The sequence below is a fragment of the Acinetobacter sp. SFA genome, assembly GCF_001647535.1.
GTDB classification, from domain to species: Bacteria; Pseudomonadota; Gammaproteobacteria; order Pseudomonadales; family Moraxellaceae; genus Acinetobacter; species Acinetobacter pecorum.
The window spans coordinates 1-57671 of sequence record NZ_LSZI01000019.1; the positions used below are offsets into that span (position 1 = coordinate 1).

The following is a 57671-nucleotide window of genomic DNA, read 5'->3' on the forward strand; positions in this document are numbered from 1 at the left end:
TGGATGTGGAAGTGCAGTGATGCATGAAGCTGACCAATACTAATTGCTCGTGAGGCTTGACTATACAACACCCAAACAGTTGTTGTATAACGCTCGATTGATTCGATATTAAGCAAAACAGCTTGATTTAGTGAACGCTAAAGAACAAATGAGAGTATAATTAAGCACTGCTTAGTTCTACTCGCAAGAACTCAGATATACCTGTTAATGAATTCTATTTGACCAAGCCTTGGCATCTAAATAAGACCAAATGCAAAGTCATGAACAGTTGTGCTGGCGACCATAGCAAGAGTGAACCACCTGATCCCTTCCCGAACTCAGAAGTGAAACCTCTTAGCGCTGATGGTAGTGTGGGATTACCCATGTGAGAGTAAGTCATCGCCAGCTCATTATTCGAAACACCCCCGGTCTAAAGGCCGGGGGTGTTTTTTTAGGCCTGGAGTTTAGTCGAAAGCTTAGTCACTCATTCTTTATTAAAATAAATTCTATTTATAATTTTTAAAATATATCTATTTACTTTTCTATGCTGAATTTAGACCAGAAACTCTGTATCTTGATGTTAATTTGGACAATAAATCAGTATGGAGAAGATAATGTTATCGCAATTTAAAATAAAAATTTTACTTAGTTGCTGTGCTTTGGCATTTACTGCCTGTCATGCAGAAAATTCCTCCTCTAGCTCTGAGACTGCTCAACAGACTTCTATAGCTACTCATGCATCCGATTCAGTCTCTTCAAGCATGCAAAAATATAAGGTTGAACAGGTTGCTCAATTTAATGAACCTTGGGCAATTGCCACCTTAAATGATGGCCAGCTGCTGATTACTGAGCGTAAAGGAAAATTGCAGCTCTTTGATCCCAAAAATAAGAAAAAAATCGAGGTGAAAGGCATACCTCAGGTTGCGTATGGAGGCCAAGGCGGCTTAGGTGAAATTGCTTTACATCCAGATTTTGCAAAGAATCAGTGGGTATATCTGAGTTATGCTGAAAAGGGTCAAGGTGGATATGGTGCTGTGGTTGTTCGTGGCAAACTTGATTTGAGCCAGCCTACCCCCCAACTGAAACAGATTAAACGGATCTGGACTCAAGTTCCCAAATTTTCGGGTCAGGGGCATTATGCGCATCGAATAGTGTTTGGGCCGGATGGCAAGTTATGGATCAGTTCGGGGGAGCGTCAGCAATTTGATCCTGCACAGGACATGCAATCCAATGCCGGTAAAATTATTCGCCTGAATGATGATGGTTCAATTCCTGCCGATAATCCCTTTATGAATCAGGGTAAAATTGCCCAGCAGGTTTGGAGTCTTGGACATCGTAATCCTCTGGGAATGGCGTTTGATCCCAAAGGGCAGCTTTGGGTCATTGAAATGGGACCGAAAGGCGGTGATGAACTGAACAAGATTATCAAGGCTAAAAATTATGGCTATCCTTTAGTATCAAATGGCGATCATTATGATGGCAAGCCCATTCCTGACCACAGTACCCGTCCTGAATTCGAAGCTCCGGCACTGGACTGGACACCAGTAATTTCTCCTTCAGATTTGCTGTTTTATACTGCGAATATCTTCCCACAATGGAAAAATAAGGCAATTGTAACCGGTTTGTCTTCCAAGGCAATCGTGATTGTAGATACCACTCAGACCCCAGTAAAAGAAATCCAGCGTCTGAATATGAAAGAACGGATTCGTGGGGCTGCCCAGGCAGAGGATGGTTCGTTATGGGTCATTGAGGATGGTCCGCAAGTCAACCTGTTAAAAATGACAGCACCTTAATCCGCTTTTTAAAGATATGGGGCTAAGAGAAATATCATCCGGAAACTGGAAAATCTCGAGATTGTAAGCTGCCGATGGGCTCTATCTCTGATTTCAGGTTGATGTCTGATACTGAGAAATGACTATTCAAGCCAAAACAAATCGTTTAAAACAAAAAAGCCTCAACATCCTGTTGAGGCTTTTCTGGATTTGCTTCTCAGATCTGACTCCTGTCTAATCTGTCAACGTCCTGTTGATTTGCGCTTTTTATTGTTGTGGTATCGCTTTGCAGACTTTCTGTCTGTCTATGCATTCACTATAGCCTTGCAGAAAATTAAGGTATAGCCGCCAAATACCGCGCTGCATGTAGGCTAAAACGTACAGGATTTCCGTCTAATCATTAGGCACTGACATACCGAATCAGTTTATCTACAGCAGCTTTTAAATTTTTATTATCGAATTCATTGCCCTGGAAGGAATAATCTTTGTTCCGTGCAAAAATATCCCGAATTTCGATGACAGCATTAGTATCCACCAGTCCAAGCTGAGTACCCACTTGACGAATCTGGTCAATTGAACGTGAGCCATTGGTCGCGCCATAACCAATATAAGCTGCCGGTTTGCCCTGCCATTCCTTGCCGAGATAGTCCAGGGCATTTTTCAGAGCTGGACTATAGCCATGATTATACTCAGGTGTGACAAAAATAAAGGCATCTCCAAGCGCAATCTTGTCTGCCCACTCTTACTGTTTGGGCTGATCATAAATCCCGGTCAGGGGAGGATGAGCGCCAGCAAATAGCGGAAGATCCCATTCTTTTAAATCGACAATTTCAGTTTCCAAAGTGCTAAAGGTATAACTTTTAATTTCCTGCAGTACCCAATGCGCCACTTTAATTGCAGTACGCCCCTCACGCACGCTCCCAACCACAATATAAATTTTCATATTTAGTCCTTTTTCAGGGTCTTAATCATCAAATTAAATTAATTAGATTTCAGAAAGGTGACTAGACATGATTTGTATCCGGAACATAAAAAAAGCTCCCGAAGGAGCTTTTTTAAATCAGTCAATTAGTTGAAACTTTACATCAGTTTAATGCCTTGCTGGCCAGCAGGTGTCACTTTAAAGATTTCCACTTCAAAGGTGATGTTCTTGCCTGCCAATGGATGGTTAAAGTCCACTTCGGTAATATCATCATTGACTGATCTGACTACGCCATACAGGGTGGCCTTGGCTTTGTCTTCAAACTCGATCATGTGACCTTCGATCGGACGTTCTCCGAATTTTACCGTGTCAAATTTCTGGATGTTTTCTGGATTCCATGGCCCAAAAGCATCTTCTGGTGGCAGGCTGACCGTGCGACGGTCACCGGCACGTAAGCCAATCAGTGCTTTTTCAAAACCAGGCAGTAGATTGCCATCGCCAATCACCAGGCTGACTGGTTCTTCACGGCTACGGGTATTATCAATTTCCACGCCATTTTCGATTGCGACAGAAAAGTGCAGCTCGACTTTAGAACCGTCTGCAACCCGGGTTTCTTCGTTGGGATGAATAAAATCAGTCATGTTGTGCTTGCGCCCGTTGAATTCGATGTTTTTCTAAGAAAAAGGTATCAATCAGCATCAGAATAGTACCTATAGTAATGGCACTGTCTGCAATATTGAAAGCAGGGAAGTGGCTGTTCTGGTAATACACATGAATAAAATCGACCACATAGCCAAGGCTGATCCGGTCGATTAAATTACCGATGGCACCGCCCAGAATCAGGGCTATCGCCAGCGGCAAGATTTTCATGTCTTTTGGCATACGCATCAGCCAAAACACGAAGACCACAGACACTAAACCTGCCAGTGAAGTAAAGAAATAGCGTTGCCAACCACCGGCATCGGACAGAAAACTAAAGGCAGCGCCATAGTTATGTAGCAGTGTCCAATTTAAAAAGGGCAGTACAGGAACAGGATCTGCATAATTCAGATTTGTTACTGCAATCCATTTGGTCCATTGATCCAGAATGATCGCCAGAATGGCCAGTCCAATCCACCATAAATTATGTGGATAGAACTGGAATAAGCCCTTTTTCGTGTGGGTATTAGGCATACTTTCTCTCTTCGCCTTGGCCTGTAGGAAGGTTAATGATACAACGGCCGCATAGTCCCGGATGTGAGCTATGTGTATTCACATCTGGAAGAACATGCCAGCAGCGTACACATTTTTCGCCATCTGCCGCAGAAACTTTCACGTGAAGACCTTCAAGATCAGATGCTTCACCTTGAGCTGCATCAAACTCATTCACCAGCACTTGTGACGTAATCAATACGAAACGAAGTTCGTCACCCAGTTTATCAAGTACCGCTTTCAGTTCGTTCGACGCCCAAAGTTCAACTTTGGCTGACAAGTTGGAACCCACTGTTTTCGCAGTACGCGCTGTCTCGATAAACTTGTTCACCGCAGATTTCACCGCAATCAGGGTTTGCCATTCCGTTTCTGTCACGATGTTGGCTTCAGTCGCTACAGGAATGTCATACCATTCCGCAGTAAACACATATTTCTCTGTTTGTTCAGGAATTAATGGCCAAGCTTCTTGTGCTGTGAAGCTCAAGATCGGTGCCATCCAGCGAACAAATGCCTGTACCAGGTGATACAACGCAGTTTGTGCAGAATGACGTGCTTGTGAGTCTGCTTTGGTGGTGTACTGACGGTCTTTGATGATGTCGAGGTAGAAACCACCCAGGTCATTGATACAGAAGTTAGTCAAGGCGCTGGTGACGATATGGAAGTTCATATCTTCATAGGCTTGCTGAACAGTTTTCTGTACCTCAGCTGCACGTTGCAGGATGTATTGATCCAGTGCAATCAACTGATTTACAGGCAATGCATCGGTAGACGGTTTGAAGCCATTCAGGTTCGCCAACAAGAAACGAAGCGTGTTACGGATACGACGGTAACCATCAGAGGCACGGCTAAAGATTTCCTTACCAGCCGTCATTTCATAACGGTAATCCGCAGAGGCGATCCAGAAACGTAAGCCATCTGCACCCATATCTTTAATGATGTCTTGCGGTGTGATGACGTTACCGATCGACTTAGACATCTTGCGGCCTTTTTCATCGACCACGAAACCGTGGGTCAGCAGACCTTTATATGGCGCACGTTCATTGATCGCAATCGACGTTAACAAAGACGATTGGAACCAGCCACGGTGCTGGTCAGAACCTTCCAGATATAAATCAGCAGGATCAGTCAGTTCTTCGCGTTCACGCAGTACCGCAAAGTGTGTTGTACCCGAGTCGAACCATACGTCCAGCGTATCGCGTACCGCGTTGTAGTGTTCAGCATCATCACCGATGAACTCAGATGCATCACGGTTGTACCAGCCGTCAATCCCTTCCTGCTCGATCAGTTTCGCGACTTCTTCGATCAGTTCAGGCGTACGTGGATGTAGCTCATTGGTGTCTTTATGCACGAAGAACGGGATTGGCACACCCCAAGTACGTTGACGCGAGATACACCAGTCCGGACGACCTTCGATCATCGCCTGAATCCGGTTTTTACCCCAGTCCGGCACAAAGCTGATCTCATTTTCGATTGCGTTTAATGCGCCTTGACGTAAACCTTTTGCATCCATGCTGATGAACCATTGTGGTGTCGCACGGAAGATAATTGGAGTTTTATGACGCCAGCAGTGTGGGTAGCTATGTTTGATGACGACATGTGCCCAAAGCTTGCCTGCTCCAGTCAATGTTTCAATAATTTTGGGGTTGGCTTTGTAGATATGCTCGCCTGGAAAGATTGGCGAGGTTGGTAAATACACACCATTTCCGCCGACCGGGTTGTCTACTTTAAGGTTATAAATCAGGCCAACTTTATAATCGTCTACACCATGGCCCGGTGCAGTATGAACGGCACCTGTACCACTGGTTGCAATCACGTGTTCACCCAAAATAACGGGAACTTGACGGTCGGCAATCAGAGGGTGCTGTAATTGTAAGTTTTCAAGTTTGCTGCCTGTAAAGTCAGCAAGAACTTCAAAAGACTCGAAGCCATAGCGTTCTGTTGCTGATGCAACCAAATCTTTTGCAAGAATAAGGTTTTGTGCCACTTTATTTTCACCAACGGCTTTCACCAATTGGTATTCAATCTCTGCATGCAGAGCAACGGCCTGGTTGGCAGGTAGCGTCCAAGGTGTCGTGGTCCAGATCACGATGTCCGTTGAATCGGTAACGGTTACACCCAAGCGTGCAGATAAATCAGCTAAATCTACAACGGTAAAACCCACATCAATCGCGTCGGATTTTTTATCTTCGTATTCAACTTCTGCTTCAGCCAGAGATGAACCACAGTCCAGACACCAGTTCACCGGTTTCAGACCAGGTTCGATATGGCCTGCTTTGGCAATGGCACCAAGCGAACGTACGATATCCGCTTCCTGTTTGAAGTTCATGGTCAGGTACGGATTGTCCCAGTCGCCGAACACGCCCATACGCACGAAGTCTTTTTTCTGTAATTCAACTTGTGTGTAGGCATATTCACGGCAGGCTTTACGGAAAGTTGAAGCATCGACTTTTACGCCGACTTTACCGACTTTTTCTTCGACTTTCAGTTCGATTGGCAGACCATGACAGTCCCAGCCCGGTACATACGGCGCATCAAACCCGTCCATGACACGGCTTTTGATAATGATGTCTTTTAAAACTTTATTGACTGCATGGCCCAAATGGATTTGACCATTGGCATAAGGAGGGCCGTCATGAAGCACGTATTTTTTCTTGCCAATACGCGATGCACGAATCTGCTGATAAATGTTGTCGGCATACCACTCTTCTAACCATTTCGCTTCACGTACTGCCAAATTTGCCTTCATTGCAAAGTCAGTACCTGGGAGGTTCAGCGTGGCTTTATAGTCCACTGCATTTTCAGGAGTTTGCTTATCGCTCATGCAAGTCGTCTTCCAATCTAATCAGTTTATGTCACTGACACGTTTTACAATAAAAATATGGGATATTAAAAGGGAAAAGTGGGGTGATTTCGACGAAACTCAAGCAGTTTCTCGACATCATCATCAATTCCGGCTTTTAGCGCTTCAAGCGAAGGATAGTCCTTTTCGCCATGTAAATAGTTTAAGAACGTCACCCGCATCAACAGGCCATACAGATTAGCAGAAACATCTGGAAAATGTACTTCTAATCGCCATTCCGGATGCGCTTGTTTAATGGCTGGACGGGTGCCGACATGACCTGCCCCAAACAGGGCCGTCGGTTCATAGCCTGGAATACCTGTTTGCGCTGGAGTATCAGCTTTTACCTTGTCTTTTAAGGATAAGGTTTCGCAAATAACCTCAACTCCGTAAATCCCCTTCAGGCAGGGCTTATGGCGGTTGAGGCGGATATTGATAGTTGGAAAATCAAGGGTTCGACCAATCTGATCGCCATACTGTACCCGCCCGGTAATACTGTAAGGACGGCCCAGCAGCTGTGCGGCCAGAGCCAGATCACCTGCGAGCAAAGTCTGGCGAATCCGGGTAGAACTGACCCGTTCACCATCCAGAGCAATGGTATTTAAATTGGTGACTTCAAAGCCATAATTGCGCAGAAATTCGCTGTTGCCCTGGCGGTTTTTACCAAAGTGAAAATCATCACCCAAGACCAGATGCTGCGCATTGAGTTTTTCTTTTAAAATATCGGCAAAGGCTTCTGCGGTCAGGCTGCGAAAGCTATAGTCAAATTTTGCCACTGCAATATAGTCCACACCGAGTTCAGTCAGGTATTCGACTTTTTCACGCAGTGATGAAATACGCGGTGGTGCTTCATAACCTTTAAAGTATTCAAGCGGTTGTGGCTCGAAAATCATCACTACAGATTTTAAACCCTGTGCTTTGGCCACCTGTTGCAGCTGACGGATCATGGCCTGATGACCTAAATGCACGCCGTCAAAATTACCGATAGTCACGGCAGTTTTGGGTAACTTGGAATGAGACGCTAAAGCATTTAGACGGAGCAGCTGCATGGGCAAATCAAGTGCTTAGAAATTTCGAGAGGCTATATATTGCCATAATCTCAGCGTTTCGTCTTGTTGTTGTGTTTTTAGACAATAAAATTAATGCAATGATGAATTTATAATCAATTAAATTGATAATAAAAATGAATATTAATCAATTTAATTTATATTCAATTATTCGTATGATGGTTCTAACATCCTTTCAGAGTGAAGCTGATGAAAAAGCCATTTGCCGATTTAAATCGAGTTTCTGACCTGATCCGTGAGTTCACACCGAACTGGTTCACAGTAACCATGGGTACCGGTATTGTCGCTTTAATCATCGCAGAATCTCCGCTGGCATCTGAGCTTTTCTGGCAAATGGGTGCCGGGCTTTGGCTTTTGAATATCATCTTATTTGTTGCTTTCCTGAGTCTTTATGCACTGCGCTGGATTTATTACCCAGTTGAAGCCAAACAGATTTTTCAGCATCCAAATATGAGTTTATTTTTGGGTGCAATCCCGATGGGGCTTGCCACAATCATCAATGGCTTTCTTAAATTTGGTATTGTTCAAATGGGCGATATTGCCGTACAGATTGCAGGACTACTTTGGTATGTCGATGTTGCACTTGCGGTTCTGATTGCGTGGGCCGTGCCATTTTTTATGTATAGCCGGCAGAAGCATGAGTTTAAAAGCATGACAGCAGTGTGGTTGCTGCCCATCGTGGCATGTGAGGTTGCTGCAAGTAGTGGGGGATTGTTATTGGCCCATCAGGAGCCAACTCAACAGAGCGTCATGATTCTACTCGGCAGCTATATGCTGTGGGGAATTTCAGTTCTGCCTGCATTTGGAATTCTGAGCATTTTAATGTTGCGTCTGGCTTTACATCAGTTACCTGAAAAAGAAATGGCCATTAGCAGTTGGCTTGCCCTTGGGCCAATTGGTACAGGTGCATTGGCATTGTTATTACTGGGTCATCAGGCACCGCAAGTGTTGGCAGTGATAGATCAATACAGACTGGGGCTATTTTTAGAACAGGTGGGTATTATGGGTGCCTTAATCCTGCTTGGCTTTGCTGTCTGGTGGTTTGGTATCGCCTTATTGACTACCTTATCTCATGCCAGAAAGCAGTTGCCCTTTAACTTGGGCTGGTGGGGACTCACCTTTCCAATCGGTGTATTTACTTTGGCGATATTTAATCTAGCTGCCGCACTAGAGCTTCAATTTTTATATGCGGTTGCTTATGCACTGGGAGGTGTATTAGTCATGTTATGGATACTGGTTGCAACTAAAACGGCAGCGGGTTTTTACCATGGAAATTTAATCTTTTCACCTTGCCTTAAACAGTATTTGCAAAAGCAGCAAATTGCGAAGGCCACAGAAAAATAAGAATGCAATTCCCTGTATGACTGGGCATTTAAAATGATGCAGCTCAGGCTGCCTTGTGCTGCTGTTTTATGGTATATCACTGCCCATACAGCGCAGGAGACGATTGTGAGTCAAGAAATTGCATTAATCATGGCACTTCCGAATGAGTCTAAAGGCTTGTTTGAAGCAGAAGGTATTGAAGTACATTACAGCGGGATTGGCAAAATTAATGCGGCCTTTAAAGCCTTTGAAGTGATTCAGAAGACGGGTTGCACTACCTTACTGAACTTGGGTACAGCAGGGAGTACGCATTTTAATGCACACGAACTGATTGAAGTGAGCCAGTTTGTACAGCGTGATATGGATGTTTCACCACTTGGTTTTGAAATCGGCGTTACACCGATGGATCAGCATTTCCCGGGTGCTATTGAGCTGGAATCGTTCTTTGAACATTTGCCGAAAGGGATTTGCGGGACAGGTGACAGTTTTGAAACCAGCATGTCGAAAGTCACGTGTAATCTGGTTGATATGGAAGGCTATGCTTTGGCAAAAGTCTGTAAAAAACTTGGTGTTCGCCTGATTTCAGTCAAATATATCAGTGATGGTGCCAATGAAACTGCGCATCTGGACTGGGAAGAGAATCTGTTGCTGGGTGCGAGGAAGTTATTAGATTTATATCGAATGGTAAAATAAAAGGGAGGCTTAAGTTTGCTCGGCGACCATAGGAGCTATGGCCGTATGCCAATCATAAGTGCGCTTATTGATCCTTACGTGGGATCACGCCATATAACATCATGTTTACCGTATGCTGGATAATGCGTTGCTGCATGCTGCGGTTACGCAAGGTTTTACCTGTGACCATTTCCATCTGAATGGAGAAATCTGCATAGTTTTGGGTGATGGCCCAAATATTCAGAATCAGTAATTCAGGATCAATATTCGCAGAGATTTTGCCTTGTTCCTGCCAGTTGGAAATCACTTTGGCTTTGCGCTTCACCAGTTTTTTCAGCGGGCCTTTTAAAATCTCCAGAATATGCGGTGCTCCTTGAATCACTTCTAAAGCAAATAAACGTGATGCTTTAGGCTGGGTACGCGACACTTCAATTTTTTGCATTAAATAATTGGTGATCGCTTCTTCAGGTTCAAGTTCTGCTTCAAGGGTTTGTAAAGGCGCCAGCCATTTTTGTAGAACGGTGGTTAATACCTCGACATACAGGGCTTCTTTATTTTCATAATAATAGAAAATATTCGACTTATGCATTTCTGCAATTTGTGCGATTTCATCCAGACTTGCCCCACTAAAACCATATAGGGAAAATACGTCTAGTGCAGCATTTAGCAGCTGATTGCGCTTTTGAGTGCTCTTTTTTTGTTCCATTAGCAAATATAAAAACAATGAAAAAAGGGAATCTTCAATTGTACGGCAAATCATCAGATTTGTGCACACAGTCACAGGCTAATTTTTTGAATAATGATGATTTATTCTCTAGATTAATATTTAAAACAGGCTAGATCCATCCACACAGAGAAAATTCAAGTTTCTGAAAATATTTCGTTTTCTCGTTGGTCTTGTGACTAAATGACAGAGGAGAGTGAAGTTCAAAGGATGGAAATTGAAGTATATCGGATTAAACTTAAGATAATTTTTAAGCATCAAACCCATAACCCTGTGTGATTTTGGGTTTGATCCAAGCTTCAGGTTGCTAAAACCGCTTTTAGGACCTGCTGTTCCAGTTCTGCAAATTTGACACTTTTTTGCCGGGGACGAGGTAAATTAACCCTAAACTCTTTGGGAATATGACCTTTGTCCAGCAAGATAATCCGGTCTGCCAGTTGCACGGCCTCACTGACATCGTGGGTCACCAGAATGGCGGTAAAACCTTGTTCGGTCCAGAGACGCTCAATCAGGCTTTGCATTTCCAGTCGTGTCAGGGCATCCAGGGCGCCGAGCGGTTCATCCAGCAGCAGAATGCGCGGCTGATGCGATAACGCTCGTGCCAAAGCGGTACGTTGCCGTTGTCCTCCGGAAAGCTGTGAAGGCCAAAGTCCGGCTTTTTCTTTGAGGCCGACCTTTTCCAGCATTTGCGAAGCTTTGGCATGCTGCTCCTTCGGTAAACCGAGTTGCACATTCTGTTCGATGCTGCGCCAGGGCAACAGGCGAGGGTCCTGAAACATCACCCGGATATCATCTGCAGTAATGCCTTCACGAATATGTCGGGCGGACTTAAACTTGATTTCGCCATAGCTCTGTTTTTCTAGGTCAGCGATCAGGCGCAATAAGGTACTTTTACCACAACCACTGCGACCGACAATCGCTAGAAATTCACCTGGCTGGATATGCAGGTCCAGGTCTTGCAGAACTTTGACCGAACCGTAAAATTTGTGCAGCTGTTCAATGATAATTTCGGCACCAAGCACTGTAGCAGGATTGATCTCTGCCGCAGGTTGCTCGAGTGGTCTAATCGGGTCATTGGCATGACGCCCTAAACTGAGATCAGTCATCACATGCTCCTTATTTATTCTTTATTTTTGATACCCGGCATGCCAGCGCAGCAGGAATCGTTCTAAAGCGACGGCCAGGACATCGGCCAGTTTGCCCAGCAGGGCATACAGTAAAATACCTACCAGAACCACATCGGTTTGCAAGAATTCACGTGCATTCATGGTCATATAGCCAATACCGGACTGGGCAGAAATGGTTTCGGCAACGATCAAAAGTACCCAGACCAGACCCAGAGAAAAACGCAGGCCGACCAGAATTGACGGCATCGCACCCGGCAGAATAATTTCTCTATAAAGCTGCCAGCGAGTTAAACCATAGCTTTTTCCCATCTCTATTAATTGTGGATCGACCGAGCGGATACCGTGATAAGTATTGATATAAATTGGGAAAAATACCCCAATCGCCACCAAGAACAATTTGGCGGATTCATCAATCCCAAACCATAAGATCACTAGGGGAATGAGTGCCAGTGCAGGAATATTGCGGATCATCTGCAAGGTCGTATCGAGCAGGGTAGAGGCAGTTCTGGATGAGCCATTTAACAGTCCCAGTAATAGACCCAAACCACCCCCCACCAATAATCCGCTGATGGCACGTCCTGCACTGACTTGCACATGTGTCCATAGTTCACCGCTGAGCAATAAATTCCAGAAGGCTAAAACTACGGCACTCGGTGCAGGCAGAATCCGGCTTTCCAGCAGGCCTGTGCTAGAGGCAATTTGCCAAACTGCAATCAAGAAAATTGGAACCAGCCAGGGCAGCAGGTGCTGCCCCAGAATTGTTCCACGTGAAACCGGTTTTTGGGCCAGGGTTTCAACGGAAACGACTTTTGACATTAAGCAGACTCCTGAATTTTCTCAGCCTGCTTGTTCTCGTCCGGTGTGTAGTTGTTCGCCACGATTTCACCAAATGGACCGGTCAAGTTTGGTTGAGTGAGTTTTTGCTGGGTTTCCAGTGGAAGTAAAGGGAATACTAGTTCGGCAAAACGGATTGATTCTTCCAGATGTGGGTAGCCTGAGAAAATAAAGGTGCTGATTCCCAGATCTGCATATTCCTGGATACGTGCAGCGACAGTTTCTGGATCGCCGACCAGTGCCGTACCGGCACCACCACGTACCAGACCTACACCTGCCCACAGGTTCGGAGAAACTTCGAGTTTGCTGCGGTCGCCGTTATGCAGTTCTGCCATACGGCGCTGACCGACCGAGTCCATGGATTTAAACTTGGCTTGGGCCGCAGCGATAGTGGCATCATCCACATATTGAATCAGTTCTTCAGCCGCCGCCCAGGCCTGCTCATTGGTTTCGCGTACGATCACGTGTAAACGGATCCCGTAATTCAGTTCACGACCTTTAGCTGCAGCCTTGGCTTTTACCACTGCAATTTTCTCTTTGACTGCGGCCGGTGGCTCGCCCCAGGTCAGGTAGGTGTCGACCTGATCCGTAGCCAGTTCAATGGCATCATCCGATGAACCGCCAAACCATAAAGGTGGATGTGGTTGCTGAATTGGTGGATACAGCAATTTTGCCTCATCGACACTTAAGCGTTCGCCATGGAAACTAAAGCTTTCCCCAGTATGTGAACGTTTTAAAATTTCACGCCAGATAGTGGTGTATTCGGTCGCCGTTTTATAGCGGGTTGTGTGATCTTCATAGACGCCATCACCTTTTAACTCCTGTTCGTCACCGCCAGTCACCAGATTCAGCAGCACCCGGCCATTGGACAAACGGTCAAAGGTCGCAGCCATGCGTGCAGCCAGAGCCGGGGTGGTCACGCCCGGGCGCAGGGCCACCAGGAATTTTAATTTTTTGGTCGCGTCAATCAGGCTGGCTGCAGTTAACCATGGATCTTCACAAGAACGGCCGGTTGGAATCAGGACACCTTCATAACCTAAGTTATCTACCGCAACGGCAATCTGCTTCATGTAGGCATGATCTACAACACGTGCGCCCTTGCTGGTGCCTAAGTAACGACTGTCACCATGAGTGGGGATAAACCAGAAAATTTTCATGTGATATTCCTTAAATTAAATCATCTTGTTTGCTAATTAATGTGTGGCTGCTGGCGACCAGATCTGTTGCTGGACGCTGATGGTTTTGGGAATCAGTTGAACCTGCTGGAAGAGATTGGCAATATTCTGTTGGGCTTTGATCACTTCCGTCGTTAAAGGCTGAACCGGCGAAGGTTTAAGACGACGCTCAAATGCAAGCTTTGCCACTTCTGGTTTCAGACCGGTACTTTTCTGATAAATATCTAGGGCTACAGCCTGGTTTTTAAGAATCCACTGGTCAGAGGCATTTAAAGCCTGAATAAACTTCTCGGGACTATCCGGATGCTTCTGAATAAATTCGGGATTGCCGATATAAAAGGAGTAGGTTTGCGGAAAGTCACTGGATTCAATCAGTACCTTCACCTGGCTGTCGAACTCGGCTGCGCCCAGGAAGGGATCCCAGATTGCCCAGGCGTCAATGGCTTTTTTGTCAAAAGCAGCACGTGCATCCGCGGGTGGAAGCCAGACGGCTTGAATCTCTGACCAGCTTAAGCCGGCTTTTTCCAGAGTTTTGGCCAGAAGTTCATGGGCACTTGAACCTTTCTGCACCGCGATCCGTTTTCCTTTCAACTGTTGAATCGTCTGGATGGCACTGTCTTTCGGCACGACCACGGCCAAAGAGTTTCCAGCCACTTTTTCAAAGGCTACATAGCTCAGGGCTTTATCTGCAGCCTGGGCAAAAATGGGTGGGGTATTCCCTACATAGCCATAATCCACTGCACCGACTGCCAGTGCTTCCAGCATTTGTGGACCCGCCGGAAACTCTTTCCACTCAATTTTGGTATTGGGAAATTGTTGTTCTAACAGCTTTTCATTGCGTGCTACCAGCAGATTCAAGGCTGATTTCTGAAAGCCAATCGCAATGCTTTGTACCTGTTGTGCTGCTTTGGTTTCTGCAGCAGCCGTTTGCTGTGATTCCTGTTTCTGGCAGCCAGTCAGACTAAAGCTCAATAACGCTAAGCTGATATAAAAAACTGTTTTTAAATGACTCATTTTTATTCTCAAAGTATTCTGCTGTTATTTAATAATTGCTGCATCAATATTCAGCTTTTGTGGAATTAGCTGCTGCGCATAAAACGCATCGGCGACCTGTTGCTGTTTTTGAATCACGTCAGTCGTGAGGGGTTTAACACCGAAGCCCATGCGTGAAATAGAGGTTTTTAAGACATCGACGGCCAGACCTGTCGGTTTTTGCAGGAGCTGAGCAGCAGCATCCTGATTTTTTGCCACCCAGTCCGTGGTCAGGTTCAATTCATTGACAACTGCCTGTACCACCTGAGGATGGCTTTCTGCGAACTTGCGATCTGCCAGATAGAACTGGTGGTTGCTCACCACATTTTCACCACTGGCAATGACACGCGCACCAATCTGATGTTCAGCAGCTGCAAAAAACGGATCCCAGATCACCCAGGCATCGACTGCACCACGTTCAAATGCAGCACGTGCATCGGAAGGGGGTAAATAAATTACTTCGATATCATCAAGGCCAAGCTGGTTGGCTTCCAGAACTTTTAACAGTAAGTAATGCACATTTGAACCTTTGTTCAGGGCCACCCGTTTGCCTTTCAGATCCTGAATGGACTGGATTGGTGAATCTTTCGGTACAATTAAGGCTTCGGCTTTAGGCGCTTGCGGCTGATTGGCCACATAGACCAGATTTGAGTTGGCCGCCTGAGCAAAAATCGGCGGTGCTTCACCGGCTTCACCAAAAGAGACGCTGCCAACGTTCAGTCCCTCAAGCAGTTGCGGACCAGCAGGAAATTCTACCCATTTCACATTGATCCCTTGTTGCTTCAAGGTCGTTTCCAGCGTGCCGCGTTCTTTTAAAATCGGTAATACGCCGTATTTTTGAAAACCGATATTCAGGGTAAGGGTATCTTCCTTTTTCGAGCAGCCTGAAAGCATCATGACACCCGCCATCGCAGTACCGAGTACCACAGTCTTTGTTAAAAACTGAACATGAGATTGGCGCATGAATCAAAACTCCCGAAAATGACAAACTATTGAATGAAAACTTAGGGACACGCTAATCGTTTTTGTTTTTCTAAAAAAATAACTATTCAGGAATTTCTAATGAAGAAAAAAGATAAATAAAAAAGCGCAAAACTTATGCGAAAAAGTGATTTATATAAAAATGAATATTTACTATTTAAGTTAATTAAGATTTTGAAATATATAATTATATTTTTAAGTTAAATATGTTGATATGTTTATCTGAAAAGCAGCAATACAATCTTAACAACTAAATCAAAATTACAAGATATCTTTATCTGAAATTAAGCTAAAGCACCAAAAAAAAAGTCACTTTAAAGTGACTTTTTGCAAACAATGGAATTGCGTTGATAATTATAGAAAGCCTGACGGGCATCCGGCAGATCATCGACTGAAGCCGGTTCAAAGCCCTGTTCCAGAAACCAATGCGCGGTGCGGGTGGTTAGAATAAACAGCTGCTGAATCTGCATGCTTTTGGCTTTTTCTTCAAGATAATGCAGGATCTGGCTACCCCGATTGGACTGGCGATAACTTGGATGGACTGCAACACAGGCAATTTCTGCAGAACGCAATTCATCCCCTGTCGTCGGAATTGGATAAAGGGCGGCACAGGCCAGAATCATGCCGTCCCGTTCGATTACAGCAAATTGGTTGATTTCATTTTCCAGACGTTCCCGGGAACGATAGACCAGAATGCCTTCTTCTTCCAATGGACGTAGCAGGCTGATCAGGCCACCGACATCCTGAATATCGGCCATACGCACTTCTTCATAATGTGCATCGGTGACCAGAGTACCGGAACCATCCCGGGTGAACAGTTCCTCCAGCAGGGCACCATCATAGGCATAAGAAATCAGGTGCACCCGATGGACGCCGTTCATGGAGGCTTCTTGTGCGGCTTTTAGCTGTAATCCTCTTTCAGGTGCATCTTGCAGCGGAATATAGTCATTCAGTTGTTGCGGCGTGACTTCCCGTTTGAGCTGGCCGTTACGATCTATCAAACCATGCTGCTTGCCCAGAAAAATCAGTTTATCTGCCTTGAGCCGAATTGCAGTTTTGGTCGCGACCTCTTCAGCAAGCAGATTGAAGACTTCTCCGGTGGTGGAATAACCCGTCGGGCCAAGTACCACAATATTATGATTCTCCAGATGGCGCTGAATCGCATCGGTATCGATCGCGCGGACTTCACCGGTTAGTTGAAAATCAATACCATCACGAATGCCATAAGGCTTGGCAGTGACAAAATTCCCCGAAACGGTATCAATGCGGGCACCATACATGGGTGAATTGGCCAGTCCCATCGACAGCAGTGCTTCAATTTGCAGACGGATTGAGCCGACAGCACTCATCACGCAGCTTAAAGATTCACGTGTGGTGACCCGACGCTGCTGGTAAAAAGGGGTGGTAATCTGGTTTTGGGCCAGGTTCTGGTTAATTTGCGGACGAGCGCCATATACCAGAATCAGCCGAATCCCCAATGAATGCAACAAGGCAATATCATGAATAATATGCTGAAAGTTGTCATCTAAAACGGCTTCACCATCAAACATGATCACAAAGGTTTTGTTGCGGTGCGCATTGATATAAGGCGCAGAATTGCGAAACCAGTGCACATATTGCAGTGTTGTGCTTTGTGACGTGTCTGCCGAAGTCATGCCTGTGCCTATTTCAATGATGAGATCCAACTTTGATTCTAATGAAAAAAAACGCAAGTGGAAGTACAGATATAAAAAAACACCTGAAGGGGAACTTCAGGTGTCTGCAAGACGAGCAGTAATGGAGAAAGATTAGTTCATGATCCGTACGATTTTATTGGTACGCTCATTCACCAGAACATAGTCATTGTTGACTTTATACCACTGCTGGAAACGGCCGGTATTCGGTAGACGACGTGCTTCACGATCACTCACTTCAAAACGTTTGTTGTCGTATTGACGTGGTAAAGTTTGCCCTACGCGCCAGTCCCGGCTTGGATTGACTACACGGTTGTTATGACGGCGGTCATCATTCCATTTTTTACTATCTTTGGCGTCCCAGTGTGGTGCCGATTTATGCGGATTATGGTCATAACGTGAGTCATGCTGTGGTGCTGCCATTGCAGAAGTAGCTAACAAAGCACTGAGAGATAACGCAACTGTAGTTAAAACTTTTTTCATGGCTCTCACCTAAAGATGTAAATCTAATTTCGATGAGACTAAATTAGCGAACAAGTGCATAGAAAGCATGAGGGCTATTTAGTTAAAATGTTAAATTCGTGAAGAAATTTAGAAGATGGTTGCGCTAGAGCTAGATAAGCACAGGACAGCGAAATCATGGGCAATTGGAAAAATCAGTCACCTAAATAAAAAAGACCCAAACAATGTTGGGCCTAGAGCATGAGATGTAATTTAGTCACCAACAATACGGATAATATTGTTATTTTCTGAATCGACCAGAATATAGTCGTTATTGACTTTGTACCATTGCTGCTTGCGATCAGGTCGAGGCAGGCGATGATCTTTGTATTCGACTTTATAGCCATTACCACGATAATGCTGCGGCATTACATAACCTGGCTGCCATCTGAGCTGTTGTAGACGTTTCACTCCGCGTTCTTCCCGCATACGACGGTTATCCTGCTGCTCTTGAGGAGCCTCGCGGAACTCGCGGCCTTTTTTCTTGTCTGCGCCATAATGCGAATCATCATTGAAATGAGGGGCAGCGATGACGACATTGCTCAGCATGAATGTACTGCAAGAAATTGCCAGTGCCATCAAAACCTTTTTCATGTTGAACCCTCATTAAATTGTTCACTTTCTACAGTACCTAATGTACGGAAAAATTGCAGAGAAACTGTGAAGAACAGGCACAAGTTTTATAACAAATGCAGAGATATTATGATGATGTCATAATATCAGACTGCGGTCTTGATCATAAGGCTCGGTATAAAGAGCTATGTTCTTATCTGATCAAAGCGAGGGCAAACATGCAAGCTAAAATCGATGATTTTGTTCAAAAAAGCAGCATTGAATCACTCGTAAAATAATCAATCCTCTACTGAAATGGCAGAAAATTTTATCGGTTTATCTCAAGATTAATTCCATTGTTCTGCTAGACCCTGTAAGGAGTGAATCGCTTCAGCGACTGATTCCGCTTGCAGGGCATCATCTAATGCCACAATCAGGGCCTGTGATAATTGTAATTGTTCAATCTGATGAATTGTTTCAATTTTTCGTTTCTGGTCAGCCATGCTGTACTCCTGTCTGATCTATCTGGCGATATAAGAAGCATAGTTCATATAGATTTATTTGGAAAACCGTATAATTTTATAAAAATGATGTGAAAATTCGATTAATAAATTCTTTTTTTAAAAAAATCAGCTAAAAAAAGAGTACTTTTCAAAAGTACTCTCTCTATAAATTGCTTGGCTTTTAATAAGCGTAGTTCAGGTCAGTATAATCCATTAGTGATTTATGTACATGTGCCTGGATAAAAGTACGTACATCTTCAGCGGTCATGGCTTTGCCCTGATTGCTGATGACATGTTCGATTTCTGGTTGTCCTTCAATCTTAATGCGATAAACAAAATGCTTGGCCAGACGATAACAATCGTCTAATTTTTCAATTCCGGTCACATAATAATAGGCATGTTCAAAATTCAGATCATGATGTGAAAATACAAACTGCTCGAACAGTTTGAGTTTCTGGGCATTTTCGAGTGCTTTGATGTCATCCACAATACTGGCTTCAAACTTGGTGTCATATTTTTCAGAAATAGGCTGTTGATCAATCAGCAGCGAGACCATGCCATCGTCTAAATGGGTCACCGTAATATTGTTTAATTCAGTCATGATGCACTCTTGTTAAATGTAGTGAGGCTTAGTATGCGGGGATTTTAGTGAAATTCAATGCGATCCGGCGAGAGTCATTCCCGGTTTATGCGCCATATGCAGCCTGAAAGCATAGAAAAGGGAGCAATTGCTCCCTGAATAAAGTAAAAAGAAGGTTAATCCTGCGCATCAATACTTTGACCATTCATATGCAGGCTGTCATCGCCCATCAAATACAGATAAGCCGGCATAATTGAATCGGGAGTCGGTAAAACTTTTGGATCTTCATCCGGGTAGGCCTTGGCGCGCATGGCGGTACGCGTTGCCCCAGGATTGATACAGTTATAACGGATATTGGGATGTACCTGCTCTTTGGCAAATAACTGGCTTACTGCTTCAATGGCAATTTTAGATACGGAATAAGCGCCCCAGCGTTCGCGGGCTTCACGGCCTACACCTGAACTGGCAAATACGACGGAAGCATGTTCAGATTTGGATAATAGCGGTAACAGCGCCTGGGTCATGACAAAAGGGGCACGCAGATTAACTGCCATCACATCATCCCAGACATTGACCGGATAATCCGCCAGGGGAACCCGGTCACCCAAAATTCCGGCATTATGCAGAATTCCGTCCAGACGGCCAAACTGACGGTCTAGGGTATCGAGCAGAAGTTCATAATCCCGTTCCGAGGCGCTCGAGAGCTGTAACGGCAAGATGGCAGGTTGCGGTGCACCTAAACTTTCAATTTCATCATAGATGACTTCCAGTTTATTCAAGGTACGTCCATGCAGCACCACTGTTGCACCATGCAAGGCATAACTGATTGCTGCTGCACGCCCGATGCCATCGCCCGCACCCGTGATCAGGATAATACGATCCTTGAGTAGATCGGGGCGAGGTTGATATTCTGAATATTTCATTATCTACCTCCTTATTTCTTATTGTTTGGTTTTAAGCTTTCAAGATACCGCAGTCTGCCGTTGCACGAGCAGTTTCTGAATCAGCCGCTGTAATTCTGCAACTGTATCCACTATATAGTCGGCTTGCCAGGCTGTTAAGTCATCTTTGTATTGCAGTGGTAAATAACCATAAGCTGCCAGAATGGTGGTCATCTTGGCATGACGCCCTGCATCAATATCACGCGGATGATCACCGACATAGATACAGTCTTCTGCAGCAAGCTCGAGCTGTTTGGCTGCCAGATACATCGGTTCAGGATCAGGCTTGGTGCGGATGACATCTTCCGGGCAAACCAGTACCGCACAGCGTTCAGTTAAATTCAGTGCTTTCAGTAAAGCCTCACTGAGCCAGCGCGGTTTATTGGTGACGATGCCCCACGGAATATCTTGTGCTTCCAGCTGTTCCAGCAAGGGATACATACCATCAAACAGATCGGTATCGACCGCAATATCGGCACCGTACATATCCAGAAAACGCTGACGATGGGCTAAAAATACCGGATCTTCCAGTTGCAGTTCCGGATAGACCAGTTTCACCATGGCGCGTGCACCTTCAGAAACCTGGGTACGGATCAGCTCGGGTTCAACCAGTGCGCGGCCTTCTTCACGGCACATCTGCTGGATAATCCGGACAAAATCGGCCGCAGTATCAATGAGGGTACCATCGAGATCAAATAAAACTGCTTTCATTCTGTGGGCTCTGCTGCATTCTCTTTCACGGTATAGACCATATAATTTACATCTACATTCGCTGCCAGCCAATAATGCTTGGTCAATGGATTATAGTGCAGGCCGGTCATATCTTTGAGTTTTAAACCGGCATTACGAATATCATGCGCCAGTTCGGACGGCTTGATAAATTTGCTGTAATCGTGGGTGCCTTTGGCCAACATCCGCAACACATATTCTGCCCCGATAATGGCAAATAAATAGGACTTCGGATTACGGTTAATGGTCGAGAAAAACACATGACCGCCTGGCTTGACCAGCTTGTAACAGGCCTGAATAATCGATGCTGGATCTGGCACATGTTCCAGCATTTCCATGCAGGTCACGATGTCATATTGACCAGCCTGTTCGTCTGCCAGTTGCTCGACCGGCACCTGTCGGTATTCGATATTGCTGACACCTTCTTGTTCGGCATGGATGCGTGCCACATTCAGAGGCGCTGCGCCCATATCAATCCCGAGTACATCAGCACCCCGACGTGCCATGCTTTCGGCCAGAATCCCGCCACCACAGCCGACATCCAGCACTTTTTTACCACTCAGACCACCGGCATGTTCATCAATCCAGTTTAAACGTAGTGGATTAATCATGTGCAAGGGGCGGAACTCGGAATGCTGATCCCACCATATAGCTGCAAATGCTTCAAATTTGGCAATTTCTTGTGGATCAACATTCAATTGCGACATTGGTGTCACCTCAATCAGTCATGATTAGCTAAAAATATGTACGTGCCGAAAGGCCAGGGAAACTGATGTAAAACCTTGAAAATCAGTTCGATGGTTTAGTGTAGCGATTCTGGCAGAAAAAGCGATAAAAGCAGCAAAAAAGTTCACAGAATGAAAACGAAACCGGCATAATTGATTTATATTGAACACATAAACTTAAGCATAATGATTTAGAGGACGATAATCCGAATGAAAAAATTCCTTTTAGGCGCTGTTGCCGCATCTGTTTTGGCCGTTTCAGGCAATGCTATGGCCAATTTTGTGGCAGGTCAGGACTATCAGGTGGTTGCAAAACCAGTCAAAGTCGAAAAACCAGGCAAAATTGAAGTGCGTGAATTCTTCTGGTACGGCTGTGGTCACTGTTTCTCGCTTGAACCACATATGCAGAGCTGGTTAAAGAAATTACCAAAAGATGTACGTTTTGTACGTACACCGGCTGCGATGAACCCACTTTGGGAACAGGCAGCGCGAGCTTATTATGTATCTGAAGCATTGGGGGTGCGTCAAAAAGCACATTTACAGCTATTCCATGATATTCATGACAAACAGCGTCCAATTTTAGAACAGGCACAGCTGGCCAAGTTCTATACCCGCTATGGTATTCCTGAAGCGAAATTTAACAGCACCTATAAATCTTTTCCGATCACTTCAAAAATTGCCCAAGCCAAAAATCTGGCTGCCCAATATCAGTTAAGTGGTGTTCCGGCAGTCACCGTGAATGGTAAATATATTGTGCAGGGGGATGGTGCCAAAGTCATTCAGGTCGTGAATTATCTGGTTGAAAAAGAGCGTAAGGCCAAATAATGTTAAACTGAAGACCAGCCAAAAACCTGCATCTTATACGGGTTTTTTTGTTTAGGTCGGGGGAGTGACCATTGCATGGGTTAGGGGAACTGCTGTTTCGGCAGGACTCCGATACCAGTGCAAAACGCCACGCAGCAAGAGCTGCATCTGTAGCACGCTTTGGCTTTTAAAGACATTGGATTGGACTTGGCGCAGCTCGGGATCAGCCTGCTGCTGCAGATGAATCCAGCCCATGGCCCAGTTCAGGGACAGCTCAATCAGCATTTGTGCCAGAGCCTGCAAGTCCTGTGGGGTCTGGATATGCCGGGTGGTTTGCATCTTGGCCAGTTCATGCATGACATCTTCGGCCAGAAAATGAATTTCCCGTTCAATTCCGGTACGTAACACATCCGAGCCGCCCCAGCGTTCTGCCACAAAAAAAATCCAGGATTCAGGATGGTATCCGACGGCCTGAAAAAACAGTTCTAGCCCGGTTCGGGTCCGGGTATTTGGCTGATACAGATAAGCCTGTCCCAATTGATGAAGTACCCCTTTGATGTGCATCGCCACCTGATCCAGCAATTCCAGACCGAGCTGGTCCATATCCTGAAAATGCCGATAAAACGCCGCGGGTACCAGTCCAACAGCATGTGCGACTTCCCGCAAACTGATCGTGCTGAAAGCGCGTCCCTGACTGCTCAAGGCCAGAGTCGCATCAAGTAGTGCCTGATGACTTTGCTGCTTGCGATCTTCACGTAAGGACATAAATCGGTTTCCTGCCACTGGCTTCCCTTATGGGGTGTTTTAGTCTAGCAAAAATCAAGTCAAATCGTAGCGTCACAGGTCGGCAGAATTTTGATATTTCTTCGCGCTCTGATGCACTGATTTTGTAAATGAATGCCCCGCTTGCCTAATCTTGGTCAAGGCTTCTGCTATACTGGGCCGCAATTATTTTGAACCCCTACAGGACTTATTATGCGTATCGACCAACGAGCATTAGATCAATTACGTGAAGTGAAAATTACCCGTAACTATACACGTTATGCGGAAGGCTCTGTATTGGTTGAATTTGGTCATACCAAAGTACTCTGTACTGCCAGTGTAGACAGTTCTGTACCGCGTTTCCTGAAAGGTCAGGGCCAAGGCTGGGTGACTGCTGAATATGGCATGTTGCCACGTTCAACTCATACCCGTAGCGATCGTGAAGCGGCACGTGGCAAACAGAGTGGCCGTACCCAGGAAATTCAGCGCCTGATTGGTCGTAGCCTGCGCTCAATGGTTGATCTGAAAAAGCTGGGTGAAAATACCATTACCATCGACTGTGACGTGATTCAGGCTGATGGCGGTACCCGTACTGCAGCGATTACCGGTGCTGCAGTGGCTTTGGTCGATGCTATGAACGTATTGCTGGAAAGAAAGAAAATCAAACATGATCCATTAAAAGGTTTGGTGGCTGCGGTTTCTGTGGGTATTTTCAAAGATGAAGTATTACTGGATCTTTGCTATGAAGAAGATTCAAACTGTCAAACGGACTTGAATGTGGTGATGACGCAGGCAGGTGAATTTATTGAAATTCAAGGCACTGCAGAAGACAAACCATTTACCCGTGCCCAATCGGATGCCATGCTGGAAATGGCCGAGAAAGGGATTCAGGAATTGGTGAAAAAACAGCAAGAAGCTTTAGGCTGGTAATTCATTAAAGCTAAAAAAACGCATCTAAAAGATGCGTTTTTTTATGCCTCAACATTAGCTCACAAAAATTGAACAGGACTTGTCTACTGTAGCGCTCGGTTTCAGGAGATGATTTTAAATCTACTAACTCGTAGAGGATTGAGATATGAAAATATGGTTCATCGCACTGTCAGTGTGTACAGTTCTGGGTCTGGCTGCCTGTGATAATAATAAGTCCAAGTCCCATGATGCAAATCAGGATAGTACTTCTACACCAGCAGGACAAAATAACAATAAGTGATGAAAATCCGACATCACTTCATCCTCAATATATTTTTTGTACAAAATATGCGCAAAAAATTTTAAAAAATAAAAAAAGGGTGCTTCGCACCCTTCTCCTATTGCGTATCAAATTTAAGCTTCAGCATTAAAACGCATCGATAGATCAATGGCTTTGACATCTTTGGTTAGCACGCCCATGGAAATATAATCAACGCCGGTACTGGCAACCTCACGTAAATTCTCAATAGTAATATTCCCTGAAGCTTCTAGCTTACAGCGGCCGGCTACATGTTGTACCGCATCAATCATTTGTTGCTGACTGAAGTTATCCAGCATCACGATATCGGCATGGGCTTCCAGCGCCTGATTCAGCTCATCCCAGGTTTCGACTTCAACTTCGACCGGTTTGCCCGGCGCAATCTGATGAGCCTTGGCAATTGCCTGTGCAATACCACCCGCTGCCATAATATGATTTTCTTTAATTAGAAAGGCGTCAAACAGACCCAAACGGTGATTCTGACCACCGCCAATGGCCACGGCATATTTTTGTGCAATACGCAGACCCGGAAGTGTTTTGCGCGTATCTAACAGCTTGGTATTTAGACCTTGCAACTGTTTGACATAGTGGGCTGTTTTAGTGGCAACGGCCGATAGTGTCTGGACAAAGTTTAGGGCAGGGCGCTCCACGGTCAATAAACTACGCGCAGATCCCGCCAGTTTTAAAAATGCTTCGTTGGCCTGAACATGATCGCCATCATTTTTCAGCCAGATCACTTCAACACTCGGATCGTAGGCCTGAATCAAGGCATTGACCCAAGGCTGACCGGCCAAAACCATGTTTTCACGGCTAATGATGGTGGCAGTGGCCTGTTCGTCTTCAGGGGTCAGCAGGGCGGTAATATCGCCTTCACCAATATCTTCTGAAAGTGCCTGTTGGATGTTGATTTGAATCGACTGGTCTAGCAAAGCTTGAGATATGCTCATGTCTACTTCCGTATCTTTTTAAGCCGTAAAAATTGCGCCTTATCTTAGCACCGTTACATAAAAGATGAGCGATTTTTCATCCAGTTTGCCGGGATGAATTGAGATTTGTCCTTGAAAGTTTTAGCATGAAGCCGGCTGCAATGCTGATCTTGCAGATTTTATTTTTTGGGGAGAACGGTTCTATGCAACAGGCAGCTGAGTTTCAGGTTAGGGACGGGCAACTAATCGGTGCACGTCAAATCCCATCTCCCAATTTTAATCAGCGGCCAGTACAAACTGAAATCCAATTGCTGGTGATTCACAATATCAGCCTGCCTCCTTCCCAGTTTGGCGGCGGTTATATTGAACAGTTTTTTCAGAATCAGCTGGACTGGTCCGTACATCCTTATTTTCAGACAATTGAAGGGATGCAGGTTTCAACTCATCTGCTGATTTTAAGAACGGGAGAGGTGCTGCAATTCGTCAATTTTAATGACCGTGCCTGGCATGCAGGCCGCTCGACCTATTTGGGCAAAAAAGAATGTAATGATTATTCGATCGGGATCGAGCTGGAAGGCAGTGATGATTTGCCTTTTGCAACCGCACAGTATGAAGCCCTAGTCAAAGTGACTGCCTGTTTGCAAGATTATTATCCTAAAATCCAGCAGCATATTGCCGGACATTCAGATATTGCACCGGGCCGCAAGACTGATCCGGGGCCGTATTTTAACTGGGCTGATTTTCGTACACAGTTACAGCATTATAAAAACACTTCAAACTCGCTTGCGGGATGAAATTAAGCAATGAACTTCTGACAAAAGTTTCATTACAATAGCCACAAATTTATACATTAGGTGAAGAGGATGGCGCTTTGGCGTTCGACCGTCATTGTCAGTGCGATGACCATGTTGTCACGCGTACTGGGATTGGTTCGAGATATTGTTTTACTGAATGTCTTTGGTGCTGGTAAAGACTTCGATACTTTCGTAGTTGCATTTCGTATTCCAAACTTTTTCAGGCGATTATTTGCCGAAGGCGCATTTTCACAGGCTTTTATTCCGGTACTGACCGAATACAAAACCAGTCGTACTCATCTCGAAGTCCAGATTCTGATCAGTCGGGTATTCGGCTGTCTGGCGACAGTGATGACAGCGCTGACCATGGTCGCGATGATTGCTGCACCATTGATCATGTATATCTATGCGCCGGGTTTCCATAGCGATCCTGAAAAATTCGCCCTGGCAACGGACATGTTTCGCCTGACCATTCCTTATTTGCTGTTCATGTCGCTGACTGCCTTTGCCAGCAGTATCCTGAACAGTTATGGCTCTTTTAGCACACCGGCATTTGCACCGGTCTTGTTAAATGTTGCCATGATTGCCGGAGCAGTCTGGCTTACGCCTTATATGGCAGAGCCCATTATGGCACTGGGCTGGTCAGTTATTATTGCCGGTATTTTACAGCTGGCGATCCAGATTCCTGAATTGTGGCGTAAAAAGCTGCTGATTCCTCCAAAAATTGACTTCAAACATGAAGGTGTTGATCGCATCATGAAGTTGATGCTGCCGGCACTATTTGGGGTATCGGTCACGCAAATTAATCTATTGTTAAATACCATCTGGGCTTCGTTCATGCAGGATGGTTCGGTGTCCTGGCTGTACAGTGCCGAGCGTATGACCGAATTGCCGCTTGGCCTGATCGGTGTTGCGATTGGAACTGTAATTCTGCCATCATTATCTGCGCGGCATACCGAGCAGAATCCGGAAAAATTTCGTGGCATGATGGACTGGGCTGCCAAAGTGATTGTGATGGCAGGTCTTCCTGCCAGCATTGCATTATTTATGCTCTCGACACCGATCATTCAGGCCCTGTTTGAACGTGGCCAGTTCACCTTTGAAGATACTCAAATGACGGCTCTGGCATTAAAATGTATGAGTGGTGGTGTGATCGCCTTTATGCTGATTAAAGTCTTTGCGCCCGGTTTTTATGCAAGACAGGATACCAGAACACCAGTACGTATCGGCTTGATAGCCGTGGCAGCCAATGCGATTCTGAACGTGATTTTTATCGGTTTCTTCAAGCTGATTCATTGGGAAGCAGAGCATATGGCGCTTGCCTTGGCATCAACGGGTTCAGCCATGGTCAATGCCGGTTTACTCTATTATTATTTGCATAAACGACATATTTTCCGTTTTGGCTCCCATTGGAAAAAAATCTTCCTGCAGTTTATGTTTGCCAATACCATCATGATTGCCGCTTTAGCCTATGGCCTGAGCTGGTATAACGCAGATGTATCGCAATGGATGCGTGTTTTAGAAGTGGTGATCTTATGTGTTGTCGGTGTGGCAGCTTATCTTGCAGCCTTACTGGTAGCGGGATTTAGGCCTCGTCATCTAAAACCTTAAGCTTAAAACCGAGCTGGTATAAATTAATAGAGCCATAAAAAAACAAGAGCCAAAAGGCTCTTGTTTTTTTCGAAAGTTAACACTTGCCTCGGGCAAGTCTAATGTAAATCTAGACTTTGCCGCGAGAAAGAAAACCCACGATCGCAAGAATCACCGCAATTACCAACAAGATAATTGCAAAATCCTTAGATAAGCCTGCAACGCCACCAAAACCTAGTAGACTCGCAATTAATGCAATAACAGCAAAAATAATAGCCCAGCGAAACATATATATTCTCCATGTGTTTTTATTTTCAAATTTAGTATAGAAATAAACGATTCTAGCGACTGTTAGTGTTTTGTTGATGAACTGTCTATGATTTAACAATAGTTTACGTGATAGTAATAAGAATTTGAGCGATAGGTCTGTAGGGTTCGGGCTGCTATAATAAGCTGATTTTTGAATGTGCCGACCTGATCATGAGCGATACTTTACGTCCTGAATTCTGGAAAAACTATTCACTGGCTGAACTGACGCAGGCCGAGTGGGAAGCTTTATGTGATGGTTGCGGCTTATGCTGTCTGATTAAACTGGAAGACGAAGATACCCAGGAAGTTGCTTATACCAAAGTGGCCTGCAAGCTGCTGGATTGCACCACTGCACGTTGCTCCAATTATCCGGATCGCCTGCAATATGTGCCGGACTGTATTCAGCTTACCCCAGAAAAATTGCAAACCATTCATTGGTTACCATCAAGTTGCGCCTATCGCCGGGTAGAACAGGGCAAAAGCTTGCCATCCTGGCATTATCTGGTCAGCGGTTCACGAGAAAGTGTGATTCAGGCACGCAAGTCGGCAGCAGGACGCTGCCTGAGTGAAAGCGACATTCATGAAGATGATATTGAAGACTATATCGTACGCTGGGTGCGTTAAATCTGCCTGCGTGATTCGTTTATTGATCTGCCGGATGGAGTAGGGCCTGGGCCGAAGCCCCGGCCATCGGACGATAGAAATAGAAGCCCTGCCCAATCTGGCAGTCACAATGAATCAGGGTATCCAGCTGTTCTGTATTCTCGATGCCTTCGACCAGAACATCCAGTGCAATACTGGAGCCAATCTGGGTAATGGCTTTGACAATGGCCAGAGCAGACGGGTCACTGTTCATGCGCTCTACAAAGTTTCGGTCAATCTTGATGCAATCGACCGGATAGTCCTGCAAGCGGGTCAGTGAAGAATGTCCGGTGCCGAAATCATCTAGCGAGATCTGGATTCCGGCCTGTTTCAGCAGGTTCAGCGCACGAACCACATAATTGGCACCATGCTCGGACAGGCTCTGTTCGGTAATTTCCAGTTCAACTTTATGCGCAGGAACATCAAAGTTGGACAGACGTGCCAACAGTTTTTCGGCATAGTCATCGCGCAGGAATTCGACCGGTGCAGCATTGATTGAAATTGGCAATAGATCCAGACCTTGAGCCTGCCAGCGGCTCATGTCAGCGAAAACTTTCAGTTGCATGGTTTCACTGATACGTGAGGCCAGCTCATAGTCCTGAAAGGCGCCAAAAATTTCAGAAGGTAACTGGATATTCTGGTTCTGATCCTGCCAGCGTAACAGGGCTTCAAAACCAATCACTGCACCATCAGATAGACGCACCTTGGGCTGATAATAGGGAATGATCTGATCGGCCAGAATAATCTTGCGCGCCAGAGTCAGCTGCTTGGTCATATTTTCCAGTGATCCGCACATTTCCTGATTAAACATGCGGATACCACCACGACCACTATTTTTCAGGTCATTCAAGGCAATATCGGCACATTTCAGCAGATTAGAAGTATTCAAGGCATCACGTGGATAAATTGTGCAGCCTATGCTCATGGCACTGTTGATGCTATTGCCGACATAATTGATCGGTTGCTCCAGCTGGGCATACGCCATTTGCGCTGTTGCCAGCAGCTGTTCTTCACTTTCCAGATTTTTGACTAGTACGGCAAACTCATCCCCACCCAGGCGGGCAACGATGGTATTTGGCCCGAAACAGGCCTGGAAACGCTTACCCAGAATATGGAGCAGATGATCGCCAGCAATATGACCCAGGGTATCATTGATGTGCCGGAAATAGTCCAGATCAATGAGTAGTAAACCTGCCATGGTCTGCTGTTGCTTGGCCTTTACCAAGACCTGTTTGAAGGTTTTATAGAAGGTACTACGGTTATACAGGCCAGTCAGTTCATCACGTTTAATCACTTCTTTTAAACGGGTTTCTGCGATTTTTTGCTGACTGATATTCCGTGATACACAGAGGATATTTTGAGTAATATTCTGCTGATCCAGAATCGGGGTCAGCAGGTGATCCCAATACTGGATTGGTTGATCTTTAATCTGAACTTTGCTGGAAAAACGACTGTTTAAGCCTTGGGCAGCCTGATTTAATGCGCGCTGCGCGGGTTTTCGCGCTTCAGGGGTTAAGCGATTGAACCAGGACAATGAGCGGTCCTGATCCTGTTCTTCGGCCTCATTTGCTTGTGTCAGACAACCCGGCTGGTTGCTATGTCGAATTTCACCTTCAGGACTGATAATGTTAATGCAGTCTGCACTGGCATCCAGCATATTTTCCTGGGTGGAAACAATATGAGAAAGTTGCTGCTGGATTTCAAAATAATCATGCACATCGGTCAGGGAAACGGCCCATTGCAGCAAATGGTCCGGCTGATGATGAAATTTTACAGCCAGAGTACACATGCGATAATGGGTATCACTGCGTTTAATCCGGCACTGGGTTTCAAAATCCTGATGCTGGTCCAGCGCTGCATGCCACTGCGTTAAAAACAGCTGCAGGTCCTCTGCATGAATGAAGTTCTGCCATTGTGGATTGCCCTGTTCATTCAGGTTTACCCCAAGATAGTCAGTCATGGCATGGTTAAAATATTGCAGATGTTGTTTGTTGCTGACCCATAAGGGTTGGGGTAAGGCATCAATCAGATTTTTTAACAAAATAGATTCAGACAAGTGAACGTGTGGCGCAATCAGTGATGATGATGCCAGTGGCTCCGACCAGCTCACAGTTCCCTGTTCAAATTTATCATGCTTCATGCATTCACCACTACAGCCCAGAATTGCCCAATGGGCTAGATAAGTTTCTTTTAATTAGAATAAACAATATGAAAATTACACTGTAATTAATTCACAATTAATCATGTTCAAATTATTTGCTTTTATAGAGATTAATTCATTCAGAATTAAAAAAATAGGGGATATCTATATAAATTAATTTTTTGTGCTTGGGGCTTGCAATCTTGGAATCAAAACTGCTGGTGTTAGAATGAGATCAGAATTTAATTTGAGCCAATAATAACATGTCAGATAGTCATATCCCGCTTCCAGAACGTTTACGGCCACGCGACCTTACACAGATTATCGGGCAGGAACATTTGCTGGGTGAGCAGGCGCCTTTACGCCAGATGATTGATCAGGGACATCTGCCTTCGATCATTTTCTGGGGACCACCCGGGGTCGGTAAAACCACCATTGCCTTACTGCTGGCTCAAGCGGTAGACCGGCCTTTTATCAGTCTGTCTGCTCTGAATACTGGCGTAAAAGAGCTGCGTGAAATCATTGCCGAAGGTGGTGATCTGCTGACGCCTGTAGTATTTATTGATGAAATTCATCGGTTTAATAAATCTCAGCAGGATGCGCTGTTAAACGCGGTCGAGAAGGGGAAAATTACCTTAATTGGTGCTACCACGGAAAACCCGTCCTTTGAAGTGAATAGTGCCTTATTGTCACGTTGTCAGGTGTATAGCCTGAATGCCTTGAGTGCTGAATCAATTCAGAGCTTATTGACGCAAGCCTTGCAAAATGACTCTTTCTTGCAGGAAAGACATATCCTGATTGAAGAATTTGATGCCCTGATCCAGTTCGCGGCAGGAGATGCCCGTAAGGCACTAAATCTACTCGATCTGATCGCCAGTACCTTTGAACCGGATATGGAAAATATCATCACCAATGCGATAGTGGTGAAAGTGGCTCAGCAAAATATTGCCCGTTATGACAAGTCTGGTGAGCAGCACTATGATTTAGTTTCGGCCTTTATTAAATCAATTCGCGGCAGTGATCCGGATGCAACCCTATACTGGATGGCGCGGATGCTCAAAGGCGGTGAAGATCCAGTGTTTATTGCACGCCGTATGCTGATTGCCGCATCTGAAGATATCGGTAACTCCAATCCGAATGCCTTGTTACTAGCCGGTGAATGCTTCCGTTCGGTACAGGCTGTAGGCATGCCGGAATGCCGGATTATTTTGGGGCAATGTGCAGTTTATCTGGCGACTAGTGCCAAAAGTAATAGTACCTATCTGGCAATTAACAAAGCGATGGAACTCGCAGATAAAACGTCCAACCTGCCGGTACCTTTGCATTTAAGAAATGCACCGACCAAGCTGATGAAAGAGCAGGGCTATGGGGTAGATTATCTGTATCCGCATAATTACCCTGAGCATTTTGTGATGCAGGAATATTTGCCACCAGAGCTAAAAGGGATAAAACTGTATGAATCAGCGCGGAATAAGCGTGAAGTAGAGGCCGAGCGCTTACAGCAACGTCGCTGGCAGCAACAACAGCAACAGTAAATAAAAGCCCGGGATCGGGCTTTTATTTTAATTACTATTAAATAATTTGAATCCTGTTTTAAAAATGGTTAAATATTGGTATAGATAATTAGTTGAAATAGCAGAAATAAATGATTTAAGTATTTTTAAATAGATTTAATATAATGATATTAATCTGCCGGAAAATGTTTTCAATCCAATTATTTAATCATCTAAAAATTCAGGACTTAATAATCATGATTTAACTCGGAATAGGTTGATTTTTTATGCAAAAATAATGCCCCAAAGATGATTAAATCTATGGAGCATTATTTAGAAAGTTAAAGCTCGATGAGTTTTAGTCTTTCCCAGACAGATTATTGAATTGACTGCTTGGCAGCTTGTACTCTACCCAGGTATTCAGGAGAGTATTTTAAAATATTCATAGCCATTGAAGCGATGCCTTTACTTGCTTCAGTATCACTTAACCAGTGTACCCGGCAGACTATACGACTCTTCGCATAATCAACTGCAGTGTTTTCAAACTCACTTCTTCTGCTATTGTCTACATCGGACAGGCTGTAGCCGACCAGATATCCTCTTAAGCTATGGCCTGATGGATATGAGGTATTCGTCAACAGGAAGTCGCGGTCTTCAGGGGTACATATTTCACTGTTATAGTAAACAAATGGCCGTTCACGATTATATTTCGCCTTAATTTCATTTGCGACTGGCTGTTCAAAATCAACCATATAATTGATTAGCGCGGTAACTTCAGTGGTATAGTACTTGTAATTGAAGCCGAGAAAACGTCTGGCTAAATACTGTGAGGTGATATTGGCATCTTGTTGAGCCAGTGTCCATCTTGATGCAGAAGGGTTGAGCAGTTCCTGATAGGTCTTTTTATCAAGCTCGAACGCTGCTGAGTTCTCCGCAGGCGGGTCTGGCGTTAACCAGTTTGCGGTGATTTTAATTTTTTCAAGGTTGGACAGATTTTCAAATACAACCTGGTCATGTGCACTGAAGTAGATGCGGGATGGCTCATCTACCTTAAAGTCAATTGCTAGAATAGGAAGATATTTTTGGGTGTCCTCATAATATGCTTGCTGGAAGCTTTGAGCTGCTTCTAAACCTGCTTCATTACCCAGATTATAATAAAAAGCTTCGATCGGTGCAGTGGTGGCCTTTTCGTCATTCCAGGCAGTGACCAGAATCTCGTCATTCCACCAGTCTGGGCGCAAATCAGTTGGAACACCTTTTCGGATAGCGGCAAACATACTAAAGTAATTCGCCCGAGTCGCAAATTTAGCCTGATCAGATACAGACATGGTATACGAGCAGGTCTGTCCCGGGAACTGATCTAGGGTACCTTGTGCCTTGGTAGCCCGCATGACGGGTATAAATATATCCAGCCATTTCTGTGGCGTATCGATGCCCCAGTCCTGACAGTCTTTTACTGTATAGTCGACCGAGCCATACTGGACTTCATCCGATTTCAGACAGTTATTAAATGAGCCAGTTCTGGCATCAGTATTCATGTCCATAGGCGATGCACAGCGGGTCGGTGCTACATCTTCATAATCCGGTCTGATCACAATACCTGCCTGATAGGTATCATCGGGTAACTTGAAATTCAGATCCTGGCGAATATAAGCAAAAGCTACAGCGCCTTTGTCGCGGTCTCTTTGCCGGTGAACCCAAGGTTTCGGTTGAGCTGCGATCCGAATACCTCTAAATAACAGTCCGGAACATTCATATTGTGGCGCTGAGTCAGACCCACAGTTCTCGACCACATTATTATATCTCTGCTCGTATTTTGTCGCAGCAATATAATTATTCATGTCTTCCATGTCATAAGGGGGCGGTTCAACAGGATTAGGAATTGGGGTAGGAGGCGGATTAGAACTGGAAGAGTCATTATCGCTGTCATGACATGCACTTAATAGGGCAGCAAGCAGCAATATGGTAAAGCCAGATGTTTTCATTAGAAAATCCTCAACTTATTTTAGTTTTTTCTCGATCATTATTAATTGGTTATAAATTAAGTGGTGAGCAGTGAAAAATTTATACTTCCTTATCTTTTTTAAGCAAGGATTAATTATAATTAACATGCTTTGATAAGCTAAAAAAATAATTATGTAATGAATTATTTTAAAATAAATATTTGTTTTAAAATGTAGTTTTTTATGAATAAAAATAATTAATTATTTTAATGATTTAATTGGTTGAATTTTATTTTAAATGAATAATGTGTTGAATCTGATTTAAATTAGTACACTTTATTTTAATTATCAAAAACTAATGAAAAAGTGTTAAATAAACTATTTATTTATATGACAGGTTTATTTTTAATTTCTCTCTTTAAAAACTGAATTAAATAACTGGAATGAGAAAGTAGCAGGGATTAAAAAACCGGATTTATAAATCCGGTTTTTTAATTAAGGAATAATTAGATATCGGAAAGATCAATACCTAGACGGCCAGCGACTTCTTCATATGCCTCAACCACACCGCCTAAACCTTGGCGGAAACGGTCTTTATCCAGTTTTTTCTTGGTGTCTTTATCCCATAAACGGCAACCGTCTGGAGAGAATTCGTCACCCAGTACGATACGGTCGTGGAATACGCCGAATTCAAGCTTGAAATCGACCAGAATCATGTTACCTGCGTCAAACAATGCTTTCAGCACGTCATTTACTTGGTAAGTCAATTCTTTCATTTTTGCCAATTGTTCAGCAGTTGCCCAGCCTAAAGCAATTGCTTGTGACTCATTGACCATTGGATCGCCAAGCGCATCATCTTTAAAGAACAATTCAAATGTTGGAGGAACCAAGGCCTTGCCTTCTTCCACACCTAAGCGGCGGCATAAAGAACCTGCTGCATAGTTACGAATCACACATTCAACCGGGATCATATCCAGTTTTTTCACCAGCACTTCATTTGGAGTCAGCAGCTTTTCAAAGTGAGTTTCAATACCCGCTTCTGCCAGCTTTTCCATAATGAAGGCGTTAAAACGGTTGTTCACCTTGCCTTTACGATCTAGTTGCTCGATTTTTTCGCCATTGAATGCAGAGGCATCATCCCGAAAGACTAAAATCAGATGGTCTGAACTGTCTGTGGTATAGACAGATTTCGCTTTACCAGTATAGAGCAAGGTTTGTTTTAACATGAGGGAACCTTTTACAAAAAAAAATGCCTAGAAATGTCTAGGCTGGCCAATTTTGGTAAATCTGGTTGAGCAGTTCTGCGGCTTTTTCACGGTCGGCAAAACTGTTATCGGCATTGAACACAGCGAGGTTATTACTTGAACCTACAGAAGATAATCTTAATACATAGGTTTGCTGATCGATCTTAACCGTAATTTCGTAACGATCTTTGCTCTGGGCAACGACGCTATGATTCAGACTGCTGAGGGTGGCAAGCGTGTATTGCCAAATTGTAGCAGAATTTCCCTCAATTTTAAGCAGCGGATTAAGATTTCCGTCTGTGACCAACTGTGGTTTACCAATAGAATTGGTTTCAGTCAGATCAGCTGCACTTGAGTTTGCAGTCTGGGCTGGCGGGCGTGGCAAGGCAAAACGGTTGCCACGCTGGTTTTCAAGCTTCGGTGCATGCTCAATTGCAAGCGGATCGACCGTTGGAGCAGGGTACAATGGCGTTGCCGGACGAACCAGAGTGCCTTCAGGATATTGTAAAGCTTCCAGGCTTGTAGTCTCTTTATAGTCTAAAGAGCCGTTGTTAACGGCCAATGAACTACAACCTGCCAAACTGAATACTGAAAGTGTAAGGCTAAGTCCTAAACGTAATTGCATAATCTTCTGCTCTTTTATTTGATAACGCCCGCTTCGACCAGTGCTTCATGAAGCGGAGCGCGATATTGTTCTGCAAGTGGTGTTAATGGAAGGCGAATACCTGTACCAATTAAGCCCATGTCGTGGAGTGCCCATTTCACAGGAATTGGGTTGGATTCGCAAAATAAAATATTGTGTAAATTTGCAACCTGAGCATTTAACTGTTCAGCAGTTGCAGCATCACCGGCAATGGCAGCGGCACATACTTCGCTCATGGCTTTCGGAGCCACGTTCGCCGTAACCGAGATATTGCCTTTGGCACCATGGCCCATCAGCTGATACGCAGTCGCATCATCACCTGAATAAACAGTCATATCCTTACCGCTAAGACCTTGCAGCAGTTCAGCACCGCGTGGCACATCACCAGTCGCATCCTTAATACCGATAATTTGTGGAATATCGGCCAGGCGAATCACGGTTTCATTGGCCATATCCACACCGGTACGGCCTGGTACGTTATACAGGATCTGAGGCAGGTCAACAGCTTCAGCAATGGCTTTATAATGCTGATACAAGCCTTCCTGAGTCGGTTTATTATAATACGGAGTTACCAGTAAAGCGGCATCTGCCCCCAGCTCTTTGGCTTCGCGGGTCAGTTCGATTGCTTCACGAGTCGAGTTTGCACCTGTACCGGCAATAATAGGAATACGTTTATTGGCCACACGAATGATTTCTTTGATCACCTGGGTGTGTTCACTCATGCTGAGAGTAGAGGCTTCACCTGTTGTTCCAACGGCAACAATACTGTTGGTACCCTCTGCAATATGCCATTCAACCAGCTTCTCGAGACCCTTCCAATCTACGCTGCCATCTTCAAACATAGGGGTGACGATTGCGACTATGGAACCTTGAATGGTCTGTGCTTGCTGAGTCATTTTAAAAAACTATCCTATTTGTCCATCCGAAAGGAATGAGAAAACATAAATTGGGATGGATTTGTATTTTGATTTATAGCAAATTCAATAGATTTGCATTGAATTGAATATTGCTTATGCAAATTATGACTGATCAAACGCATAAGAACAATATGCTTTAGTAAAAGCTACTGAATTCTTTATACAAAGCCTTCTGGAAACAATCAAGTAATAAATAAGATGATTTATAAAGCAAAATCCTGAAACTAAAGTCCTGTCTCTACCTACATACCAATAGATAATCCAGCAAATCGACTCAAAAATGTTAACGCTTGTGCAAAAAGCTCAGCTCAAAACCGCCGTTTCAGTATGTTTTGCTTATGGATTAATAGTTATATTGGATAAATTGAGATATTACACATCTTGATAGCCTCTTTCGGCCCAGACAAATAAAATCAAAAACTGTTAAAACTAATCTCTTTTAAATATCAATATATTGAGGAATTTTTTTCTTATCGGTTGATTTTTTAACTTGATGTATAAGCCTTAAGGTCGAAGTCTTGCATTTTATGCTGTTCTGATTAAGTGTTTTTGCGACTTTATCTGGTCGTATCCTCTCTTCACCCGCTTCTGCTCCTTTAGGAATATCCAGGCAAAACCTTCCACTTATTGATAGTTATTTCTGCAGTCAGGCTCATAGATGATGACTCTCTTTTGTAACGCTGATTGAACAAGGATAATCCAATGGAAAAATCAGACAATAAGCATGCTATCGTCACGGTCGCGATCTGTTTTCTGATTGCGGTGATTGAAGGCTTAGATATTCAGGCAGCCGGAATTGCTGCTGCAGGTATTCGTGAGCATTTTGGTCTCGATAGTTCCCAGTTGGGTGTGTTTTTTAGTGCAGGGATTCTGGGTTTATTACCTGGTGCACTGATTGGTGGTCGGTTTGCGGACCGCATTGGCCGTAAAAAGGTCTTGATCTGGTCGACAGCAGTATTTGCTGTATTTACCTTATGTACCGTCTGGGTGAATAGCTTTAACAGCTTGCTGGCAGTGCGTTTTCTGGCCGGGGCCGGTCTGGGCGGCGCGATGCCAATTCTGATTACACTCGCTTCTGAAGCTGTCTCTCCACAAAACCGTGGCCGTGCAGTCGGCTTGATGTACTGCGGCATGCCAGTCGGCGCAGCAATTTTATCTTTAATTGCGGCGACTGAATTTGGTGCCAACTGGAAGAATGTTTTTTATCTCGGTGGTCTGTTACCGATTTTTGCCATTCCGCTGATGATGCTATTTTTGCCTGAATCGAAGGAATACCTGAAAGCACAGAACAAAACGGCGGCAGAACTTGCCGTTACACCGCAGGGTTCATTCAAGGACCTGTTTAATTCGGACAACCTGTTACGTACGCTATGTATCTGGGTGAGCTACTTCTTTACCTTGATGGTGGTTTACATCATGTTGAGCTGGCTGCCATCATTATTTATGGAACTTGGCTTCACACGTAAAGATGGTTCAACCGCACAGTTCTACTTCATGGTTACAGCGACGATTGGTACGATTATTCTGGGTATGCTGACCGATCGCTGGAAGAAAGCCTATGTGATCCTGTTGATGTACGGTGGTATCTTGGCAGGTCTACTGGCGCTGAATGGTGCAAGCTCGCTGAACCAGATGTATATGGCAGCCGCATTGGCCGGGGCTTTTGTCATTGGCTGTCAGGGTGTGCTGTATGCCTTTGGCAGTATCGTTTATCCGACAGAAGTACGTGGGACCGGTGTCGGTGTGGCATCGGCCGTTGGTCGTATTGGTGCCATGCTGGGTCCAGTCATTGCCGGTCAGTTACTGACGGCAGGTTTTGGTGCTGCGGGAGTCATTACCGCTGCGATCCCATGTATCATTATCTCTGCATTATGTATGCTGTTTTTAGTGAACCGCACCAAAGTATAATGTTCAAAGATTTAAAAAAGCCTGCAATGAGCAGGCTTTTTTATTTTTGGAATTTAAGAACGAGCCAGGGCTATATGATTAAAAATCCGGATGCCTTATCTACGACAATCTAGAATTCATTTTTGTACAGGTCTAGATCGGTACACATCCGCAACTCATCCCATATTTTCAAAAAGAAGAAGTCTCTCGATCTGCTTCTATGAGAGCATTCAGAATGCACAGTCATGCCATTTTTAACCGTAGGGCTAAAAATTCTGGGGTATTTTGCGCTATGCTTGGGTATAAATCGAGATTTCAATGGATGAAAACAGATGCAGAATAATATCGCTTTACTGGTCGTGGACGTACAGAGAGGATTTACCCCAGGAGGTAATCTAGCTGTAGCCAATGCTGACCAGATTATTCCAAATATCAATCAATTGGGACAGCATTTTAAGCATATTATCCTGACTCAGGACTGGCATCCGGACAATCATATTTCTTTTGCAGACAACCACCCGGGCAAAGCAGCCTATGACAGTATTCAGCTGGATTATGGCACTCAGGTCTTATGGCCAAAACATTGTGTGCAAGGGACACTCGATGCCGAACTGCATCCGGATTTGAATTTACCGCAAGCACAACTCATCATTCGCAAGGGTTTTCATGAGCAGATCGACAGTTACTCGGCCTTTATGGAAGCTGACCGGAAAACCATGACGGGTCTTGCTGGCTATCTGCGTGAGCGTGGGATTGATACCGTATTTGTGGTCGGGATTGCCACGGACTTTTGTGTGGCCTGGACTGCCATTGATGCCTGCAAACTGGGCTTTAAAACCTATGTGATTGCCGATGCCACCAAGGGCATTGATCTGAATGGTTCCCTGCAACATGCCTGGCAGGATATGCTGTCGCATGGAGTGAAACGGATTTATGTCAAAGATATCGTCCAGACAGTTTAAAAGCTTACAAGAATAGGCTTTAGATATCTCGTTAATTGTCTTTGTATTTAAATCTATAAACTCAGGTATCAAGAGATACCTGTTTTATTTAATCTCCCTTGATGTCATACCTGGATGAAACCCATGTCAGCCTTGCTCCAGTTTAGCCAATTTATCCAAAAAACCTTTGCGCTATGGGTCGTGCTCTTTTCTGGCATTGCCTTGCTGGTTCCTGAAGCTTTTGTCTGGTTGAGGGCTTATATTCCGTGGATGTTGGGCATCATCATGTTCGGCATGGGTATCACCATGACGGTAGGCGATTTTAAAAGTGTCCTGCAAAGTCCGAAAGCTGTGGCAATTGGTGTCGTCGCCCAGTTTGTGGCGATGCCAGGCTTGGCTTATCTGCTGTGCAAACTGTTTCAGCTACCGCCAGAGATTGCAATCGGGGTGATATTGGTGGGTTGCTGTCCGGGCGGAACGGCATCCAATGTGATTACCTATATGGCCAAGGGCAATACCGCCTTGTCTGTCGCCTGTACCTCGGTTTCGACTTTACTGGCGCCCATTTTTACTCCGGCCATTTTCTATGTGTTGGCCAGTCAGTGGATTGAGATTAATGCCTTATCCATGCTGGTATCAATCTTACAGGTGGTGTTATTTCCGATTGTTCTGGGTTTAATTGTTCGGGCGCTACTCAAGCAAAAAGTCAGCACCTATATTCAGGTCATGCCCTTGATTTCTGTGATTGCCATTGTTGCAATTGTCGCGGCGATTATTGCCGGCAGCAAAACCCAGATTTTACAATCGGGGCTAATAATTCTGGGGATTGTAGCCTTACATAATGGTATGGGCTATCTGCTGGGTTATTGGGCCAGTCGCATGTTCAAGCTGGCAGAAATAGACTGTCGTGCAGTATCGATTGAAGTCGGTATGCAAAACTCTGGTCTAGGCGTGGCCTTGGCGGCAACCAATTTTGCTGCTTCTCCATTGACAGCTTTACCAAGTGCCATTTTCAGTCTGTGGCACAATATTTCAGGTCCGGCATTAGCCACTTACTGGGCTGCCAAAAATAAAGACAGTGCCTCAGTGCCAAAGCAGAATCTGGATACAGAGCGCTAGAATTTTAAAAAAAGTTGATGTCTAAATTCTGCTGAGAAGCTAAAAGCAGCATCTAGCCAGTGAAAATTTGCAGAACTAAGCTATAAAAAAGCCCGATTCAATATCGGGCTTTTTAATTTAAAAAATTTATGAAGCTTTGGACTGTTTGGATTTTAAAATCTCGGTTCTAAAAGTCTGTGCCAGCTCTGCCGTTTCTGCATCCATTCCGTTCACCACAAAGGCATGACGGGTCAGGACATTGGTTGGATTAGGCATACTCACCAGCTGGAAGTGATCACTTACATCTTTCAGCAAATGATTCGGTACATGCAGGGCACTTTCTTTCGAGACCAGATGCTGTGTCAGACGCTCAGAGGCTTGTACCGAGCTGAGCTGCATCTCCTCGACTTTAGAGGCAATTGCGCTGCGGGTTTGCAGCACAAAACGTTTTTCTTCCCGGTAACGTTTATACAGTACTTCGGACAACAGCTGGAACACGGCACTGATCATGGTCAGGCAAGCCAGGGCATTTGGTTTATCTGCTGCAATACTGATCGTGGCCCCTTTTTCATCAAATTTATGTACGGTACAAATATCAGAACTATTCAATTTATAACGTTGCACACAGAGTTCGGTGGCTTTGTTCAGAAAAATCTGACAGAGATTGAAATAAGGTACCGAAACGGTTTTATTGACGCTATCGAGTAACTGTTTTGGATCATAGAACTGGATATTTAAGCTCAGGCTATCCTGCTCCAGGACCGCCGGCTTATGTTCTTTTTCTTTGGCTTTATTTTTCACTGCCTGTTGAGCCTGGGCAATGGCCAGTGCTGCATTATGCTTTTCCTGTTCCAGTGCCTGGGTCAGGGTCTGAATCTCGAATTTCAGCCGCGATTCGTTATTGATGCGTGCCAGATATTCGGTACGGCTTGGACGTGCCACAGCACGATAAGCAACCCAGAGCAGGGCATGAATGATGAATGAGAACAGAATCGCCAGCCATTGCGTTCGTAGAATTTCACCAATACTAGGCTCAATCAGCGTGATTTCAATCACACCGACTTTTTTCTCGTTTTGCAGGGCATCACGGACAAAAACTTCACCTTCCCGGGTTTTGGTCAGTCCACCTGTGGCTAAAACCTGACCTTTCGCATCCAGGATCCGAATTGAAGCTACGCTTGGATTGGTGGCGTAACGATTTGCCAGTAAAGCCAGAGATACACGGTTAGGCGGTTCAAGCTCGGACAGGCTGTCTGTCACCAGCTGAGTGGTCATCAGCTGTCCCTGATTGGCACGGTTTTCATTCAGTTGGTGAGTGGTTGCCAATACCAGTAAAAAGGTATGCAGAGCAAAACTTATAATCAATAGGCTAGCAAATAGCCCTTGTCTAGGCGCATTCAACGTAAACTTCCAAGGCAATTCTGTTCAATTTCGATTATGATTCTAACAATAGTTGTAGCTCAGACCCGAGTCAATTCATGCGAGAAATCATTCTTATATCATTCTTAGGACCTGACCAGCCTAATCAATTTACACGATTAATGCAGGTTTTGTCCGCCCATTCCCTACAGATTTTAGATGTAGGGCAAGCGGTTATTCATAATCAGTTAACCTTAGGTATTGTTGTAGCCTCTGAAGACCAGACAGCGACAGCATTAGCCATGAAGGAGATCCTGATTCTAGCACATGATATCGGGTTAACTGTGCGCTTTAAACCGATCTCTGCGACTGAATATGATCAGTGGGTCAAAGAGGGTGGACGCACACGTTATATCGTAACGGCATTGGCTCCTGAATTAAATGCCTCTCATCTGCAAGCCGTGACCCAGATTGTCTCGGCTCAGGGTTTTAATATTGAAACCGTGACCCGTCTGTCTGGCCGTCCGGCTCTGGATGGTCACAGCAGCGGGCCGAAACGCGCCTGTGTGGAGTTCGGTTTAAAAGGACAGATGCTCGATGCAGCCGCAATGCGTGCTGCCTGTTTGCGTTTATCCACTGAACTTAATGTCGATGTCGCGGTACAGGAAGACAATGCCTACCGCCGTAACCGTCGTCTGGTGTGTTTCGATATGGACTCGACCCTGATCGAGCAGGAAGTCATTGACGAACTGGCAATTGAAGCCGGTGTCGGTGCACAGGTTGCAGAAATTACCGAACGTGCCATGCAAGGCGAGCTGGACTTCCAGCAAAGTTTCCGTGCGCGTGTCGCCTTGTTAAAAGGAATGGACGCATCGGTACTTCCAAAAATTGCCGAGCGCCTGACCATTACAGAAGGTGCCGAACGTCTGATTTCAACTTTAAAAGCATTGGGTTACCGTACCGCAATCCTTTCCGGCGGTTTCCAGTATTTTGCTGAATACTTGCAAAGCAAACTGGATATTGATGAAGTACATGCCAATGCGCTTGATGTTCAGGATGGGGTCGTTACCGGTGAAGTCAAAGGTCATATCGTTGATGGCGCGCGTAAAGCATTCTTGCTCGGTGAGATTGCTCAGGAGATGGGAATTTCTCTGGAACAGACTATTGCGGTCGGTGATGGTGCCAATGACTTGCCCATGTTATCCATTGCAGGACTGGGGGTGGCTTTCCGGGCCAAGCCACTGGTTCGCCAAAATGCCAATCAGGCGATTTCTAGCGTCGGTCTGGACGGAGTGCTATATTTGCTCGGTGTCCATGATAAAGACCTGAACCGTGCATAAATCAAGGCTTTAACAGATTTTAAAGGCGACCTCAGGGTCGCTTTTTTTATCCTGAATGAAATGGCTTAAAGGCGTGAAGGATGAAACTTGACTACAAAAATATCGATCATCTTAAACGGAAAAATAATTTTTTCCCTCAAAAAAAGCACTGATAATTTTGTAATGACACGCCAACATTGGCGCAGTCATTAATCCACAAAAATGTGAAAAGCAAAAATTGTAATGACAATATAATATCGCGACAAAGTATGTCGTTAGGCTGGATGGCAGGACTTTTTTTATGCAAAAAACTCAGCATAATGCAGACATAGAGATACAAATCAACAGATTCCATTTTATTGATGTAACGAAATTCAATAGATAGAAACTTTGCAATATCAGGCGGAAAACTATCTATCTGGATGGAGGGGGTTATATGGTAACAGCGAATTTAACAACGATTGTGGGCTTCAGTTTAGTCGCTGTAGCTGTGCTTGCTGTATTCTTCTCGCCTTATCGTCGCTGGTTAAGCTTTATGGCTGCCGGGATGCTGGTTTGGGGCCTGGTCGAGGTGATTCGTATAGGGACTCAGACCTGGTTTGAGCTGCCAATGACGTATAGTTATCTGAGCGCATTAACTGCGGTCATGCTGGTGGTGACCTGCCTGTTATTGCGTGAAGATCGTCGTGCCGAGCGTGCTTTGGCAAAACGTCGCTATATCGAACACACACCAGTCTATGAAGATGACCAGCAGCAGCTTTCTAGCCGTTAAGTTCTCTAATATCAGTGAAATAATGCACCTGCGGGTGCATTTTTCGTTTAGAAATATGATACAAACTGCTGCATCCACCTAACCCGGAACTATGCTAGGATATTTGTCAATTTTCGTACAATTAGAATAGGCATCCTTCATGAAACTGTCCTCCATTCCTGTGTTAAAACTTCCTCTTGTTGATGTAAGTACAGATCCGCTGGACTTACTGGTCGCAGGTTTAGCATTACGTATGAAGCAGTTGGCACGTACCAGCCCAAAATTCATCGAACTGGTACATGGGCGTCAATTCCGCATCCAGATTGGTACGGATGAGGGTATGGCACGTCAGATCATTGTGAATAACGACCATATCGAGACCGTTTCTGGTGATGCTGAAAAAGCAGATTTTGTTTTGCAGTTTGCTGATAGTGAGCAGGGCGTAAAGACTTTAATTAAAGGTGATCCGACTGCATTTATGACCGGCATGCAAAGTGGCACCATCAAAATGGAAGGTGACTTCGGTTTGCTGGTCTGGTTTAACCAGGTGGCGAAGATGATTCCACCAAAACTGCCAAAGCCAGTCAAAGAAAAAGTGAAAATGGTACGCCAGTTTATTAAAGAAAAAACTGGTAAATAGTCTAAAGACTTATTGAATAATCATTTTTCTCTTGTAAAGTACCCCCTTTATTTTTAGGGGGTACTTTTATGAAAAAATTAATTACAGCAAGTTTAATCGCTGTATCAGTAACGATGACAGGATGTGCCAGTATTATTTCAGGATCAACCCAAACACTGGCATTTAAGTCAGTTCCTGAACAAGCATCTATTTCTATTACAAATAAAGCTGGCGAAAAAGTACATACTGGAGTTACGCCTGCAATAGTGACCCTTAAGCGTGGTAATGGGTTCTTTAAACCGGCAGCTTATGATGTAACTTTCAAAAAAGAAGGCTTTCAAACTAAAACAGTTCAAGTAACTGGTACTGTTAATGGTTGGTATGTGGCAAATATCATTTTTGGCGGTCTAATTGGTTTGCTTATCGTTGATCCTGCAACAGGCTCCATGTATACGTTAAATCCTAGTGATATCAATGCTGTATTGGATGAAAATCAGACTGCATCACAAAAAGGCCAACAATCACTCACTGTAATGTTGGTTCAAGATATTCCTGAAAACCTTATGAGCCGCGCAAAATATATTTCAACGCTCTAAGTTCAAAAATAAAAAGCCCTCATTAGAGGGCTTTTTTAATGTGATGAATAATGTCGTTATTCAACTTCTAAATTAAACGTCACAGGCCCATCATTAACGAGATGCACTTTCATGTCGGCGGCAAAAATACCGGTTTGTACATGCTCAAACTGGCTTCGAGCATATTCCACCAGCTGCTCATATAAGGCTTTTGCTTCAGCCGGTGGCATGGCCGGACCAAAGTCTGGACGTAAACCTTTCTGGGTTTGCGCCATCAGGGTAAATTGTGAAACTAGCAATATACCACCGCCAGCCTGGGCAACGTTCCAGCCCATTTTGCCCTGTTCATCATCAAAGAAACGGTATTTCAATATCTTATCAATCAGTTTTTTGCCTTTTTCCAGATTATCGTCTTTGCCCAACCCCAGAAAAACCAGAATTCCTTTTTCAATTTCTCCGGTAATTTCACCCTCGACCACGACTTTAGCTTCTAAAACTCTTTGTAATAAGGCACGCATTTTACATATTGACTGAAAACCACAGATAGACGTGATTGTAGCAAGAAAAAAATCTGGAGCAGTATGAGATGCTGTTTTTATGAACTTTAAATATCTGAAAATCAATTGATTAATTTTTATAAATTCATTAAAGCGATTGAATTTATAAAAATAATCTGTTTTATCTATTTATTGTGCTCGCGTATCTTAGTCTGTGCAGGAAAGGTAATAAATTAAGAGATTTAGAAATGTTTAAGCGTTCATTACTGGTTGCAATGCTTGCAACTGTCACAGCCGCACAAGCTGCTCCTTTAACGAAAGACAATGGCGCGCCAGTGGGGGATAACCAGAACTCGATCACTGCGGGTCCAAATGGTTCAGTGTTACTTCAAGATGTTCAATTGATTCAAAAATTACAACGTTTTGGTCGTGAACGTATTCCTGAGCGCGTGGTACATGCACGTGGTACGGGTGCCTATGGTGAGTTCGTTGCAACCAAAGACCTTTCTGATCTTACCCTTGCTTCATTATTTAAAGCCGGTACTAAAACTCCAGTTTTCTTACGTTTTTCTACCGTAATTCACGGTAAGGGTTCACCCGAAACCCTACGAGATCCGCACGGTTTTGCAGTGAAATTCTACACTCAGGAAGGCAACTGGGACTTGGTCGGTAACCAGACCCCGGTATTCTTTATCCGTGATGCGATCAAATTCCCGGACTTCATTCATGCCATGAAGCCAAGCCCGGTGACGAATGTTCAAGATGCCAACCGCGTGTTTGACTTCCTGTCGAGCCAGCCATGGGCCACCAACATGCTGACTTATGTGTATGGCAAGCAAGGTGTTCCAACCAGTTACCGCGAACAGGACGGTTTTGGGGTACACGCTTACAAACTGTATAACGACAAAGGCGAATACAAATACGTGAAATTCAACTTCCGTTCAAAACAGGGCGTGAAGGGCTTGAACGTAAAAGAAGCGGCTGAGCAGCAAGGCAAAGATTTCAACCACTTGACCAATGATCTTTATCACAACATCTATGCAGGTAATTTCCCGAAATGGGACCTGTACATTCAGGTGATTGATCCTAAAGACTTGGGCAAGTTTGATTTCGATCCGCTAGATCCAACCAAAATCTGGCCAACCGAGCTGGTGCCGGAAACCAAAGTCGGCACCTTGACCCTGAACCGTATGCCGAAGAACTTCTTCAACGAGACTGAACAGTCGGCATTTGCGCCAGGTAATCTGGTACCAGGTATCGAGCCGTCTGAAGACCGTCTGTTACAAGGTCGAATCTTCTCTTACTCAGATACCCAAATGTACCGTCTGGGTGCGAATCACCAGCAAATTCCGGTAAACCGTCCAGTGGTGAATGTGAACAACAATAACCAGGATGGTTACATGAATATCTCTGAGCGTGACTCGGATGTGAACTATGAGCCAAGCCGTAAAGAGCCAAAAGCTGCTACTGAAAAAGCACGTGCAGTACAAACTCCTTTAACTGGCCATATTCAGCAGATCGGGACCAAAGAGCAGAACTTCAAACAGGCAGGTGAGCTGTACCGTTCATATACGGCTAAAGAGAAAGATGACCTGATCATGAACCTTGCTGCTGACTTAGGTGCAGTGAAAGACTCAGAAACCAAGCACATCATGTTATCTTATTTCTACAAGGCAGATGCGGACTACGGTACCCGCATGACCAAGGCAGTGAACGGTAACCTGGCGACTGTTAAAGCCAAAGCTGCAAAATTAAAAGACTAATCACGATTGGTCTTGAGGAACTGGTGATTAGGGCATAGCGCATCACCTCCGAAAAGTCCTGTAAAGCTCCAAACCTTTCCTGCACCCTAGGGGGAGTTTTACAGGCACTCCGTTTTTTATCTCATCTCAGGTGAATATGATCCTGAGTGACTGAAATTTTCTTTTCGATTTCTGTTGGAGTTCATCATGAACGTTATGCCACACGCATTTTTAGCCAGTATTCTTGCCTTCAGTTCTATATTCGCAACGGCTGCTGAAGTGAAGAATGTCTCCCCTGCAAAAACAGCGGCAAGCATTCGGATGAATTCACAACAGGAATTGGTCAACCTGTTCTTTGCTGCGGCTAAAGTTGGCAATAGTGAAGTTATCAACGAATTTCTGAAACATGGCTTCCCGGTCGATGTACGCAATAAAGACGGTTATACACCGCTGATGATGGCGACTTATTATGGCCATCAGGAGATTGTCAGCAGTTTGCTTAAACATGGTGCTGACCGCTGTGCCCGGGACAATCGAGGCAATACGGCCTTGATGGGTGCCTTGTTTAAAATGGAATTTGCCATTGCCAAGCAGCTGCATCAGGCTGACTGTGATGCCCAGGCCCAGAAAACCGGGCAAAAGACTACTGCTGAGTTTGCCAAAGTGATTGGTCAGGAAAAACAATTACAGAAATTGATTCAGGAGCAGGAAAAAACTCAGGTCAAAACCCAGAAATAAGCCGGTTTATATTGGGATACTGTTGTTGAAAATCCGGCCGGCTGTACGTAAATCCTGCAATATTGCATGACTTTTTATGCTTTAATGCAAAGATAAGCACAGCGATATTCCTTTAGTTATGGCTCCAATTATCCATTCTCTGTTAGATACTGACTTGTACAAATTTACCATGTTGCAAGTGGTCTTACACAAGTTTCCACAAACGCATAGTGTCTACCATTTCCGTTGTCGTAATCTGGAAGATACAGTCTATCCCCTGACGGATATTCTGGATGATCTGAACCATCAACTCGATCTGCTGTGCCAGCTTAAATTTAAAGAAGACGAATTACAGTATTTACGCAGTCTACGTTTTATCAAAAGTGACTTTGTTGACTATCTGGAACTGTTCCAGCTGAAACGCCGTTTTATCAAGGCCAGTATTGACAGTCAGGGGCGTCTGGATATTGTGATAGAAGGTCCGATGGTTCAGGCCATGATGTTCGAGATCTTTGTCCTTTCCATTGTCAATGAGTTGTATTTCAGCCGGATTCGTACCCCCGAAGTGCTGGTCGAAGGCGAGCGCCGTTTAAAGGCTAAAGTGGAGCTGTTAAAACAGTATGCTGCTGCACAGGACCCAAATGATCCCCCATTTCTGGTGTCGGACTTCGGTACCCGCCGTCGTTTCAGCTTTGCATGGCAGAAGCATGTGGTTGAAGAATTTAACAAAGCTGCGCCTTATGTGTTCCGTGGTACCAGTAATGTACTGCTGGCCAAAGAGTTGGGCATTACTCCAATTGGCACCATGGCGCATGAATTTTTGCAAGCTTTTCAGGCACTGGATGTACGTTTGCGGAATTTCCAGAAAGCCGCACTGGAAACCTGGGTACAGGAATACCGTGGTGACCTGGGAATTGCCCTGACTGATGTGGTCGGAATGGATGCTTTCCTGCGTGACTTTGACCTGTACTTTGCCAAGCTCTTTGATGGCCTGCGTCATGACAGTGGCGATCCTTACGAATGGGGTGATAAAGCCTATGCCCACTATAAAAAGCTGAAAATAGACAGCAAAACCAAGATGCTGACTTTCAGTGATGGCCTGAATCTGGAAAAAGCCTGGAAATTACATCAATACTTTAAAGACCGTTTCCAGGTCAGTTTTGGAATCGGGACCAATCTGACCAATGATATGGGACAGACACCGCTGAATATTGTCCTGAAACTGGTGGAATGTAACCGTCAGTCGGTGGCCAAGATTTCAGACAGTCCGGGCAAAACCATGACAGATAATGATACCTTCCTGGCCTATTTACGTCAGGTATTTAGCGTTACAGAAACTGCTTAACAGGGACACACCCTATTTAAAAACTGCTTCAATATTGAGGCAGTTTTTTCTTTCTGAGTTAGCTTTCTCTACTTTTTCTTAGCTAAAATTATGCTAAGGATCTTGATAAAAATATCATAATTGAAAAAATGAGCTGTGCTAAGATCAGATAGATTTGACCGTGACGACACCTGATAATGATGACAGCTTCAGCCTTGGATTTTGGCCTGCTGATTGAAGCAGAAGACCTGGTTCCGTATCTGGGACATGAGAAACTCAGAATTGTGGATTTAAGCCGGGCTTCGGTCTACGAGCAATTGCATATTCCACATGCCTTACATTTAAAGCCTAAACTTCTGGTGCGCCAGGAAGAAACGGCGATGGGACTGTTACCGGATACCGAAGGCTTACAGGCGCTCATCAATTATCTGAATATTTCTCCAGAACATCATGTCGTGGCTTATGATGATGAGGGCGGTGCATGGGCCGGACGTTTACTCTGGAACCTGCATTGTCTGGGCTTTGAAAATACCAGCTTACTCAATGGCGGGATTCATGCCTGGCTCGGTGCCAGTCTGCCTACTTCATCTGATCAGGAAACTGTTCAGCCGGTCGAGCATTTAGTTCAGGTGCAACTCGAGCATAAGGCCCAATTCCAGATTGGCTATGAGGAATTAAGACAACAGGTTGAAAATGAAAATATTCAGCTCTGGGATTGTCGTACAGAAGAAGAATATACCGGCCTGCGTCTGGCAGCGCGACGCGGTGGTCACATTCCAGGTGCACGTCATTTTGAGTGGAGTACTGCCCTTAACCGGCAAAATCATTTAAAATTACATCCTTTACCACGCACACAGCAGCGTCTGGAACAACTGGGTTTTGATTTGAATCAACCGGTTGTAGCGTATTGTCAGTCCCATCACCGTTCAGGTCTGGCTTATATTCTGGGCCGGTTATTGGGCTGGAATATCCGGGCCTATGATGGTGCGTGGAGTGAATGGGGCAACCGCCTCGATAGTCCAATCGCTACAGGAGAGGTGCCATCTTGAGCATCACATCGCGTCTAAAACAACAACTGTTTATCCAGGCCCAAAAAGTGGTGCCGCAGCATCGCCTGTCACGTGTGGTGGGAAAAATAGCAGCCAGTGAAAATCCGATTGTAAAAACAGCGGTCATTACAGCATTCAAGACCAAATACGGGATTGATATGTCGATTGCTGAGCAAACTAATGCACTGAAGTTTAATTCATTTAATGACTTCTTTACCCGTGGTCTGAGAACAGGTGTACGTGCGGTAGATGCGGATTCAACTGCAATTGTTTCTCCTGCGGATGGCGCGATTTCCCAACTGGGTAAAATTGAAAATGGCGATGTATTTCAGGCCAAAGGACAGAAGTTCACTGTTGAAAATCTGATTGCCGATCCGCAACTGGCCGAACCATTTAAAAATGGTGAATTCGCGACAGTGTATCTGTCACCACGTGACTATCACCGTGTACATATGCCATTTGCCGGAACACTGACTGAAACCCTGTATGTACCGGGTGAACTGTTCTCGGTTAACCAGACGACAGCAGAAAACATTCCGGGCCTGTTTGCCCGTAATGAACGTATGGTCTGCCTGTTTGATACAGAACTCGGCCGTATGGCAGTGGTATTGGTGGGTGCGATGATCGTCGCAGGGATTGAAACGGTTGCTACGGGTAAGGTGAAACCGTCTGGGCGTATCGAACTGAATCAGCATGATTTATTTCTAGAAAAAGGTGCAGAGCTGGGCCGTTTCTACCTCGGTTCAACCGCAATTATCCTGTTTGAAGAAAATAAAATGCATTGGGATGAAAAGTTTAAAGCCAATTCAACTGTATTGATGGGCGAAGCACTCGGGCATACGGTTTAAAAATTTTAGCTTCCCTTTTGAAAAAGGGGAAGGTTGCCTCTCCTTGTAGGAGATGAGCAGCACTGCTGCGCAAGGGAGAGGTTCAAAAAAAAGCGCCATCAGGCGCTTTTTTATTGTTAAGGTTTATCGTTTTACGACGATTGAATCGATTCCGCTATTTTGCAAGGTTTGCTGCGCGATGATCGCAGCTTCTGCTGAATCGTAAGGACCAGAAACCACGCGATACCAGACTTTGCCATTTTCCACACTGCGTACCACATCGGCAGATAAGCCATTAAGAATAATTTCTGCACGGCGAGCATCCGCCTGATCTGGGTCATCAAAACTGCGCACCTGCAGAATATAACTGGCCGGTGCGGCAACAGGAGCTTCACTGGCTTCCAGGCCAGGCTCAGTTGTGGTCGCCTCAGGTTCAGCCGCTTCAGGGCGGGGGGCTTCAACAATGACTACCGTATCCTGCTTTTTGTTTTCAGGAACTGCCTGTTCAGGAATTGGCGTCACTTGCTGCTGTGGTAACAGGTCATAAAAACGGTAATCTTTGTTGGTGTCTTCTTCTTGGACAGATTCACTGGTTTGAGTCTTCGGTTTGACTGGTTCCCATGGCTTCCAGAGCATGAGTGCCATCAAAAAACTTAACACGATTAAAATGATCACGAGTGTGCCGAGCCAGGTTGGAATAAGTGGCTTTTTAGGCTTATTCGGTCTTTCAGATACACCGCGCTGCGTTTTTCCAAACACTTGGGATTTTCCTCTTATTAATCGGGACATATAGAAAAGGCATAACAGCAGTTATGCCCCTACTATCATTTCATCCTATGTGATCAGGATCTAAAAGTCATCCTCTAGATCATAAATCACACAGAATTTTAATTTTTCTGTATCTTCAAGCATATAGCTAAAGTTACAAGATTCTTATTTACATGCTCTCAGGAGCAGACACACCTAAAAGCTCTAAACCATTACGTAATACCTGGCGAACATTCACAGATAACAATAAACGTGCCTGAGTCAACTCAGCATCATCACCCAGAACCTTATTGTCGTTGTACCAGCCATGGAACAGCGCAGCCAGTTCTTTCAGGTAATTGCCAATCTGATGTGGTTCATAACTGTTGGCAGCACGCACCACGATCTCTGGATACGCTGCCAGTTTTGCCAGGATTTCAGTTTCCGCTTCCAGCTCGAGTTTAGCTGCCAGACTGCGAGCGGTCGCTGTATCAAAGTTGACACCGATAGAGGCTGCCTTTTCTAACATACGGCAGATCCGGGCATGTGCATACTGGATGTAATACACTGCATTGTCCTTACTTTGTGACACGGCAAGATCCAGGTCAAAGTCGATGTGCTGTTCAGACTTGCGCATTACGTAGTAGAAACGTGCTGCATCATTACCGACTTCTTTACGCAGGTCACGCAAGGTCACGAACTGGCCTGAACGGGATGACATTTGTACCATCTCGCCACCGCGCCACAGGCTGACAAACTGAACTAAAAGTACAGTCAGTTTTTTCGAGTCATAACCCAGCGCATCAATGGCCGCTTTTACCCGGGAAATATAACCGTGGTGGTCTGAACCCCAGATATCAATAATATCGGTATAGCCACGTTGCAACTTGTTCAGGTGGTAGGCAATGTCAGACGCGAAGTAGGTGGTCTGGCCATTACGGCGTTTCACCACGCGGTCTTTTTCATCACCGAATTCAGTCGACTTGAACCAGATGTTGCCATCTTTTTCGTACAGGAAACCGCGCTGATCCAGAGTTTGTAAGGCTTCTTCAATTTTTTCAGTGAGAGAAGCTTCGCTGAACCACTGGTTGAAAGTCACTCCGAACTCACCCAGATCGTCTTTAATGTCATCCAGAATGGCTTTTAAAGCAGCCTGATGGAAAACACGGTAGCCTTCATTTAATAAGGTTTGTGAATTGAAGATCAGGCCATCGATATGCTTTTCTTTATCGCCAGAAACAACGACTTTATTGCCTTCAGCATCGGGCTCTGCAGCATATTGCACATCTTCCGGTACATCTTTATAAACATCTGCAACAGGGCGGACATAGGCATCACCATCCTGGTCAATAATGCTTTGCGCGATTTCTTTAACGTAGTTGCCCTGGTAAGCATTTTTCGGAAAGACCAGTTCCTGACCGGTTAATTCTAAGTAACGCAGGTAAGTAGAAGTCGCCAGAATATCCATCTGACGGCCAGCGTCATTGACATAGTATTCACGGTCGACTTTGGCACCGGTTGCTTCAAGCAGATTCGCCACCGTCATACCATATGCAGCACCACGACCATGACCCACGTGCAGGCTAGAGGTTGGATTGGCAGAGACGAACTCAACCTGGATACGTTTGCCGGCATTGACCTGGGTACGACCATACGTTGCCTGTTGGGCCTGAATTTGATCCAGAACAACAAAGCGCTGGTCGGCATTCAGAAAGAAGTTAATAAAACCGGGACCGGCAATTTCTGCCTTGCTGATATCTGCCACTTCAGGCAGGGCAGCAAGAATCTTTTCTGCTAAATCACGTGGCTTCATACCTGCAGCTTTCGACGCGATCATGGCAATATTCGACGCAAAGTCACCATGGCTTCGGTCTTTGGTACGCGTCAAATTACTTGTATTATTCCAGTCAGATGGGAGTACGCCTTGTGCCTGTAGAGTGTGCACTGCATGATCGAGAGCTGCTTGTATTGCCGTATTCATAATCAGTCGAAAATAGAGATCGCAGAAAAACAGCAAATATAGCAAATTTCCGGCTGTTTAGGTAAAAGCATTTATGGAGAAGAAAAACTATACAATTAACAGTCATAAATTTTCTAATTAAATCAATAGAGAATAACGGGATAAATCTCATGAAAATTGAATTAATATCAGGCAAAACTATCTAAATAAAAAAATCACTCAGCCAAGTCTGAAGATTTGGCTTATATTGTGGGTAGTCGAAGAACAAACAAAAAAAGAGGCAGTATGGCTTCACCACAACGTCCAACTATTATCGGGAACATTCCTAAACTCCCTGCAAAATGGGCACTGATTATTGTGCCTTTTATCCTGTCCTGCCTGATGAGTGGCATTATTTCCATGATCAATATGCTGCGTACCCTCGGCTGGACTGAAGGATTTATCGCGCTCTGGTTTCATAACTGGATGATTTCCTGGGCGATTGCTTTTCCAATTGTGGTGACTTTATTGCCGTTTGTACGCAGATTTACCGGGCTACTGGTAGATATGTCCGGACCTCAGCCACCCAAATGATCATTTTTAAATTTAATCGGGTGGGGAACAACTCTCTGACGACTTAAAAGCTGGGCTGTATGGGGCAAATAGCCTCACCTTTAAATTAAATGCTCCACTGCCGCCCGGATGATCCCGAGCACCAGACCGATACAGGCCCCAACTACCACGCCATTGACCCGGATCATATGCAGGTCACCACCGACCTCATTTTCAATCTTGTCAATCATTTCGCTTGAATCCCATTCGTGGATGCGCTCGCTGATAAAGCGGATGACTTTTTCACTGTACTGGTCGCTCAGGTCCACCGCGATTCCGCTGAGACGTTTATTCAGCAGCTCACGAACCGAGACATTCGAGATAATATTTTCTCCAACCTGCTGGATAGCAATCCTGAAATTTTCCGCAATACCCGAATCTGGTTTTTGCAAGTCTTCCTTGATTGCATCACATAAAATCACCACGGCACCACTGATAAAATTCAGCACTTGTGGACTATCCAGTAAGGCATCTTTGGTTTCATTCAGACGCTGGCTAGCTTCACTGTCATTATCCGACAGCTGCAACATCCAGTCATGTCCCATTTCCTCAATTTTAAGTCGCCATGGATGATCTGGATCGGCCAGCATGGCCTCAACCCGCTGAATGACAGAGTCGATACTGCGTTGCTGCACATCAATCCCGATCCAGCTGGCACCTTTGGCCAGTTTCCACACACCCATTTCCTTAAACAGGTTACGGGTCAGTTCCCGGGTCTGTTCGGGATGAGAGGTCATCCAGGCATGTACCACATCCAGTCCTCGCTGTAGCACATCCTGATGGAAATCATTGTCCAGTACTGCGCGTAGCATTTCACTGGCCAAGGTATTGATCTGGGTGTTTTTGACCCATTGCACGCTATTGCTCTGGATAAATCCGGCAATCTGTTCCTGCCCGACAAATTCAAAGATTTTCGGAGCCGTCTGCTGGATGACCTGAGTCACCTGGACATTGTTCTGTGGATTGGCCAGCCAGCGCCCCGCGGCCAGACTGAGGTCGGTACTCTCCAAGCTGCGCTGTACAATTTGTGGAGAAAGAAAATTTTCCTGGACAAAACGGCCCATCGATTCTGCAATCCGGGCCTTGTTGCGTGGAATAATTTCGGTGTGGTCACGTAAAAACTTGGGAATAGGCAGACGGCCAAAGGGATTGCGGAACAGAACCGTAATCGCATACCAGTCTGCCAGACCACCAACTACCCCTGCTTCTGCCGAAAGCATCAGGATCTGAAGCAGCCAGACATATTCCGGCAGCAGTTTGGCTGCCACCATCAATGCCAACCAGATCAGAACCGCAACCACCAGGGCAATGGTCGCGAAACGTTTACTTCGTTGTAGGCTCGGGGAAATACGCTCTGTCTGCATGAATCATCCTGTCAGGAGGGATTGGCCGGTTGCGGTTGCAGCACTGTACCAGATGGACTTAAACCATATTTAGCGCCAAGTGACTGTAAAATCAAGCGGGCATCAAAAGCATCTTGAGGTGCCTGATTGGCTTTGAAGCATTCAATGGTATAGGCCACCTGGGCAGGATCCAGAGTCACGGTATAAGGACGGTCATAGAATGGGTCAGGCCAGAAACCCGGATAACGGCGGTAATAACCAAATGGATAGTAGCTCGGTGCTGGATAAACCACGGCCTGCCGCGGCGGTTGGGTCCGGTTACTTGGATCATTGAGCACCCTGAAGAACTGAAAGCCATTCTGTACGGTGGTCTGGGCGGCTTTGAGCAGGGTAATTTCTTCCGCTGTACCAAAGCTCATATTGGGGCGTGCCTGAAAGCTGATGCGATAGGTATTGGCATTCAATGGCGTGGTGCTGTACTGGCCGAGCTGGTCAAAGGTCAAGGGTTTGGAAGGTGTGGTGGCACAGCCCGTCAGGCTAAGGGCAGCAATTACACCCAATCCCAGTAGTGTATTTTTCATGTTCGGTCTCCTGATGCAATGATCCAGTCCGGACAGCCTGTTAAAAAATCTTAAAAGCTGCTGTCGGGCTGGGTCAGGAAAATAAGTTCTTCATCGGTCGATTCACGGCCCAAGATTTGATTTCTGTGCGGGTAACGTCCAAAGCGGTCAATAATGACCTTGTGCTTTTTCTCGAATTCAAGATTGGTCGGATTACCCAGACGCTGGAACAGTTTCAAAGCGAATTCATGAATCAGTCTGGATTCACTGTGCATAAACGGCATATAAAGAAAGGCACGCTGTTCCGGACTGAGCTGTTGATCCAGGTTCAGGCTGATGGCTTCCTGAGCCAAAGCCAGTGCCAGACTGTCTTGGGCAAAAGCCTGGGGAGAATCCCGGAATAAATTTCGTGAAAATTGATCCAGAACAATAATTTCAGCCAGCCGGCCTTCTGCGGTTTTACGCCAGGCCCAGAGTTCAGCTTGGGT

At 44.9% G+C, this 57671-nt stretch carries 56 protein-coding genes, 1 rRNA gene and 1 pseudogene (1 of these 58 running past the window's edge); 24 read left to right on the top strand and 34 right to left on the bottom strand.

The window, feature by feature from the left end; genetic code table 11:
• The first annotated feature begins 272 nt into the window (after positions 1-272).
• Both rrf and AY607_RS11105 read left to right on the top strand, forming a co-directional pair.
• Positions 273-387 (top strand): 5S ribosomal RNA (gene rrf, locus AY607_RS11100).
• A gap of 206 nt (positions 388-593) precedes the next feature.
• Entirely contained in the window at positions 594-1772 is a 1179-nt protein-coding gene (locus AY607_RS11105) for a PQQ-dependent sugar dehydrogenase (RefSeq protein WP_064095157.1), read from the top strand.
• 379 nt (positions 1773-2151) lie between these two features.
• Here the strand turns inward: AY607_RS11105 and AY607_RS11110 are convergent.
• From AY607_RS11110 to ribF, 5 genes and pseudogenes are all read right to left on the bottom strand, one after another.
• Positions 2152-2694, bottom strand: a pseudogene (locus AY607_RS11110) (NADPH-dependent FMN reductase).
• Between the two features lie 137 nt (positions 2695-2831).
• Entirely contained in the window at positions 2832-3314 is a 483-nt protein-coding gene (locus tag AY607_RS11115; protein WP_005105274.1) for an FKBP-type peptidyl-prolyl cis-trans isomerase, read from the bottom strand.
• Positions 3307-3846 carry a signal peptidase II gene (gene lspA / locus AY607_RS11120; protein ID WP_064095154.1) on the bottom strand — a complete coding sequence of 180 codons (540 nt, stop codon included), beginning with the start codon at positions 3844-3846 and terminating at the stop codon, positions 3307-3309. Before lspA ends, AY607_RS11115 begins: the two co-directional genes overlap by 8 nt.
• The gene (ileS, locus tag AY607_RS11125; protein WP_064095153.1) at positions 3839-6685 is read right to left on the bottom strand and encodes an isoleucine--tRNA ligase; all 2847 of its coding nucleotides are present in this window, start codon (positions 6683-6685) and stop codon (positions 3839-3841) included. The genes lspA and ileS overlap by 8 nt, the downstream gene beginning before the upstream one ends.
• A 65-nt stretch (positions 6686-6750) precedes the next feature.
• Entirely contained in the window at positions 6751-7752 is a 1002-nt protein-coding gene (ribF, locus tag AY607_RS11130; RefSeq protein ID WP_064102557.1) for a bifunctional riboflavin kinase/FAD synthetase, read from the bottom strand.
• Between the two features lie 207 nt (positions 7753-7959).
• Between ribF and AY607_RS11135 the strand changes: the two genes are divergently transcribed.
• Entirely contained in the window at positions 7960-9114 is a 1155-nt protein-coding gene (locus AY607_RS11135) for a TDT family transporter (protein ID WP_064095151.1), read from the top strand.
• Between the two features lie 105 nt (positions 9115-9219).
• On the top strand, positions 9220-9786 hold the full coding sequence (locus AY607_RS11140; protein WP_171254895.1) for a 5'-nucleosidase: 567 nt from the start codon (positions 9220-9222) through the stop codon (positions 9784-9786).
• A 64-nt stretch (positions 9787-9850) separates the two neighbouring features.
• Here the strand turns inward: AY607_RS11140 and AY607_RS11145 are convergent, their stop codons facing one another.
• From AY607_RS11145 to ubiG, 14 genes are all read right to left on the bottom strand, one after another.
• Positions 9851-10471: a TetR/AcrR family transcriptional regulator gene (locus tag AY607_RS11145; protein ID WP_064095150.1), complete on the bottom strand. Its 621-nt coding sequence runs from the start codon at positions 10469-10471 to the stop codon at positions 9851-9853.
• Between the two features lie 317 nt (positions 10472-10788).
• Positions 10789-11595 carry an ABC transporter ATP-binding protein gene (locus AY607_RS11150; protein WP_064102558.1) on the bottom strand — a complete coding sequence of 269 codons (807 nt, stop codon included), beginning with the start codon at positions 11593-11595 and terminating at the stop codon, positions 10789-10791.
• Between the two features lie 21 nt (positions 11596-11616).
• Positions 11617-12432: an aliphatic sulfonate ABC transporter permease SsuC gene (gene ssuC / locus AY607_RS11155; protein WP_064102559.1), complete on the bottom strand. Its 816-nt coding sequence runs from the start codon at positions 12430-12432 to the stop codon at positions 11617-11619.
• Positions 12432-13607: an FMNH2-dependent alkanesulfonate monooxygenase gene (ssuD, locus tag AY607_RS11160; protein WP_064102560.1), complete on the bottom strand. Its 1176-nt coding sequence runs from the start codon at positions 13605-13607 to the stop codon at positions 12432-12434. Before ssuD ends, ssuC begins: the two co-directional genes overlap by 1 nt.
• A 36-nt stretch (positions 13608-13643) precedes the next feature.
• On the bottom strand, positions 13644-14639 hold the full coding sequence (locus AY607_RS11165) for an aliphatic sulfonate ABC transporter substrate-binding protein (RefSeq protein WP_064102561.1): 996 nt from the start codon (positions 14637-14639) through the stop codon (positions 13644-13646).
• Positions 14640-14663: 24 nt separating this feature from the next.
• Positions 14664-15620 (bottom strand): sulfonate ABC transporter substrate-binding protein, encoded by a 957-nt coding sequence (locus tag AY607_RS11170; RefSeq protein WP_064102562.1) that lies wholly within the window; start codon positions 15618-15620, stop codon positions 14664-14666.
• 332 nt (positions 15621-15952) lie between these two features.
• Positions 15953-17293, bottom strand: a complete 1341-nt coding sequence (gene argA / locus AY607_RS11175; protein WP_064102563.1) for an amino-acid N-acetyltransferase — start codon at positions 17291-17293, stop codon at positions 15953-15955.
• Positions 17294-17425: 132 nt separating this feature from the next.
• Entirely contained in the window at positions 17426-17794 is a 369-nt protein-coding gene (locus tag AY607_RS11180) for an RcnB family protein (RefSeq protein ID WP_064095143.1), read from the bottom strand.
• Positions 17795-18025: 231 nt separating this feature from the next.
• A complete protein-coding gene (locus AY607_RS11185; RefSeq protein WP_064095142.1) occupies positions 18026-18406 on the bottom strand; it encodes an RcnB family protein in 381 nt (126 codons plus the stop codon).
• A 305-nt stretch (positions 18407-18711) separates the two neighbouring features.
• Complete coding sequence (locus AY607_RS15070) at positions 18712-18867, bottom strand: hypothetical protein (RefSeq protein WP_171255305.1); 156 nt, start codon at positions 18865-18867, stop codon at positions 18712-18714.
• Between the two features lie 181 nt (positions 18868-19048).
• On the bottom strand, positions 19049-19468 hold the full coding sequence (locus tag AY607_RS11190) for a hypothetical protein (RefSeq protein WP_064102564.1): 420 nt from the start codon (positions 19466-19468) through the stop codon (positions 19049-19051).
• A gap of 155 nt (positions 19469-19623) precedes the next feature.
• Positions 19624-20370: a YciK family oxidoreductase gene (locus AY607_RS11195; protein ID WP_064102565.1), complete on the bottom strand. Its 747-nt coding sequence runs from the start codon at positions 20368-20370 to the stop codon at positions 19624-19626.
• A 39-nt stretch (positions 20371-20409) separates the two neighbouring features.
• Positions 20410-21099, bottom strand: coding sequence for an HAD family hydrolase (locus AY607_RS11200; RefSeq protein ID WP_064102566.1), 690 nt, complete (start codon positions 21097-21099; stop codon positions 20410-20412).
• Positions 21096-21824, bottom strand: a complete 729-nt coding sequence (ubiG, locus tag AY607_RS11205; protein WP_064102567.1) for a bifunctional 2-polyprenyl-6-hydroxyphenol methylase/3-demethylubiquinol 3-O-methyltransferase UbiG — start codon at positions 21822-21824, stop codon at positions 21096-21098. Before ubiG ends, AY607_RS11200 begins: the two co-directional genes overlap by 4 nt.
• A 228-nt stretch (positions 21825-22052) precedes the next feature.
• On the opposite strand from ubiG, the gene AY607_RS11210 reads away from it, so the two are divergent.
• Entirely contained in the window at positions 22053-22667 is a 615-nt protein-coding gene (locus AY607_RS11210) for a thiol:disulfide interchange protein DsbA/DsbL (RefSeq protein ID WP_064102568.1), read from the top strand.
• Between the two features lie 51 nt (positions 22668-22718).
• Here AY607_RS11210 and AY607_RS11215 read toward each other — a convergent pair whose 3' ends face one another.
• A complete protein-coding gene (locus AY607_RS11215; protein WP_064102569.1) occupies positions 22719-23411 on the bottom strand; it encodes a TetR family transcriptional regulator in 693 nt (230 codons plus the stop codon).
• A 210-nt stretch (positions 23412-23621) separates the two neighbouring features.
• Between AY607_RS11215 and rph the strand changes: the two genes are divergently transcribed.
• A complete protein-coding gene (rph, locus tag AY607_RS11220) occupies positions 23622-24338 on the top strand; it encodes a ribonuclease PH (protein WP_005261502.1) in 717 nt (238 codons plus the stop codon).
• 145 nt (positions 24339-24483) lie between these two features.
• Positions 24484-24618, top strand: a complete 135-nt coding sequence (locus AY607_RS15335; protein WP_263600642.1) for a hypothetical protein — start codon at positions 24484-24486, stop codon at positions 24616-24618.
• A 113-nt stretch (positions 24619-24731) separates the two neighbouring features.
• On the opposite strand, the gene nadC is transcribed toward AY607_RS15335, so the two are convergent.
• Complete coding sequence (nadC, locus tag AY607_RS11225) at positions 24732-25583, bottom strand: carboxylating nicotinate-nucleotide diphosphorylase (protein ID WP_064102570.1); 852 nt, start codon at positions 25581-25583, stop codon at positions 24732-24734.
• Between the two features lie 182 nt (positions 25584-25765).
• On the opposite strand from nadC, the gene ampD reads away from it, so the two are divergent.
• Both ampD and murJ read left to right on the top strand, forming a co-directional pair.
• Positions 25766-26356: a 1,6-anhydro-N-acetylmuramyl-L-alanine amidase AmpD gene (gene ampD, locus AY607_RS11230; protein WP_064102651.1), complete on the top strand. Its 591-nt coding sequence runs from the start codon at positions 25766-25768 to the stop codon at positions 26354-26356.
• A gap of 60 nt (positions 26357-26416) precedes the next feature.
• Positions 26417-27967, top strand: a complete 1551-nt coding sequence (gene murJ / locus AY607_RS11235; RefSeq protein ID WP_171255306.1) for a murein biosynthesis integral membrane protein MurJ — start codon at positions 26417-26419, stop codon at positions 27965-27967.
• A gap of 109 nt (positions 27968-28076) precedes the next feature.
• Here the strand turns inward: murJ and AY607_RS14740 are convergent, their stop codons facing one another.
• Positions 28077-28235 carry a DUF1328 domain-containing protein gene (locus tag AY607_RS14740; RefSeq protein ID WP_004647174.1) on the bottom strand — a complete coding sequence of 53 codons (159 nt, stop codon included), beginning with the start codon at positions 28233-28235 and terminating at the stop codon, positions 28077-28079.
• A gap of 191 nt (positions 28236-28426) precedes the next feature.
• Here AY607_RS14740 and AY607_RS11240 point away from each other — a divergent pair, with 191 nt between their 5' ends.
• Positions 28427-28879, top strand: a complete 453-nt coding sequence (locus tag AY607_RS11240) for a YcgN family cysteine cluster protein (RefSeq protein ID WP_064095133.1) — start codon at positions 28427-28429, stop codon at positions 28877-28879.
• Positions 28880-28898: 19 nt separating this feature from the next.
• Here AY607_RS11240 and AY607_RS11245 read toward each other — a convergent pair whose 3' ends face one another.
• Complete coding sequence (locus AY607_RS11245; RefSeq protein ID WP_064095132.1) at positions 28899-31037, bottom strand: EAL domain-containing protein; 2139 nt, start codon at positions 31035-31037, stop codon at positions 28899-28901.
• A gap of 263 nt (positions 31038-31300) precedes the next feature.
• On the opposite strand from AY607_RS11245, the gene AY607_RS11250 reads away from it, so the two are divergent.
• Positions 31301-32572 carry a replication-associated recombination protein A gene (locus tag AY607_RS11250; RefSeq protein WP_064102572.1) on the top strand — a complete coding sequence of 424 codons (1272 nt, stop codon included), beginning with the start codon at positions 31301-31303 and terminating at the stop codon, positions 32570-32572.
• A 335-nt stretch (positions 32573-32907) separates the two neighbouring features.
• On the opposite strand, the gene AY607_RS11255 is transcribed toward AY607_RS11250, so the two are convergent.
• From AY607_RS11255 to dapA, 4 genes are all read right to left on the bottom strand, one after another.
• Positions 32908-34515, bottom strand: coding sequence for a phosphatase PAP2 family protein (locus AY607_RS11255; protein ID WP_064095130.1), 1608 nt, complete (start codon positions 34513-34515; stop codon positions 32908-32910).
• Between the two features lie 464 nt (positions 34516-34979).
• The gene (purC, locus tag AY607_RS11260; RefSeq protein ID WP_064102573.1) at positions 34980-35699 is read right to left on the bottom strand and encodes a phosphoribosylaminoimidazolesuccinocarboxamide synthase; all 720 of its coding nucleotides are present in this window, start codon (positions 35697-35699) and stop codon (positions 34980-34982) included.
• A gap of 37 nt (positions 35700-35736) precedes the next feature.
• Positions 35737-36342 carry a hypothetical protein gene (locus AY607_RS11265; protein ID WP_064102574.1) on the bottom strand — a complete coding sequence of 202 codons (606 nt, stop codon included), beginning with the start codon at positions 36340-36342 and terminating at the stop codon, positions 35737-35739.
• Between the two features lie 14 nt (positions 36343-36356).
• Positions 36357-37256 (bottom strand): 4-hydroxy-tetrahydrodipicolinate synthase, encoded by a 900-nt coding sequence (gene dapA / locus AY607_RS11270; protein ID WP_064102575.1) that lies wholly within the window; start codon positions 37254-37256, stop codon positions 36357-36359.
• A 723-nt stretch (positions 37257-37979) separates the two neighbouring features.
• Here dapA and mhpT point away from each other — a divergent pair.
• The 3 genes from mhpT (at position 37980) to AY607_RS11285 (ending at position 41224) form a co-directional block, all read left to right on the top strand.
• A complete protein-coding gene (gene mhpT, locus AY607_RS11275; protein ID WP_064102576.1) occupies positions 37980-39185 on the top strand; it encodes a 3-(3-hydroxy-phenyl)propionate transporter MhpT in 1206 nt (401 codons plus the stop codon).
• A gap of 311 nt (positions 39186-39496) precedes the next feature.
• A complete protein-coding gene (gene pncA, locus AY607_RS11280; RefSeq protein WP_064095125.1) occupies positions 39497-40126 on the top strand; it encodes a bifunctional nicotinamidase/pyrazinamidase in 630 nt (209 codons plus the stop codon).
• A gap of 123 nt (positions 40127-40249) precedes the next feature.
• Positions 40250-41224 carry a bile acid:sodium symporter family protein gene (locus AY607_RS11285; RefSeq protein WP_064102577.1) on the top strand — a complete coding sequence of 325 codons (975 nt, stop codon included), beginning with the start codon at positions 40250-40252 and terminating at the stop codon, positions 41222-41224.
• Between the two features lie 126 nt (positions 41225-41350).
• On the opposite strand, the gene AY607_RS11290 is transcribed toward AY607_RS11285, so the two are convergent.
• Positions 41351-42604 (bottom strand): hypothetical protein, encoded by a 1254-nt coding sequence (locus AY607_RS11290; RefSeq protein WP_064102578.1) that lies wholly within the window; start codon positions 42602-42604, stop codon positions 41351-41353.
• A gap of 77 nt (positions 42605-42681) precedes the next feature.
• Here AY607_RS11290 and serB point away from each other — a divergent pair, with 77 nt between their 5' ends.
• The 4 genes from serB (at position 42682) to AY607_RS11310 (ending at position 45847) form a co-directional block, all read left to right on the top strand.
• A complete protein-coding gene (serB, locus tag AY607_RS11295) occupies positions 42682-43902 on the top strand; it encodes a phosphoserine phosphatase SerB (protein WP_064102579.1) in 1221 nt (406 codons plus the stop codon).
• Positions 43903-44317: 415 nt separating this feature from the next.
• The gene (gene aciT / locus AY607_RS11300; protein ID WP_064102580.1) at positions 44318-44653 is read left to right on the top strand and encodes a ciprofloxacin tolerance protein AciT; all 336 of its coding nucleotides are present in this window, start codon (positions 44318-44320) and stop codon (positions 44651-44653) included.
• Positions 44654-44792: 139 nt separating this feature from the next.
• Positions 44793-45272: an SCP-2 sterol transfer family protein gene (locus tag AY607_RS11305; protein ID WP_064095120.1), complete on the top strand. Its 480-nt coding sequence runs from the start codon at positions 44793-44795 to the stop codon at positions 45270-45272.
• Positions 45273-45340: 68 nt separating this feature from the next.
• Complete coding sequence (locus AY607_RS11310) at positions 45341-45847, top strand: hypothetical protein (RefSeq protein ID WP_064102581.1); 507 nt, start codon at positions 45341-45343, stop codon at positions 45845-45847.
• Between the two features lie 56 nt (positions 45848-45903).
• Here AY607_RS11310 and dtd read toward each other — a convergent pair whose 3' ends face one another.
• Entirely contained in the window at positions 45904-46344 is a 441-nt protein-coding gene (gene dtd / locus AY607_RS11315) for a D-aminoacyl-tRNA deacylase (RefSeq protein WP_064095119.1), read from the bottom strand.
• Between the two features lie 227 nt (positions 46345-46571).
• Here dtd and AY607_RS11320 point away from each other — a divergent pair, with 227 nt between their 5' ends.
• The 5 genes from AY607_RS11320 (at position 46572) to asd (ending at position 52003) form a co-directional block, all read left to right on the top strand.
• Positions 46572-48086, top strand: coding sequence for a catalase (locus AY607_RS11320; protein WP_064102582.1), 1515 nt, complete (start codon positions 46572-46574; stop codon positions 48084-48086).
• Positions 48087-48272: 186 nt separating this feature from the next.
• Positions 48273-48803, top strand: coding sequence for an ankyrin repeat domain-containing protein (locus tag AY607_RS11325; protein ID WP_064095117.1), 531 nt, complete (start codon positions 48273-48275; stop codon positions 48801-48803).
• Between the two features lie 118 nt (positions 48804-48921).
• Positions 48922-50127, top strand: a complete 1206-nt coding sequence (gene pncB, locus AY607_RS11330) for a nicotinate phosphoribosyltransferase (RefSeq protein WP_064095116.1) — start codon at positions 48922-48924, stop codon at positions 50125-50127.
• Positions 50128-50306: 179 nt separating this feature from the next.
• A complete protein-coding gene (locus AY607_RS11335) occupies positions 50307-51155 on the top strand; it encodes a sulfurtransferase (RefSeq protein ID WP_064095180.1) in 849 nt (282 codons plus the stop codon).
• A complete protein-coding gene (gene asd / locus AY607_RS11340) occupies positions 51152-52003 on the top strand; it encodes an archaetidylserine decarboxylase (protein ID WP_064095115.1) in 852 nt (283 codons plus the stop codon). The genes AY607_RS11335 and asd overlap by 4 nt, the downstream gene beginning before the upstream one ends.
• 123 nt (positions 52004-52126) lie before the next feature.
• Here the strand turns inward: asd and AY607_RS11345 are convergent, their stop codons facing one another.
• Both AY607_RS11345 and argS read right to left on the bottom strand, forming a co-directional pair.
• Positions 52127-52741: an SPOR domain-containing protein gene (locus AY607_RS11345; protein WP_064102583.1), complete on the bottom strand. Its 615-nt coding sequence runs from the start codon at positions 52739-52741 to the stop codon at positions 52127-52129.
• 178 nt (positions 52742-52919) lie between these two features.
• Positions 52920-54710 carry an arginine--tRNA ligase gene (gene argS, locus AY607_RS11350; protein ID WP_064102584.1) on the bottom strand — a complete coding sequence of 597 codons (1791 nt, stop codon included), beginning with the start codon at positions 54708-54710 and terminating at the stop codon, positions 52920-52922.
• A 264-nt stretch (positions 54711-54974) separates the two neighbouring features.
• Between argS and AY607_RS11355 the strand changes: the two genes are divergently transcribed.
• Positions 54975-55262 carry a DUF2798 domain-containing protein gene (locus tag AY607_RS11355; protein ID WP_064095112.1) on the top strand — a complete coding sequence of 96 codons (288 nt, stop codon included), beginning with the start codon at positions 54975-54977 and terminating at the stop codon, positions 55260-55262.
• An 80-nt stretch (positions 55263-55342) separates the two neighbouring features.
• Here AY607_RS11355 and AY607_RS11360 read toward each other — a convergent pair whose 3' ends face one another.
• The 3 genes in view from AY607_RS11360 to AY607_RS11370 are tightly spaced (at most 50 nt apart) and all read right to left on the bottom strand, a layout consistent with a single transcriptional unit that may run on beyond the window.
• Positions 55343-56644, bottom strand: coding sequence for a DUF445 domain-containing protein (locus AY607_RS11360; protein ID WP_064102585.1), 1302 nt, complete (start codon positions 56642-56644; stop codon positions 55343-55345).
• A gap of 11 nt (positions 56645-56655) precedes the next feature.
• A complete protein-coding gene (locus AY607_RS11365; protein ID WP_064102586.1) occupies positions 56656-57204 on the bottom strand; it encodes a CC0125/CC1285 family lipoprotein in 549 nt (182 codons plus the stop codon).
• A gap of 50 nt (positions 57205-57254) precedes the next feature.
• Positions 57255-57671: the 3' portion of a DUF924 family protein gene (locus AY607_RS11370; RefSeq protein ID WP_064102587.1), read on the bottom strand. It continues 123 nt past the right edge of the window; the window shows 417 of its 540 coding nt (coding positions 124-540); its start codon lies off the right edge, out of view — the gene reads right to left on this strand; it ends in the stop codon at positions 57255-57257.

Excerpts from the sequence above, each read along its gene's own strand:
- AY607_RS11245 (WP_064095132.1), bottom strand. The coding sequence starts at position 31,037 with ATGAAGCATGATAAATTTGAACAGGGAACTGTGAGCTGGTCGGAGCCA.
- AY607_RS11165 (WP_064102561.1), bottom strand. The coding sequence starts at position 14,639 with ATGAGTCATTTAAAAACAGTTTTTTATATCAGCTTAGCGTTATTGAGC.
- AY607_RS11320 (WP_064102582.1), top strand. The coding sequence starts at position 46,572 with ATGTTTAAGCGTTCATTACTGGTTGCAATGCTTGCAACTGTCACAGCC.
- AY607_RS11105 (WP_064095157.1), top strand. The coding sequence starts at position 594 with ATGTTATCGCAATTTAAAATAAAAATTTTACTTAGTTGCTGTGCTTTG.
- ssuD (WP_064102560.1), bottom strand. The coding sequence starts at position 13,607 with ATGAAAATTTTCTGGTTTATCCCCACTCATGGTGACAGTCGTTACTTA.
- argA (WP_064102563.1), bottom strand. The coding sequence starts at position 17,293 with ATGACTTCGGCAGACACGTCACAAAGCACAACACTGCAATATGTGCAC.
- ribF (WP_064102557.1), bottom strand. The coding sequence starts at position 7,752 with ATGCAGCTGCTCCGTCTAAATGCTTTAGCGTCTCATTCCAAGTTACCC.
- AY607_RS11250 (WP_064102572.1), top strand. The coding sequence starts at position 31,301 with ATGTCAGATAGTCATATCCCGCTTCCAGAACGTTTACGGCCACGCGAC.
- AY607_RS11335 (WP_064095180.1), top strand. The coding sequence starts at position 50,307 with ATGACAGCTTCAGCCTTGGATTTTGGCCTGCTGATTGAAGCAGAAGAC.
- AY607_RS11200 (WP_064102566.1), bottom strand. The coding sequence starts at position 21,099 with ATGAAAGCAGTTTTATTTGATCTCGATGGTACCCTCATTGATACTGCG.
- AY607_RS11190 (WP_064102564.1), bottom strand. The coding sequence starts at position 19,468 with ATGACTGAATTAAACAATATTACGGTGACCCATTTAGACGATGGCATG.
- aciT (WP_064102580.1), top strand. The coding sequence starts at position 44,318 with ATGGTAACAGCGAATTTAACAACGATTGTGGGCTTCAGTTTAGTCGCT.
- AY607_RS11215 (WP_064102569.1), bottom strand. The coding sequence starts at position 23,411 with ATGTCCTTACGTGAAGATCGCAAGCAGCAAAGTCATCAGGCACTACTT.
- purC (WP_064102573.1), bottom strand. The coding sequence starts at position 35,699 with ATGTTAAAACAAACCTTGCTCTATACTGGTAAAGCGAAATCTGTCTAT.
- AY607_RS11265 (WP_064102574.1), bottom strand. The coding sequence starts at position 36,342 with ATGCAATTACGTTTAGGACTTAGCCTTACACTTTCAGTATTCAGTTTG.
- AY607_RS11310 (WP_064102581.1), top strand. The coding sequence starts at position 45,341 with ATGAAAAAATTAATTACAGCAAGTTTAATCGCTGTATCAGTAACGATG.
- lspA (WP_064095154.1), bottom strand. The coding sequence starts at position 3,846 with ATGCCTAATACCCACACGAAAAAGGGCTTATTCCAGTTCTATCCACAT.
- rph (WP_005261502.1), top strand. The coding sequence starts at position 23,622 with ATGCGTATCGACCAACGAGCATTAGATCAATTACGTGAAGTGAAAATT.
- AY607_RS11325 (WP_064095117.1), top strand. The coding sequence starts at position 48,273 with ATGAACGTTATGCCACACGCATTTTTAGCCAGTATTCTTGCCTTCAGT.
- dtd (WP_064095119.1), bottom strand. The coding sequence starts at position 46,344 with ATGCGTGCCTTATTACAAAGAGTTTTAGAAGCTAAAGTCGTGGTCGAG.
- dapA (WP_064102575.1), bottom strand. The coding sequence starts at position 37,256 with ATGACTCAGCAAGCACAGACCATTCAAGGTTCCATAGTCGCAATCGTC.
- AY607_RS11180 (WP_064095143.1), bottom strand. The coding sequence starts at position 17,794 with ATGAAAAAAGTTTTAACTACAGTTGCGTTATCTCTCAGTGCTTTGTTA.
- AY607_RS14740 (WP_004647174.1), bottom strand. The coding sequence starts at position 28,235 with ATGTTTCGCTGGGCTATTATTTTTGCTGTTATTGCATTAATTGCGAGT.
- AY607_RS11115 (WP_005105274.1), bottom strand. The coding sequence starts at position 3,314 with ATGACTGATTTTATTCATCCCAACGAAGAAACCCGGGTTGCAGACGGT.
- nadC (WP_064102570.1), bottom strand. The coding sequence starts at position 25,583 with ATGAGCATATCTCAAGCTTTGCTAGACCAGTCGATTCAAATCAACATC.
- AY607_RS15070 (WP_171255305.1), bottom strand. The coding sequence starts at position 18,867 with ATGGCTGACCAGAAACGAAAAATTGAAACAATTCATCAGATTGAACAA.
- AY607_RS11360 (WP_064102585.1), bottom strand. The coding sequence starts at position 56,644 with ATGCAGACAGAGCGTATTTCCCCGAGCCTACAACGAAGTAAACGTTTC.
- AY607_RS11185 (WP_064095142.1), bottom strand. The coding sequence starts at position 18,406 with ATGAAAAAGGTTTTGATGGCACTGGCAATTTCTTGCAGTACATTCATG.
- AY607_RS11145 (WP_064095150.1), bottom strand. The coding sequence starts at position 10,471 with ATGGAACAAAAAAAGAGCACTCAAAAGCGCAATCAGCTGCTAAATGCT.
- AY607_RS11150 (WP_064102558.1), bottom strand. The coding sequence starts at position 11,595 with ATGACTGATCTCAGTTTAGGGCGTCATGCCAATGACCCGATTAGACCA.
- AY607_RS11170 (WP_064102562.1), bottom strand. The coding sequence starts at position 15,620 with ATGCGCCAATCTCATGTTCAGTTTTTAACAAAGACTGTGGTACTCGGT.
- ampD (WP_064102651.1), top strand. The coding sequence starts at position 25,766 with ATGCAACAGGCAGCTGAGTTTCAGGTTAGGGACGGGCAACTAATCGGT.
- AY607_RS11355 (WP_064095112.1), top strand. The coding sequence starts at position 54,975 with ATGGCTTCACCACAACGTCCAACTATTATCGGGAACATTCCTAAACTC.
- AY607_RS11365 (WP_064102586.1), bottom strand. The coding sequence starts at position 57,204 with ATGAAAAATACACTACTGGGATTGGGTGTAATTGCTGCCCTTAGCCTG.
- AY607_RS11305 (WP_064095120.1), top strand. The coding sequence starts at position 44,793 with ATGAAACTGTCCTCCATTCCTGTGTTAAAACTTCCTCTTGTTGATGTA.
- pncB (WP_064095116.1), top strand. The coding sequence starts at position 48,922 with ATGGCTCCAATTATCCATTCTCTGTTAGATACTGACTTGTACAAATTT.
- ssuC (WP_064102559.1), bottom strand. The coding sequence starts at position 12,432 with ATGTCAAAAGTCGTTTCCGTTGAAACCCTGGCCCAAAAACCGGTTTCA.
- AY607_RS11255 (WP_064095130.1), bottom strand. The coding sequence starts at position 34,515 with ATGAAAACATCTGGCTTTACCATATTGCTGCTTGCTGCCCTATTAAGT.
- AY607_RS11135 (WP_064095151.1), top strand. The coding sequence starts at position 7,960 with ATGAAAAAGCCATTTGCCGATTTAAATCGAGTTTCTGACCTGATCCGT.
- AY607_RS11195 (WP_064102565.1), bottom strand. The coding sequence starts at position 20,370 with ATGAAATATTCAGAATATCAACCTCGCCCCGATCTACTCAAGGATCGT.
- AY607_RS15335 (WP_263600642.1), top strand. The coding sequence starts at position 24,484 with ATGAAAATATGGTTCATCGCACTGTCAGTGTGTACAGTTCTGGGTCTG.
- ubiG (WP_064102567.1), bottom strand. The coding sequence starts at position 21,824 with ATGTCGCAATTGAATGTTGATCCACAAGAAATTGCCAAATTTGAAGCA.
- pncA (WP_064095125.1), top strand. The coding sequence starts at position 39,497 with ATGCAGAATAATATCGCTTTACTGGTCGTGGACGTACAGAGAGGATTT.
- AY607_RS11210 (WP_064102568.1), top strand. The coding sequence starts at position 22,053 with ATGAAAAAATTCCTTTTAGGCGCTGTTGCCGCATCTGTTTTGGCCGTT.
- argS (WP_064102584.1), bottom strand. The coding sequence starts at position 54,710 with ATGAATACGGCAATACAAGCAGCTCTCGATCATGCAGTGCACACTCTA.
- serB (WP_064102579.1), top strand. The coding sequence starts at position 42,682 with ATGCGAGAAATCATTCTTATATCATTCTTAGGACCTGACCAGCCTAAT.
- AY607_RS11240 (WP_064095133.1), top strand. The coding sequence starts at position 28,427 with ATGAGCGATACTTTACGTCCTGAATTCTGGAAAAACTATTCACTGGCT.
- ileS (WP_064095153.1), bottom strand. The coding sequence starts at position 6,685 with ATGAGCGATAAGCAAACTCCTGAAAATGCAGTGGACTATAAAGCCACG.
- mhpT (WP_064102576.1), top strand. The coding sequence starts at position 37,980 with ATGGAAAAATCAGACAATAAGCATGCTATCGTCACGGTCGCGATCTGT.
- AY607_RS11285 (WP_064102577.1), top strand. The coding sequence starts at position 40,250 with ATGTCAGCCTTGCTCCAGTTTAGCCAATTTATCCAAAAAACCTTTGCG.